Origin of the sequence: Archangium violaceum Cb vi76, from assembly GCF_000733295.1 — a bacterium.
In the GTDB taxonomy this organism is placed as follows: Bacteria; Myxococcota; Myxococcia; order Myxococcales; family Myxococcaceae; genus Archangium; species Archangium violaceum.
In genome coordinates, this window is sequence record NZ_JPMI01000289.1 from 1 (window position 1) to 57,671 (window position 57,671).

General features: G+C 71.9%; 19 protein-coding genes and 1 tRNA gene (1 of these 20 running past the window's edge). 11 read left to right on the plus strand and 9 right to left on the minus strand.

The window, feature by feature from the left end:
• The first annotated feature begins 8 nt into the window (after window positions 1-8).
• The 7 genes from Q664_RS39145 (at window position 9) to Q664_RS39175 (ending at window position 45,985) form a co-directional block, all read left to right on the plus strand.
• Entirely contained in the window at window positions 9-13,754 is a 13,746-nt protein-coding gene (locus Q664_RS39145; protein WP_425117462.1) for an SDR family NAD(P)-dependent oxidoreductase, read from the plus strand.
• Window positions 13,751-26,275 (plus strand): type I polyketide synthase, encoded by a 12,525-nt coding sequence (locus Q664_RS58420; protein ID WP_043408200.1) that lies wholly within the window; start codon window positions 13,751-13,753, stop codon window positions 26,273-26,275. Before Q664_RS39145 ends, Q664_RS58420 begins: the two co-directional genes overlap by 4 nt.
• The gene (locus Q664_RS53230; RefSeq protein ID WP_052519207.1) at window positions 26,272-31,185 is read left to right on the plus strand and encodes a type I polyketide synthase; all 4,914 of its coding nucleotides are present in this window, start codon (window positions 26,272-26,274) and stop codon (window positions 31,183-31,185) included. The genes Q664_RS58420 and Q664_RS53230 overlap by 4 nt, the downstream gene beginning before the upstream one ends.
• Before the next feature lie 15 nt (window positions 31,186-31,200).
• The gene (locus Q664_RS53235; RefSeq protein ID WP_152622594.1) at window positions 31,201-37,962 is read left to right on the plus strand and encodes a type I polyketide synthase; all 6,762 of its coding nucleotides are present in this window, start codon (window positions 31,201-31,203) and stop codon (window positions 37,960-37,962) included.
• The gene (locus Q664_RS62765; protein ID WP_052519209.1) at window positions 37,959-43,388 is read left to right on the plus strand and encodes a type I polyketide synthase; all 5,430 of its coding nucleotides are present in this window, start codon (window positions 37,959-37,961) and stop codon (window positions 43,386-43,388) included. The genes Q664_RS53235 and Q664_RS62765 overlap by 4 nt, the downstream gene beginning before the upstream one ends.
• A gap of 64 nt (window positions 43,389-43,452) precedes the next feature.
• Window positions 43,453-44,748, plus strand: a complete 1,296-nt coding sequence (locus tag Q664_RS39170) for a cytochrome P450 (RefSeq protein ID WP_160174595.1) — start codon at window positions 43,453-43,455, stop codon at window positions 44,746-44,748.
• On the plus strand, window positions 44,735-45,985 hold the full coding sequence (locus tag Q664_RS39175) for an NAD(P)/FAD-dependent oxidoreductase (protein WP_052519210.1): 1,251 nt from the start codon (window positions 44,735-44,737) through the stop codon (window positions 45,983-45,985). The genes Q664_RS39170 and Q664_RS39175 overlap by 14 nt, the downstream gene beginning before the upstream one ends.
• A gap of 49 nt (window positions 45,986-46,034) precedes the next feature.
• Here the strand turns inward: Q664_RS39175 and Q664_RS39180 are convergent, their stop codons facing one another.
• Genes Q664_RS39180 through grpE form a run of 4 tightly spaced genes read right to left on the minus strand, consistent with a single transcriptional unit; the run spans window position 46,035 to window position 50,600 of the window.
• Window positions 46,035-46,400: a J domain-containing protein gene (locus tag Q664_RS39180; RefSeq protein WP_043408206.1), complete on the minus strand. Its 366-nt coding sequence runs from the start codon at window positions 46,398-46,400 to the stop codon at window positions 46,035-46,037.
• A 1-nt stretch (window position 46,401) separates the two neighbouring features.
• Window positions 46,402-48,393 carry a DUF6109 family natural product biosynthesis protein gene (locus Q664_RS60285; RefSeq protein ID WP_043408209.1) on the minus strand — a complete coding sequence of 664 codons (1,992 nt, stop codon included), beginning with the start codon at window positions 48,391-48,393 and terminating at the stop codon, window positions 46,402-46,404.
• A 3-nt stretch (window positions 48,394-48,396) separates the two neighbouring features.
• Window positions 48,397-50,076, minus strand: a complete 1,680-nt coding sequence (locus Q664_RS39190) for an Hsp70 family protein (protein WP_052519211.1) — start codon at window positions 50,074-50,076, stop codon at window positions 48,397-48,399.
• Window positions 50,073-50,600 (minus strand): nucleotide exchange factor GrpE, encoded by a 528-nt coding sequence (grpE, locus tag Q664_RS58430; protein WP_043408212.1) that lies wholly within the window; start codon window positions 50,598-50,600, stop codon window positions 50,073-50,075. The genes Q664_RS39190 and grpE overlap by 4 nt, the downstream gene beginning before the upstream one ends.
• A 415-nt stretch (window positions 50,601-51,015) precedes the next feature.
• Between grpE and Q664_RS53240 the strand changes: the two genes are divergently transcribed.
• Together Q664_RS53240 and Q664_RS60290 are read left to right on the plus strand one after the other, a co-directional pair.
• Window positions 51,016-51,285 carry a DUF6603 domain-containing protein gene (locus Q664_RS53240; RefSeq protein WP_160174596.1) on the plus strand — a complete coding sequence of 90 codons (270 nt, stop codon included), beginning with the start codon at window positions 51,016-51,018 and terminating at the stop codon, window positions 51,283-51,285.
• Window positions 51,230-52,198, plus strand: a complete 969-nt coding sequence (locus Q664_RS60290; RefSeq protein WP_326938777.1) for a DUF6603 domain-containing protein — start codon at window positions 51,230-51,232, stop codon at window positions 52,196-52,198. The genes Q664_RS53240 and Q664_RS60290 overlap by 56 nt, the downstream gene beginning before the upstream one ends.
• Before the next feature lie 94 nt (window positions 52,199-52,292).
• Here Q664_RS60290 and Q664_RS39205 read toward each other — a convergent pair whose 3' ends face one another.
• The 5 genes from Q664_RS39205 to Q664_RS39215 all read right to left on the minus strand — a co-directional run bounded on the left by Q664_RS39205 (window position 52,293) and on the right by Q664_RS39215 (window position 55,760).
• The gene (locus Q664_RS39205) at window positions 52,293-52,676 is read right to left on the minus strand and encodes a DUF3969 family protein (protein WP_043408216.1); all 384 of its coding nucleotides are present in this window, start codon (window positions 52,674-52,676) and stop codon (window positions 52,293-52,295) included.
• Between the two features lie 14 nt (window positions 52,677-52,690).
• Entirely contained in the window at window positions 52,691-52,933 is a 243-nt protein-coding gene (locus Q664_RS58435) for a hypothetical protein (RefSeq protein ID WP_152622596.1), read from the minus strand.
• Between the two features lie 25 nt (window positions 52,934-52,958).
• Window positions 52,959-54,236, minus strand: a complete 1,278-nt coding sequence (sitA5, locus tag Q664_RS39210; RefSeq protein WP_235217063.1) for a SitA5 family polymorphic toxin — start codon at window positions 54,234-54,236, stop codon at window positions 52,959-52,961.
• Between the two features lie 305 nt (window positions 54,237-54,541).
• Window positions 54,542-54,637 (minus strand) — tRNA-Sec (locus Q664_RS58440).
• A 46-nt stretch (window positions 54,638-54,683) separates the two neighbouring features.
• Window positions 54,684-55,760, minus strand: a complete 1,077-nt coding sequence (locus Q664_RS39215) for a metallopeptidase family protein (RefSeq protein WP_052519233.1) — start codon at window positions 55,758-55,760, stop codon at window positions 54,684-54,686.
• Window positions 55,761-55,850: 90 nt separating this feature from the next.
• Between Q664_RS39215 and Q664_RS39220 the strand changes: the two genes are divergently transcribed.
• Together Q664_RS39220 and groL are read left to right on the plus strand one after the other, a co-directional pair.
• A complete protein-coding gene (locus Q664_RS39220) occupies window positions 55,851-56,207 on the plus strand; it encodes a response regulator (protein WP_043408217.1) in 357 nt (118 codons plus the stop codon).
• Between the two features lie 156 nt (window positions 56,208-56,363).
• Window positions 56,364-57,671, plus strand: the 5' portion of a protein-coding gene (gene groL / locus Q664_RS39225) for a chaperonin GroEL (protein WP_043408220.1). 333 nt of this gene lie beyond the right edge of the window; 1,308 of the gene's 1,641 nt are visible here — the first part of the coding sequence; its start codon is at window positions 56,364-56,366; the stop codon falls past the right edge of the window.

Below are 57,671 nucleotides of genomic sequence, written 5' to 3' on the forward strand. Positions count from 1 at the left end.
TCGAGGCGTTGCGCGGCCGGGGGATCGATCCCGATCACGTCCTGCACGTGCGCTCGTTCCTCGATCACGAGGTCACGGTGGCCGACGCGCTCGACGAGGAGCCGAGCCCGGCGGATGACAGCATCCATGTCGGTCGCGGCGGCGTGTTGCTCGACTCCGGACGGGTGCTCACCAACCTCGCGGCCCACCTGCGCCGCTGGGCGGGGGTGGCGGCGCGCCATGGTCTGCTGATCCTCGAGGTGCACAGCCTGCCGGCGGCGGTGGTGCGGGCCAACCTCAAGCAGAGCGAAAGCCTGCACTTCGACGCCTACCATGCCTTTTCCCGCCAGCACCTCGTCGAGGCCGATGCCTTCCTGACGGCCGCCGCATCGGTGGGACTGTTCGCCAGGCCCAGTGCTTCGCGCCGCTATCCGCGAGAGCTCGACTTCACCCGGATCTCCCTCAACTGGTTCGAGCTTCGCGCGCATCGGATCCGTCATGCGCGGCCGAGCGATCTCGACGCGCTGTGTGCTCTCGAGGCGCGCTGCTGGCCGGCGCCTCTGCGTGCTTCGCGGGCCGAGCTGCTCCGGCGCGTCACCACGGAGCCACGGGGATGCTGGGTGCTGCTCCACGAGGGGGCGATCGTCGGCGCGACGTACGCGCAGCGGATCGCGGGGCCCGCGGCGCTCGCCGGGGCTCGTCATTCCGAGCTGGCCGGGCTCCACGATCCCAGTGGAGCGGCCCTGCAGCTGCTCGGCCTCAACGTCGACCCCGCGGTCCGCAACCACGACTTCGGAAGTCTGCTGCTCGAGTTCGTGCTCGCGGCGGCGCGGCTCCGGCCGGGCATCGAGAACGTCGTCGGCGTCTCGCGTTGCGGCGACTATCCGAGACAGCGCGCGAAGGGTCTGGGCTACGAGGACTACGTCCACGGGCGCGGGGGCGGCCCGCGCGATCCGGTGCTCGGGTTCCACCTCGGTCACGGCGCGCGCATCGGAGGGATCATCAGCGGCTACCGGCCCGAGGATGTCGACAACGACGGGGCCGGTGTGATCGTGATCCACGCGCTCCGTGGGGCGGCCCACGCCGATGCGGCGGTCCCCGCGAGCGCCGTCGATGGCGAGCGCGACGTGCGCGGTGTCGTCGATGACGCGATCGCCCGCGTTCATCCCGCCGCGGGCGGACGGATCGACCCGAATCGCCCGTTGCTGGAGCTCGGACTCGATTCGATGGCGATGATGGAGCTGCGGACGTTGCTCGAGCGGCGGCTCGGGGTGCAGCTGAACGCCTCGTTCTTCTTCAGCCACGGGACGCCGCGAGCCATCGCGCGGGCACTCGGCACGCCGGCGCGGGCGTCCGTACCCATTGCCCCATCGACGCCCGCCGCGCCGGTCCCTTCTCTCCCGCCGGAGCTGGCGGGGCCGGCCGAGCAAGCTCCGAGCCGGCGCGTCTCTCGCGTGGCGATCGTAGGCATGGCCTGTCGGTTTCCCGGCGGCGCGCGGGATCCAGAGGGCTACTGGCGGGTACTCGTCGCGGACCGCGACGCGATCACCGGGCCGCCGCCCGAGCGCCTGGCACTGTCCACCGACCTCCCCACGCGTGCCGGCTTCCTCAATGACGTCGAGTCGTTCGACGCCGACTTCTTCAACATCGCCCCGAAGGAAGCCCGGCTGCTCGACCCGCAGCACCGGCTCGTGCTCGAGACCTGTTGGGAGGCGCTCGAGGATGCCGGCATATCACCGCGCTCCGTGGCCGGCAGTCGGACCGCGGTGTACACGGGCCTCTTCTCTCGCGACTACGAGCGACTGGCGGTGGCCGCTGGCGAAGGCGGACACCCCTACGTCCCGTCGGGTAACAGCGCGGCGATGGCTTCGGGGCGCATCGCCTATTTCCTCGATGCGCGCGGGCCGGCGATGTCGATCGACACGGCGTGCAGCTCCGCGCTCGTCGGCGTGCACCTGGCGGTTCAGTCCCTGCGCGCGGGTGAGAGCAAGCTCGCGCTGGTCAGCGGCGTCAACCTGATCCTCGGGCCCGACCTCGATGATTCGTTCCGTGCCGCGGGCATGCTGGCCGCCGACGGACACTGCAAGACCTTCGATGCCGCCGCCGACGGCTATGTGCGGGCGGAGGGCTGCGCCACGGTTGTCCTCGAGCGCCTCGACGACGCGATGGCCGCGGGGCATCGGGTGTTGGCCGTGATCGAGGGCAGCGCGCTCGAGCAGGACGGCGCCAGCAACGGCTTGACGGCGCCGAACGGCGCGGCCCAGGAGGCGGTGATTCGCGCGGCGCTGGCCGATGCCGGCGTCGAGGCCCGCGAGATCAGCTACATCGAGGCCCACGGCACGGGCACGGCGCTGGGTGATCCAGTGGAGTTCGGTGCGCTCTCGGCCGTATTCGCGGACCGTGCGCGCGAGCGCCCGCTCTATCTGGGCTCCGCGAAGACGCAGATCGGGCACACGGAGGCGGCGGCCGGGTTGGCCGGCCTGCTCAAGGTCGTGCTCTCGATGGATCGGCGGACGCTGCCCGGCAACGTCCACTTCCGCGCACCCAATCCGGAGATCGATCTCGATTCGGTTCCGGCCCGCGTTCCGTGCGAGCCGACACCCTGGGGCGAGCGCGGCGAGCTCTTGCGCGCTGGCGTGAGCTCGTTCGGCTTCAGTGGCACCAACGCGCACGTCGTGCTCTCGTCGCCGCCGCCTCGACCCGAGCGCGCTCCGATGCCCGAAGGAGTCGGCGCGCGCCTGTTCCTGCTCTCCGCCCGTAGCGGCGATGCGCTGGCGGCGCTCGCCGAGCGCACCACGCAGGCGCTCTCGAACGAAGCGGCCGGAGCCCTGCCCGCGCTCTGCCAGACGAGCCAGGTGAGCCGCGCGCACTTCGCGCATCGCGTGGCCCTCGCCGCCGATGATTCCGGGGCCCTGCGCACCGCGCTCGCCGCCCTCGCCGCGGGTGGCGGCGACGTAGGTGGCCCGACACTCGCCGGGCCCGGTGAGGCGCACGAGACCCCGCAGGTGGCCGTGCTCTTCTCCGGTCAGGGCAGCCACGACCCCGGAGCGGGGCGGCTCTTGTTCGAGCGCGAAGGCATCTTCCGCGCCGCGATCGAGCGCTGCGAGCAGGCCCTCGCCGACGAACTGCCGCTGGCGCTGAGGGAGCTGCTGTTCGATCCAGGCCAGCGCGCGCTGCTCAGCCGGACACGCTTCGCGCAGCCGGCCCTGTTCGCGCTCGAGTACGCGCTGTTCGAGCTGTGGACTGATTGGGGCTTGCGCCCCGAGGCCGTGATGGGCCACAGCCTTGGCGAGTATGTGGCGGCGGCGGTGGCCGGCGTGTTCGAGCCGATGACCGCGCTGCGGCTCGTCGCGGCGCGAGGCCGGTTGATGGAGGGAATGTCGCCTGGCGGGATGCTGGCCGTGATGTGTCCCGAGGAGCAGCTCGGCGCGCTGCTCGGCGACCGGGCGGAGCGGATGGCGATCGCCGCCCGCAACGGGCCCGCGCAGATGGTCGTCGCCGGCGTGAAGGAGGATCTCGCGGCGCTTGCCGGGGTGCTCACGCGCGAGGGCATCCGCAGCGTGGCCCTCGACGTTTCGCACGCCTTTCACTCGCCGATGGTCGAGCCGATCCTCGATCAATTCGAGGCGTTGGTCGCGGCTGCCGGGCCGAAGCCGCCGTCGCGGGCGTTGATTGGCAATCTGCGCGGCGAGCTGCTCGGCGAGGAGGCCGCGACGCCCCGTTACTGGCGCCGCCACCTGCGCGAGACCGTACGATTCTTCGAGGGCGTCGAGACGTTGCGCAAGCGCGGCGTCACGGCCTTCCTCGAGTGCGGACCGAAGCCGACACTCGTCGGGCTGGCGCGCGCGGGGTTGGCCCGGAGCATCGAGGCCGACGAGCTCGGGCGGCTGCGCTTCATCGGCGGCATGGGGGCCGGCGCTGACGAGCTCGATGGGATGCGGCGCAGCCTCGCCCAGTTGCATGTCGCTGGCGTCGACTTCGACTGGGCGGCGGTCAGCCACGGCGCGGGGCAGGGCGCCGTCCGCGCGCGGTTGCCGACGTATCCATTCGCGCGCCGACGGGCATGGCTGCGCGAGGACACGGGCGAGCGGTTCCATCCGTTGCTGGGGCGGCGTGTGCCCGATCCGGCGCCCGGCGCGCGATGTTTCACCGGCACCGTGAGCAGTGACCGGCCGGCATACCTCGGCGAGCACTGGGTCTACGATGCGATCGTCGTGCTCGGGGTCACCTACCTCGAGATGGCGCTCGCCGCGGCCTCCCGCCTGCTCCCAGGCAACGCGGCCGACACGCTGATCGTCGAGGACGTGACGGTGTGGTCGCCCCTCGTGCTGCGAGCGGGTGCGCCGGCCCGGCTTCGCCTCCGCTCGGAGGATGAGCGGTTCGAGATCCACAGCGCCGAGCCAGAGCGCAGTGACGACGAATCCGCGTGGACCCGGCACGCGACCGGGCGGATAGCGCGGCGGCAGCTCTCACCGGACGCGACCGGGCAGCTCCCTCGCCTCGATGGCGAGGCCGTGGAGCTCGATGCTTATTACGAGCGCATGCGGATCTATTACGGCCCGCGGTTGCGCAACATCCGCCATCTGGAGCGCCGGGGCCGCGAGGCGATCGGGCATGTGTGCCTCCAGGGCGAGGAGGCCCAGGAGAGCGCGAGCTACGAGCTCCACCCCGCGCTGCTCGACGCCTGCTTCCAGTGCGTGTTCGCGCTGATCTACGCCCACGAGAGCCACCGCGAGCCCTTCGTTCCCCTGGGATGCGCGCGGATCGAGCTGCGCGCGCGGGGAGTCCGCGAAGTCCGCGTACACCTGCGCCTCCATCCGCCTCGCTCCACGGATCACAACCAGACCCACACCGCCGACCTGCGCCTGTTCGACATGGAAGGGCGGCTCGTGGCGAGCGTCGACGCCCTGCAGCTCAAGCGTGCGTCGAAGGCCGCGCTGCTCGACTCGCGCACGGACCGGGCGTCGGGGGGAGGGCTGTTCGAGGTCGCCTGGCAGCCCGATACGAGCGTCGTCGCGCTGCCCGCGCCGCAGCCCGCTGGTGCGGGCGCTGTGCTCGATGAGCTGGCGCGCGGCTACGTGGCGGTGGCGTTCGCGGAACTCCAGCGCCGTGCTGGTGGCCCGGCCGATGACGCCGAGTCCCTCGGTGTCGTGCCGGCGCAGCGCCGGCAGTTCGCGCGGCTCCGCGCGATGCTCGGCGAGGGTCCGGCCGCCGCCGACCCGGCGCAACGGCATGATGCGCTGCGCGAGCAGTACCCGCAGCTCGGTCCGGAGCTCGCGCTGCTCGGGCGCTGTGGCTCGGCGCTGGCGGAGGTGCTGCGCGGCGAACGGGAACCGCTCTCGCTGATCTTTCCCGATGGTGCGCTGGACGCGACGGCGGCCTTCTACCGGGAGGCGGCCAGCTTCGGCGCGGTCAACGAGCTGTTCGCCCAGACCGCGGCCCTGCTCGCCCGAGAGGGGGCGGCACCGTTGCGCGTGCTGGAAGTGGGGGCCGGCACGGGTGGCGTCAGCGCGCACCTGCTTCCGCTGCTGCCCGCGCGCTGTGAGACGTACGTATTCAGCGACGTATCGCCCGCCTTCCTGGAGCGGGCGGCACGCGGCTTCGGCGCATACCCGGCGCTGCGCACGGCGCTGCTCGACGTCGAGGCCGACGAGTCCGTTTCGGCCGAGCTGAGCGACTTCGACCTGATCGTCGCCGGCAACGTGCTGCACGCGACCGCCGACCTGCGCGCCACGCTGGCGAGGCTTCGCGCGCGCCTGCGTCCGGGCGGGCGGCTCGTACTGCTTGAGGGCGTCGAGTCGCGCGCCTGGATCGATCTCGTGTTCGGGCTGACCTCCGGTTGGTGGCGCTTCGCCGACGATCGGACGCACCCACTGTTGCCTCGCGATCGCTGGCTCGAGCTGCTCGGCGAGGCCGGCTTCGAGGCGCAGCGCTGCATCGAGCCATCGCCCGAGGACCGGGAGCTGTTCCCGCAGGCCGTGTTCGTGGCGCGGAGCCCGGGCGGGGCTGGCGCAACCACGGGCCACCGGTTGCTGATCGGCGCTCCAGAGGGCATGGCAGGCGGCGTCAGGGAACGGCTGGAGCTGCTCGGTTCGCCCTGTGGCTTCGCTTCGCTTGCGTCGCTCGACGAGGATGGTGCCGCGGCACGGATCCTCGCGGAGCACGAGCGGGACGGCGTCCTGGATGAGGTCTCGCTCTTTGTCGACGACGACCAGCCAGCGGACAGGCCGTACGGCGCGGTACTCGCGGAATCGACGTACCTCTCGGCGCGCGCGCTGCGCCTGATCCAGGCGCTCGTTGCGCGGCCGCGAGCGCCTCGCTTGCGTCTCCTGACGCGTGGTGCCCGCGAGCTGCCGGGCCGCGGCGGTCCGGCGCGACCTGCGTCGGCGGCCGTATGGGGGCTGGGGCTGGTCGCGGCGATGGAGCACCCCGAGCTTGACTGCCGCTGCATCGACGTGGAGTCCGAGCGCGGGTTGCTCCGCGAACTGCTGCGTGACGACGAGCCCCAGGTCGCGCTGCGCGACGGGCGTCGCTGGCTCGCGCGCCTGGACCGGTTGCCCGCGAAGGCGGACGCCGTTCCCGCGCTCCGCCCCGACGGCACGTACCTGATCACCGGAGGACTCGGCGGACTCGGACGGTTGACCGCGCAGCACCTGATCGAGCGAGGCGCGCGCAACCTGGTGCTCCTCACCCGGGATGCGGACAAGGCCGCGCTCGGAGCGCCGGAGTTGTCCGGGCAGGCACGCGTGGAGGCATGGGCGGTCGATGTCGGCGACCCGGTGCAGTTCGAGGCCGCGCTCGATCGGATCGGCCGCGAGTTGCCACCGCTGCGGGGTGTGATCCACGCCGTCGGAGTCCTGGACGATGGTGCCATCGTCGGGCAGACCGCGCGGCGCTTCGAGTCCGTGCTCACGCCCAAGGTCTCGGGCGCGGCGACGCTCGCCCGGCGAAGCGAGGGGCTCGACTTCCTGGCGTTCTTCGCATCCGCCGTGGGTCTTGTCGGTTCGGCGGGGCAGGCGAATCACGCGGCGGCGAACGCCGTGCTCGACGCGCTGGCCGAGCGGTGCCGGAGCGATGGCCTGCCCGTGGTGGCCATCGACTGGGGTCCGTGGGCGGAGGTCGGGGCGGCGGTGCGTGGCGATCGGCTCGAACGCTGGAGTGCTCGGGGGATCTCCGCGCTGTCGCCGCGGGTCGGCCTGACGCTACTCGACGAGGCGCTCGCCGGGCTGGCGGCCGGGGGGCCGGCACGCGTTGGTGCCCTCGCGCTCCAGCCACGCGCGCCGGTCATCGAGCAGGCGCCCCTGTTCACCCGATTGCGTGCCGCGCCGGTGCGACGAGGGGAGCCGGCCCGGGCCATCACCGCGCGCACGGCGGCTGAGCCCGCGGCGGCTTCCCTGGCCGGGCTCCGCGCCCGTCCGGTTGGAGAACGAAGGGACGCGCTCTCTCTCGTGGTCCGCGATCAGGTCGCGGCGAGCCTGGGCCTGTCGGCGACGGCGGAGATCTCTCCGCGCCGGGGTTTCCGAGACCTGGGCATGGACTCGCTGACCTCGCTGGAACTGCGCGGGCGTCTCGTCAAGGTGCTGGGTCTCGATCGTCTCGCCGCGACCGTGGCGTTCGACTATCCGACGATCGATGCGATGACCGGCTTCCTCGCCGATGGGCCGCTGCGCGCGCTGATGGACGAGGTGCCGCAGGTCACGTCCGCACCGGTCGCGCCCGTCACGCTTCCGAGCTCGAAGACCGCCGATGAGTACGAGCCCATCGCGATCATCGGGGCCGGCTGCCGCATGCCCGGCGGGGTCAGCGACCTGGATTCGCTGTGGGCCCTCCTGCGCGAAGGCGTCGATGCGATCACGACGGTCCCGGCCGAGCGCTGGGACGCCGATGCGTACGTTGCCGCTGGCCGGATCAACAACCGGTACGGCGGTTTCCTGCGCGACGTGGATCGCTTCGACGCCGAGTTCTTCGGCATCGCGCCCCGCGAGGCGCGCAAGCTCGACCCGCAGCAGCGCCTGTTGCTGGAGGTGGCGTGGGAGGCGCTCGAGAACGCGGGCGTCGCCCCGTCGCGGCTGGCGGGCACGCGGACGGGGGTGTTCGTCGGCATCTGCAGTTTCGACTACGCGCTGCGCCTGCTCGGCGACGAATCGCGGATCGATCCATACGTCGGTACGGGCTCGCTGCTGAGCCCGGCCGCGGGGCGCCTCTCCTACGTGCTTGGCCTCGTCGGCCCCAGCATGGCCGTCGACACCGCCTGCTCTTCGTCGCTGCTGGCGGTCCACCTCGCCTGCGCGAGCCTGCGCAACGGCGAGTCGGACATGGCGCTTGCCGGCGGCGTCAACTGCATCCTCGATCCGGCGCTCAGCATCAACTTCTCGCGCGCGGGCATGCTCTCTCCCGACGGGCGCTGCAAACCGTTCGAGGCGGGAGCCAATGGTTTCGTGCGTGCCGAGGGGTGCGGGGTCGTGGTGCTCAAGCGCCTGTCGGACGCGCTCGCGAGCGGCGATCCGATCGTCGCGCTGATCCGGGGTTCCGCGACCAACCAGGACGGGCGCAGCAGCGGGCTGATGGCGCCGAGCGGACCTTCGCAGCAGGCAGTGCTCCGCCGCGCACTCGCAGATGCCCGCGTCGCGCCCTCGGAGGTCGGTTACATCGAGGCGCATGGCACGGGTACGGCGCTCGGTGACCCGATCGAGGCGGGCGCGCTCCAGGCGGTCTTCGGCGCCGAGCGGGCGCGACCGCTCGTGGTCGGCTCGCTCAAGTCGAACCTCGGCCACATGGAAGGCGCGGCCGGAGTCGGCGGTCTGCTCAAGACGGCATTGAGCCTCTCGCACCGCCAGCTCCCGCCGACGCTGCATTTTCGGGAACCCTCGCCGCACATCGAGTGGTCGAGCCTCGAGGTCGCCAACACCCTGCGGAACTGGCCCGGGGATGGACCCGCGATCGCTGGCGTGAGCTCGTTCGGCTTCGCGGGCACGAACGTCCACGTCGTTCTCCAGCAGGCGGAACTCCCGACGGAAGAGCCCGCCCCGGAGGGCCACGCGGGTCCGCACCTCCTCGTGCTGTCGGCGCGAGGGGACGCGGCGCTCGACGCCCTGGCGGAAGCGCACGAACGGCGCCTGCGCCGGCTCCCTCGAACGGAGTGGGCATCGTGGTGTCGCACGGCCGCCCTGGGGCGCGATCACATGCCGCACCGGCTGGCGGTGGTCGCCGAAGATCCGGCCGAGGCCGCGTCACGACTGGCGCGGGGCGAATGGTTCGTCCGTGGGCGTGCCCCCATCGATCGACGGCCGCGGATTGGCCTGTGGATCGAAGCGCGCGGTCCGGTGAAGGTGGTTGGCGCGGGACTGCGCGCGGCCGAGCTCGCGGCGCTTTCCAGGCACGCCTCAGGTCGGGAGACGGCGGGGCACCTCGCGGTCGCGCTCGATCTCTCGGCACTCTGGAGCCACTTCGGAGTCGTTCCGGACGTGCTGGTCGGAGCGGGAACCGGCCTGCTCGCGGCGGCTTGTCTCGCCGGGGCCCTCGACGAGGAGGCGCTGCGGGAGGCCGGCATGTCGCTCGCCGCTGGCCAGCCGATTGACGTGCTGGCGGAGCTGCCGTGGCGCACTCCCGAGCGTCCTCTGCGGGCCGCTGGTGTGGATGGGCTCGTCGGGCTTGCCGAGCTGCGGTCGGCGAGCTGGTGGCGATCGCTGCCGCGCGACCTGGTCGCGAGCGAGGCCGCCGTCGACGCGCTGCAGCTCGACGGGCTGGTCGTCGCTGGCGGGAGCGCCCCGTCACCTCGCGTGTTCGCGAGCTCGACCGTGGACGGCGTCGTGTCCCGGCGGCTCTTGCTGGAGACCCTGGGGCGGCTGCATGTGCTCGGAGTGCCGCTGCGCTGGGAGGTCATCGAGGAGCACGGGCGGCGTGTCGGCGGGCGGCTACCGACCTACCCGTGGCAGAAGGAGCGCTTCTGGGAGCCGGCGGCGGCCGTGACCGCCACGGTGGGCGGCTCCCTGCTCGGGGAGGCGGTTCCACTCGCGGACCCCGAGCTGCGCGCGTGGACGTCCGTCGTGTCGCGCAGCGCGCCAGCGGGGTTGTGCATGGAGGATCATCGCGTCGGCGATCGGACACCGGTGCCCGCGAGCCTCTATCTCGAGCTCGCGCGGCGGGCCGGCGTCGCGGGCAGCCACGGGACGCGGCTGCGCGACGTCGAAATCCTTCGTGGCCTCGATCTCGCGGAGGACAGCATCGACCTGCAGCTCAGCTTGCGCCGTGACGGCGAAGGCAGCGAGCGCTTCGCCGTCTACGCCCGGCCCCGCGCGAGTAACTCCGCCTGGACGCGGTACGCCACGGGTTTGGTCAGCGCGGTGGAGGAGCCATTTGGGGGAGCCAATGCCGTTCGCCCTGTCGGCTCCACGGGCGAACTCGCCGTTGGCACGGCGGCCGGAGCCGAGGCGCTCTACGCGGACGCTGCCGCGCGGGGGCTGCGCTTCGGTCCGAGTTTCCGGCCCCTCACGAGGGCTCAGGTCGGCGCGGACGCGGCGGTAGGCGAGCTGGAGCTCGCCGCGGAGGCGAGCGTCGCGATCGTCGATGGGCTCCACCCCGTGATCTGGGATGGTTGCATGCAGCTCGCCGATGCCCTCGCGCAGCTCCGGGCGCCCGGGCTCTACCTGCCGGTACGCATCGACGAGCTCACCGTGCGCCCGGTTGACCCCGCCAGGGGGCCACTCCGCGCACGTGCGACGCTTCAGGACGCACGCGCCGCTGGTGGCGAGCTCCGCTTCGACGTCTCGCTGTTCGACGGCGTCGGCCTGCTCGCGGCCGAGTTCCGCGGGATCCACCTGCGGCTCGTCGAGGGCGCGGCGGCCAGCGCGCTGCCGTCTCGCTGGCTCGTGCAGCTCGATTGGCTCGAGCGGCCGGCGAGCATCGATCTCGCCCGGCAGGTGCGGCAGGCACTCGATGCTCGCGCGCACGATTACATCGGGCGTGCGCTCACGCAGCTCGGGTGGACTCGGGATGCCCCGAGCGTGGATTCTTCCGCGGAGCGCCTGGGGGTCGTACCCCGCCATCGCCGCCTGTTCGAGCGGCTGGTCGAGCTTGCCCGCAACTCGCCGCCGGGTGTGCCGGCCGAGCCACCGCCCGACGGCCCCGAGAGCGCGCTGCTGGAGCGTTGCGGACCGGCGCTGGCGGATGTGCTGCGCGGGCGCCGCGATCCGCTCGAGCTGATCTTCCCCGGTGGTGATCCCGAGGCGCTCGCGGCGATCTACCGGGACTCACGTGCCGCCCGGTTGCTCCACGCGCAGCTGCTCGCCGTCGTCCGCCGCCACGCGCGGCGCCGCGCGGAGACCGGCGAACCGTTGAGGATCCTCGAGGTCGGGGCGGGGACGGGCGGCACCACCTTCGCCCTGTTGTCTGCGCTCGATCCGGCTCGCACGCGCTACACGTTCACCGACGTCGGGCCCGCGTTCGTGCAACGCGCCCGGGAGCGCTTCGCCGAGCACCGTTTCGTTGATTATGCCTGCCTCGATCTCGACCGCGACCCGCGGGAGCAGGGGTTCGTCCCCGGTAGCTTCGACCTGATCATCGCCGCCAACGTGGTCCACGCGACGCGAGATCTCTCGGCGGTGCTTGGCCGGCTGCGCGGGCTGCTCTCGCCCGTCGGCGCACTGGCGCTGATCGAGGGTGTCGAGCGCTGCGCCTGGGTCGATCTGTGCTTCGGCATGACCGACGGATGGTGGGCGTTCGTGGATCGCGAGCGGCGGCCCGATCATCCGCTGCTCTCACGCGCGGGATGGTCCGCGCTGCTGCCGGCGCTCGGCTTCGAGCGCCCGGACATCCCGACGAGCGAAGGCGAGAGCTCAGGCTTCTCGTTCCCCCAGGCACTCATCGTCGCGGCGCGCGAGCCGCGGACGAGCGCCCATGCCCCGCTCCGTGGGACCGCCGTGGCGTTGATCCCCGATCGGACCGGGTACGCCGATGCGCTCGCGGAGGCGCTGCGCTCCCGGGGGGCGGCCGTTACCGTCACCGAGGTCGAGGGAGAGACGCTCGAGGGGTGGCTCCGCGACGAGGCTCCGTTCGCCGCGCGTGCCGAGGTGATCCACTGCGCCGCCCTCGATTGCGCGTCACCGCAAGAGGCGTCCGAGCCGGAGCGGATCCACGAGCTCGCGGTGCGGAACTGCTCGGCGCTGGTGCCGTTGCTCGCGCGCCTGCGTGCGCTGCCGGGCGCGCTTTCCCTGCGGCTGCTCACGCGCGGGGCGGCGCCGCTCGGGCCCTCCGCGGGCGGCGAGATCAGCGGCGCGGCCCTCGCACAAGCCGCGCTGTGGGGCGTCGCCCGCGTGATTCCGCTCGAGCATCCACACCTGCGCACCACCTGCCACGATCTCGATCCCGCGGCCGCTCCGGCCGAAGCGGTCGCCGCGCTCGCGCGCGAGATCGACGGGGGCGAGCCGGACGACGAGTCGCGAGTCGCCTACCGTGGTGGGGCACGCCTCGTCGCCCAGTTGGCGCCCCTCGGGCGTGCGGAGGTTCGCGAGCGCGTGTCGTTCGCGGCCGATGCCGGCATCCTGATCACGGGCGGGCTCGGTGGGTTGGGGCTCCTCGTCGCCGACTGGATGGTGCGCCGGGGCGCGCGACGGCTGTTCCTGCTCTCGCGCGGCGCGGAGCAGGCGGCGCTCGAGCCCCGGCAGCGTGAGGGGCTCGAGGCGATGCGCCGCGCCGGTGCCGAGGTGACATTGCTCCGCGCCGACGCCGGTGATGCCCGTCAGCTCGCGGATGCCCTCGCGGAGATCCGCCGCACGCTCGGCGGGGCGCCCCTGTCAGGGGTGTTCCACGCCGCTGGAGTACTCGACGACGGCGCGCTCGCGAACCTCGACGCGGACCGCTTCGCGCGCGTGCTCCGTCCCAAGCTGCTCGGCGCCTGGCTGTTGCACCAGGCCACGCTCGCCGATCGGCTCGAGCACTTCGTGGTGTTCTCCTCGGCGGCCTCGCTGCTCGGCAACGCGGGCCAGGCCAACCATGCAGCCGCCAACGCGTTCCTCGACGCGTTGAGCGTGCACCGGGCGGCGCTCGGCCTGCCGGCGCGGTCCATCGCGTGGGGCCCGATCGCTGGCGTTGGTGCCGGCCTCCACCACGACGTGGACGGGAGTGGACGCGCGTACCGCGGCATGGGCATGGGCGCGATGACCGCTGGGCAGGCGCTCGCGGCGTTCGAGGTCGCGCTCGCGGCGCCCCAGCCGCTCGTCGGGGTGCTGCCCCTCGAGCCCGAACGCGCCCGGCAGGGGGCCGACGCGGGCGTGTCGACGTCGCCCTCCGGCGGCCCCGTTGCCGCGGCGAGCCGGCGTCCTTCGCCCCTGCGCGGCCTCGCCACGATGTCGTCCCGGCAGCGCAGGCTCGTCGTCGAGGGCCGGATCCGCGCGGGCGTCGTCGAGATCCTCGGTCTCGCGGCCAACGCGAGGCCCGCCCTTGATCGCGGCTTCTTCGACCTCGGGTTCGACTCGTTGACCTCGCTCGAGCTGCGCGAGCGTCTCGAGATCGAGCTCTCGCTGTCGCTGCCAGCCGCGCTGCTCATGCTTCGGCCGACGCTCGCCGAGCTGCTCGACGAGCTCGTCGCGCGCCTCGACGCGGTGCACGGCGGTGCGAGCCCGGCGGCGGCGACGGAACCGTCCGCGGCGCTGGCGCCCACCGCGCCGTCCGATCCGGCCAGGGCGGCTCTCATCGAACAGGTCAGTGGTGCGTCGGACGAGTCGCTCGTGCCATTCATCGACGAGGCGCTCGACGAGCTCCTGGGAGGCGAGTCGTGAGCGAGACGAGAGGTGATCTCAGCCAGCTCACCCCACTGCAGCGCGCCGCGCTCGCGATCAAGGAACTGCGGGCGAAGCTCGATGAGGCGCGCGAAGCCGCCCATACGCCCATCGCGATCGTCGGCATCGGCTGCCGCTTCCCGGGCGGACCGGACCCGCGCGCCTTCTGGGAGTCACTGCGGAACGGGGTCGACTGTAGCCGTGAAGTGCCGCGCGATCGCTTCGACATCGACGCGCTGTACGACCCCGATCCCGACGCCCTCGGCAAGGTCTATACCCGGCGCGGCTACTTTCTCGACGACGTGCGCGGCTTCGACGCCGAGTTCTTCGGGGTCGCCCCGCGTGAGGCCGAGGCGATGGATCCGCAGCAGCGCCTGCTGCTGGAGCTCGCATGGGAATGCCTCGAGCATGGTGGGCTGGCCCCCGATCGGATCCGTGGCAGCCAGACCGGTGTCTTCGTCGGGTTGATGAACCGCGACTACGCGGAGCTCTCGCCGACGCCGGAGCGGATCGAGGCGCACACAGGAGCCGGTAACGCACCGGCCGTCGCCGCTGGGCGGCTGGCTCACTTCCTCGACCTGCGGGGCCCGGCGCTCACGGTGGACACGGCGTGCTCCTCTTCGCTGGTCGCGATCCACCTCGCGATCGCCAGCCTGCGCCGGCGCGAGATCGACCTGGCCCTCGCCGGTGGAGTCAACCTCAACCTCACGCCGTGGGCCCTGCTCACCGAGAGCCGGGCCCGCATGCTCGCCGCCGACGGGCGGTGCAAGACGTTCGACGCCTCGGCGGACGGCTTCGCACGCGGCGAGGGCGGCGGCCTGCTCGCGCTCGTGCGCCTCGACGATGCCCTCGCCGCGGGGCGCCGGATCATCGCCGTGATCCGAGGAAGCGCCGTCAACCACGATGGGCTCAGCAGTGGGCTCACCGTGCCCAACGCCGAGGCACAGGCGCGGGTCATCCGCGCCGCGCTGGCCGACGCCCGCCTGCCGCCAGAGCGCGTCCGCTACGTCGAGGCCCATGGCACTGGTACCGCCCTCGGGGATCCGATCGAGGTCGACGCGCTCGGCCGGGTATTCGCCACCGGCCGCGGGCGCGGCGATCCGCTGCTCATCGGCTCGGTCAAGACCAACGTGGGTCACCTCGAGAGCGCCGCTGGCGTCGCCGGGGTGATCAAGGCCGCGCTCTCCCTGGCGCACCGTGAGATTCCGGCGCACCTGCACCTGCACACGCCCAACCCGCGTATCCCGTGGACCGAGTTGCCGATCGAGGTCGTCCGCGAGCGCCGGCCGTGGCCGGGCTCCGAGGCGCCACCGGTGGTGGGGGTCAGCTCGTTCGGCGCTGGAGGAACCAACGCTCACCTGCTCCTCGAGGCCGCGCCCGGCGAGACCCGCCGTGCCGGGGCCGGGGCCAATGCCGGTGCACTCGGACAGGTCCCCATCGTGCTCGCGGCCCACGACGAGCCAGCACTGCGCGAGGTCGCGGCCCGGCTGCGGAGCACGCCGCCGGCGGCCGACGAGGACGCCACCGCGTTCGCTGACCTGCGCGCCACGATCAACCTCGGTCGCGCGAAGTTGCGCCAGCGACTCGCGATCCTGGCCGAAGATCGCCGGGGGCTCGAGGCGGGCCTCGACGCGTTCCTCGCTGGCGGCGAGCTGCCGCGTTCGATCGTCCACGGCCGGAGCGGCGATCCGGGCCCGCTGGCCTTCGCGTTCACCGGACAGGGCGCACAGTTCTCCGGCATGGGGCGGCGCCTGTATGCGCACCAGCCCGTGTTCCGAGCGGCCCTCGATCGCTGCGCGGCGCTGCTCCGAGCGAGCGGCGGACCGCCGTTGCTTGCGCTGATGGGCCTGGGCGATGCGCCCGTCGCCTCTCCGCTCTCGATCGACCGCACCGATCACGCGCAGATCGCGCTGTTCTGCCTCCAGCACGCCCTGGTCGAGCTGTGGCGTAGCTGGGGCATCGAACCCGACATCGTTCTCGGGCACAGCCTCGGCGAGCTGAGCGCCGCGCTGGTCTCGGGTGTTTTCACGCTCGAGGAGGGGCTGCGCCTGGTGCTGGCGCGCGGCCGTGCCATGCAGGCGGTCGACGCGCCCGGGACCATGATCGAGGTGCGCGCCGACGAGGCCGAGCTCCTCCCTCAGTTCGCCGGCAGGGGCGTGCTCGCGGTGGCCGCCGCCAACGGGCCACGCCGTGTCGTCGTGTCGGGCGCGCTCGCGGCCGTCGAATCGCTCGAGCGGGAGCTGGCCCGGCAGGGCATCCCGGCCCAGCGGCTCCGTGTGTCGCACGCGTTCCACTCGCCGCTGATGGAGCCGGCGGTCGCGCCGTTCCTGGCGGTGGCACGGACCGTCGCGTTGCGAGCACCCGCGATTCCGCTGATCTCCAATCGCAGTGGCGCGCTCGAGGACCAGGCGTTCGCGCGGCCCGAGTACTGGGCCGAGCACATCCTGCACCCGGTCCGCTTCGCCGCCGGGCTCGAGGCCGCGCTGGCGCTCGGGGCGCGCTCGTTCGTCGAGGTTGGCCCGCGGCCGGTGCTCTCGTCGCTGGGACTGCTCGCCCAGGGGGGCCGCGAGGGAGTGCGCTTCATCCCAACGCTTCGGGGCGGCGAGGATGATCGCTCAGAGGCATTCCGCGCGCTCGCCGAGCTCCACGTCGCTGGCGTGCGTGTCGACTGGGCGGCGCTCGAGCAGGGGAGGGTGCACCGTCACCTCGACCTGCCGACATACCCGTTCCAGCGCCGGCCATACTGGGTCCGAACGGCTGTGCAGGAGCCACGTCCCGCGGCGCTCCCCAATGACGCGCTGCTCGCGGTGCGTTGGACGGAGACTCCACGCGAAGCTTCTCCTCTCCGCGCACTCGATGGCACCGATCGCGCGGCACTCGGCGAGCGGTTGACCCGGCTCGTGGGCGAGCTCGGCGTCGACGGCCGTGCCATCGAGGGGCTCGACGCGATGGTGCGGGCCTGGGCGAGCCGGGCCGTCGCGGAGGTGGGCGAGGAGGGTGAGCGCGTTGAACCAGGCATGCGGCGTCCCTTCGAGGTGATCCGCGGCCACGCGCGCCACGGCGGAGCGTCCATTGCCGAGCCCGCCGCGCTCGCGGTGACGCTCGCGGAGCAGGCACCCGCGCTGGCGCCGGTGATCGAGTTGATTGGACGCTGCGGCCCGCGGCTACCGGCCGTGCTCCGAGGAGAGCTCGACCCCACCACCGTGCTCTTCCCCAATGGGGACCTCGAGCCCGCCGCGAGGCTCTACCGCGACACCCCCGGCGCCCGGTTGATCCACGGGATGCTGTCCGACCTGCTCGGACGTGCGTTGGCGAGCACGGATCGGCCGTTGCGGATTCTGGAGATCGGCGGCGGCACCGGCGCGACCACGGCGCAGCTCCTGCCGCTGCTCGACGCGCGCTGCTGCCGCTACGACTTCACCGACCTCAGCCCGCGGTTCGCTGGCCGGGCCCGCGAGCGGTTCGCCGACTACGGCTTCGTCGATTACCGCTGCCTGGACATCGAGCGCGATCCGGGAGCGCAGGGCTTCGCGCCGGCCAGCTACGATCTGATCGTTGCCGCCAACGTCGTGCACGCGACCACCTCGCTCGATCAGACCCTGGCCCACGTCGCCGGACTTCTCGCTCCCGGCGGACAGCTCTGGCTGATCGAGGCGACCCGGCCGGAGTCGTGGATCGATCTGAGCTTCGGCCTCACCGAGGGATGGTGGCGCTTCACCGACGAACGCTCGCGGCCTGATTCGCCCTTGCTGGCCACGGCCGACTGGGCGCGACGGCTGAGCGTGGCGGGGTTCGGTGCGTTCTCCTGCTTCGAGCCCTCGGCGGACATGCCTCTGCTTCCGGTGCAGGCGCTGATGGTCGCGGTCAAGACCGGCCAGCGCGCGCAGCGCTGGCACGTGGCCGCCGGAGGAGAGGAGGCTGCTCCACTCGCCGTGTCGCTGGCGGCGGAGCTGCGCGTGCGAGAGCAGATCGTTGCCGCCCATCTCGACGAGCCAGTCGAGCAGGTGGTCTACGTCGCCGGTGGCAGCGCACCCGCCCGGGCTTGCGCCGATGTCCTCGCATTGCTCGAGGCCCTCCGCCGTTCCCCCTCCGCGCGGCTGTGGCTGATCACGCGCGGCGCGACTTCGGTCGGCCCGGTTGTCGAGCCACTCCACGCGGCGCTGTGGGGCATGGCGAGTGTGATCGCCGTCGAGGCCCCCGAGCATCGGTGCACCTGCATCGACCTCGGCGCCGGAGCTGGAGCGGCCAACGCTGGCGGCGAACCCGGTGCGATCGAAAGGCTCGTGGGTGAGCTCCTCGACGGAGGCGACGAGGAGCAGCTCGCGCTCCGCGGCGGGAAGCGGCTCCGCGCCCGGCTCGAGCCGCTGCATCCGGTGCCTGCCCGCGCCCGGCCCCAGCTCGACCCTGATGCTCGCTATGTGGTCGCTGGCGGCAACTCCGGCCTCGGGCTGTGCCTCGTCGAATGGATGGTGGAGCGGGGGGCTCGTCACGTGGTCACGCTCGGCCGGCGCTCGGAAGCGGAGCTGCCCCAGGCGGAGCGACAGCGCTTGTCGGCGGTACGCACGCGCGGCGTCGCGTTGGACGTGCTCGCGGTCGACGTGCGCGATCGCGAGGCGCTCGAGCGCGGCCTCGCGCCCTTCCTCGCGGACTCCCGTCACCGCCTGGCCGGCATCGCCCACGCGGTGGGGGTCCTGCGCGATCGGACCCTCGCGCGGGCCACCTCCGAGGACTTCGAGGCCGTGCTCGGGCCGAAGATCGATGGGGTCCAGAACCTCCATTCGCTCACCGCCGGACATGCCCTCGACCACTTCCTGATCTTCTCGTCGGGAGCGGGGCTGTGGGGCCCGGTGGGCCAGGCGAGCCACGCGGCCGCCAATGCCTATCTTGACGCCTTCGCCGCCTGGCGTGCGGCGACTGGCCGGCCCACGCAGGTCATCGATTGGGGCGCCGTGCGCGCGACCGGAGCGGCCGCCGACGAGGGGGTGCTCGAACGGGTGCGCGGCATGGGTCTCGAGGCGCTCTCGGTGGCGGCCTTCGACGAGGCGCTCGACCGCCTTTGGGGCGGCTCGACGACCCAGGTCGCGGTGTTGCCCCGGCGCGTGGGTCCGCTGCCAGAGCCCTGGGCGCACCGGCCCTTCCTGCGGGCACTCGCCGGAACGACACCGGCACGGAACGTACCGGCACCGGTGCACGTGGCCCCCCCACCGCGCGAGGAGTCCTGGCGCGCGCTCCTGGGTGGCCTCCCGCAAGGGCGGCGGCGATCCCGGTTGCGCGAGTTGCTCGCTGGTGCGCTGGTCGACGTCCTGCGCCTCCACCAGCCGCCCGACGAGGCAGAGGGCTTCTTCGATCTCGGGATGGACTCGCTGACGGCGGTCGAGTTCCGCAACAGGCTGCAGCGCGAACTCGAGCTCTCGCTCTCCGTCAACCTGCTCTTCGACCACCCCAATCTCCGCAAGCTCACCGAGTACCTGGACGGCTCCCTCCTCGATCCGGGCGCGGGCCGGACGAGCGGTAGCGCGCTGGCAGCGGCCGCGGCGCCCGCACGCGAGACGGATGACGCGGTGGCGATCGTCGGTATGGCCTGCCGTTTCCCTGGCGGCGCCGGGTTGCGGGAGTTCTGGTCGTCACTGCGTGAGGGCATCGACTGCTCGGGGCCGCTCCCCGAGGGACGCTGGGCCTTCGACGACATCTATCAGGCGCAAGCCGATGTCCGTCGCGGCAGCTTCCTGCCCGAGGTGGGGGGCTTCGACGCGGACTTCTTCGCGATCTCACCCAGCGAAGCGCGGCGCATGGATCCGCAACACCGCCTGCTGCTCGAGCTCGCCTGGGAGGCGTTCGAGCATGCGTCGATCCCCGCTCCAGAATTCGACCGCGGTGGCACCGGCGTGTTTGTCGGGGTCTCGGGTGACGACTACGCGCGGTTGATCAGCCGCGCAGGCCTCGCGACGATCGACGCCATGGTCGGCACGGGGACCTCGAGCAGCGCCGCGGCCGGCCGCATCTCCCACGCGCTCGGGCTCACGGGCCCGGCCTTCGCCGTCAACACGGGGTGCTCGTCGTCGCTGGTCTCGGTCCACCTGGCGCGCCAGAGTCTGCTCCGCGGGGAGTGCCGGGCCGCGCTCGCGGGCGGCGTCAGCCTGATGCTCGGGCCGGACGCGATGGTGATGACGTCGAAGGCCCGCATGCTCAGCGCGGACGGGCGCTGCAAGACGTTCGACGCCGCCGCCGACGGTTACGGCCGGGGCGAGGGCGGTGGCTTCGTGCTGCTCAAGCGCCTCTCGGACGCCCGGGCCGACGGCGATCGCGTGCTGGCGATCGTGCGCGGCTCCGCGATCAACCAGGACGGGCGCACGAGCGGCCTCACGGTGCCACACGGCCCCGCGCAGCAGGTCGTGATCCGCCGCGCGCTCGAAGAAGCCGGGGTTCACCCCCGAGAGATCGACTATGTCGAGGCCCATGGGACCGGGACGCCGCTCGGCGATCCGATAGAGGTCGGCGCGCTGCAGGCGGTGTTCGGCCCGGAGCGCACCCGGCCGCTGGCGATCGGCACGGTCAAGACCAACATCGGTCATCTCGAGGCCGCGGCGGGGATCGCGGGGCTGATCAAGACGGCGCTCGCCATGGTCCATCATGAGCTGCCGCCGCACCTGCACCTGCGCCGGCCCAACCCGCGGATCGACTGGCAGGCCGCCCCGATCGAGGTCGTCCAGCAGTTGCGAGCCTGGCAGGGGGCGCGGCGGTTCGCCGGGGTGAGCTCGTTCGGCTTCACCGGCACCAACGCGCACGTGGTGCTCGCCAGCGGCGACGAGAGCACTCCCTCGACCCACGCGGAACCCACGCGCGAGCCGGTGGCGCGGAGTGGCTCCGGGCTTCTGTGCATCGCGGCCAAGGCACCCGCTGCGCTCGACGCGCTCGAGGCGAGCTACCGCCAGCGGCTCGCCGACGCGGACGTGCCGGCGCTCTGCGCAGCCGCGCACCTCGGGCGGACCCACTTCCGCGCGGAGCGGCTCGCCCTTCTGATCGACGGGGGAGCCGTCGTCGAGCGTCTGCGCCGCCCAGCAGATGCACCGGCGCCTGAGCCGCGGGTGTGCCTCCTGTTCGGCGCGCATGGTGAGCCGGATGCGCGGCTCTCCGGTGACCCGCACCTCAGCGCCTGCTTCGACGCGTGGCGCCGCGTCGCGGCGACGCTTGGCACCTCGCTGGCGCCCGGCGGGCCGCTGTGGGCGCTGGCGTGCGCCGAGGCGCTGGGCGAGCACTGGCGAGGCCTGGGAATCGAGCTCGACGTCGTCGCCGGGGTCGGTATCGGGCGCCTGGGCGCCGCGGTGGTTGCCGGGAAGCTCGATCGCGTCGTCGCGGCCCGCCAGGCCCTGGTGGGTGACGCTCCGGCCGCGAGCGCGCTCACCGCCGACGGGGCACTTGCCTTCAGCGAAGTCGAAGCGATCCTCGCGGAGCCGCCGGATCGCCGGCCGAGCCACGTTCTGTGCCTCGGCCAGGGCTTCGGAGATGCCGCCGAACGTCTGGCCGCCGCCGGTGTGCGGGTGCTGACGCCCCGCGCGGACGAGCGGTTCGATCGGAGGATCCTCGCCCGGCTGTACGTCGATGGAGCGTCGATCGATTGGCGCCACGTCCACGGCGAGAGGCGCGTCGGCGACCTCCATCTGTCGTCGTACCCCTGGCAGCGCGAGCGTTACTGGTTCGACGACGAGCCGGAGCGCGGCCTGAGGCTCGAGGCGCTGCCTCGAATGCCTGGCACCGATGCGCTGCGGCTCGAGGCGACGATCTCCGCCCGTTCGCCGGCCTGGCTGGCCGAGCACGCGCTTCACCTCGGTGGGCGCCGCACGCCGGTGTTCCCCGCGGCGGCCTTCCTGGCCCTGGCCGTCGAGAGCGCGCGGCATCTTCTCGGGCAGCAGCCGTTCGAGCTGGCCGAGCTTCGCTTCGAGCGGCCGCTCATGATCGAGGGCGCGGCGCGGCATCGGCTGCAGGTGGTGTGCTCGCCGCCCGTGAACTCCGAGGGCGAGATCACCATCTACTCCACGCCCGCCGAGGGCGAGCCCAACTGGGTGCGGCACATGCGCGCGGCGCTGCGGCGGTGCGGCGAGGCCTCGGCGCAGGCACGGCCAGTCGAGCCACCCACCGGCGACACGCTTTCCCTCGAAGCCCATTACGCGGCTGGCGAGGCGCGCGGTGTCGTGCTCGGACCGAGCTTCCGTGGTCTCACGTGGGTGGCGCTCGCCGACGGGGAAGTCCGGGCCGCGGCGAGCCTGCCTCCGACGCTGGAGCCCGGTGCGTGGTTGCACCCCGCCTTGCTCGATAGCTGCTTCCAGGGGGCCGGGGCGCCGCTCTACGCCGAGGGGCTCCAAGGCACCTGGGTGCCCGCCGGAGTCGAGCGGATACGCCCGAGCCTGCCGGGCGAGCGCGTGGTCTCGGCCCGCCTGCGTTGCAGCTGGCGCCCGCGGACGGGCGACGCGCTGGTGGGCGATCTCGAGATCCTCGACGAGGCAGGGCGGATCGTGGCCGAGCTGGAGGGCCTGCGCTTCGAGCGCATCGACGCGCGCGGAGATGCGTGGCGCCCCTGGCTGGTCCGCATGGACTGGCAGCCTCAGCCCCCGCCCGCCGCGCGCTCCCTCCTGCCGTCGCTCGACGTGCTGGAGCGCGCCGTGCAGCGGTCGCTCGAACGGCGCTGGGAGGCCGCGCGGTCCGGCGGCTACGGCGAGGCCCTGGCCGCGCTCGAGTCTCGTGCGCGTGAGCACGTGCAGAGGGCCTTCGCCGTCCTCGATCGCGGGGCCATCGCACCTCGCCACGCGCGGCTGCTCGCCCGGCTGGACGCCTTCGCCGCGGAGCCGCCGGGCGTCCCATTCGAGCCGACCGCCGCGCAGCGGGCCGCCTCGGAGCTCGCGCTGCTCGATCGCTGCGGTGACCGGCTCGCGGAGGTCCTGCGCGGCGCCGTCGATCCGCTTCAGCTGCTCTTCCCCGACGGAGACTCGAGCGCCGTCGCGCGGCTCTATACCGAGTCGGCCGCGGCCGTCACGATGAACGGCGCGCTGCGCGACCTGGTTGACGCGGTGGTCCGTTCCCACCCCGCCCGCCGCCTCTTCCGGGTCCTGGAGATCGGCGCCGGTACGGGCGGCACCACCGCGGGGTTGCTCGATCGCTTCGATCCAGAGACGACCCGGTACCTGTTCACCGATGTCAGCGCACACCTGCTCGCCCGCGCCGCGGAGCGCTTCTCCAGTCACCGCTTCGTCGAGTACGCGCGCTTCGACGCCGAGGTGGATCCCGGCCAGCAGGGCCTCGAGGCCGGTGGCTTCGATCTCGTGATCGCGGCGAACGTGCTCCATGCGACGCGGCGCCTCGGCGAGACCCTGGCCAACGCCCGGCGCCTGCTCGCTCCGGGAGGCATGCTGCTCGTTCTCGAGACCACGCGCGCGCAGGCATGGACGGACCTGACGTTCGGTCTCACCGACGGCTGGTGGCGCTTCGAGGCCGATGGCTGCCGCGAGCGGCACCCGCTGGTGGACGCGCCGACCTGGCGCCGGGCCTTGCTCGATGCCGGGTTCTCCGAGGCCCGGTCTTTCGCACCGCCCGACGATCCGGCCGCCGTCTCCCACATGGCGATCATCGCCGGTCGGGCGCCGGAGCGAGAGGCGGCCCGTGTCCCCCGACGCCGGTTGATCCTGTCCGACCGGGGTGGGCTCGGGGAGACGCTCGCCGCGATGCTGCGCGCCGCTGGCGACGAGGTCGAGTGTCTGCCGGCGAGCCGACGCGGTGAGCTCGATGAGCAGATGGCCGCGCGTTTCGATGACCTCGTCCACCTGTGGGGCCTCGACGTCGAGGAAGGGCTCGATGGGGTCGCGGCCGCCCGCGCGGCGATCGAGGGTGGAGTGTTCTCGGCGTTGGCCGGCCTGCGTCCGCGGATGGGTTCGCAGGACGCCACGGTGCTCCTCGTCACTCGTGCCGCGGTGTTCGACGAGGTCGGCGTGACCGAGGCGCGGCCGTCCCTGCTCGGAGGGGCCTCAGGCTGCTTCCAGGCGCCGCTCTGGGGACTCGGGCGCGTCGCGAGCCTCGAGCTCACCGGTGTGCGGGTGGTGTGCCTGGATCTCGATCCGTGCCCCGATCCGGCCGATGCCGCATACCTGTGCGAGGAGCTGAATGCGCGTGGCAGCAAGGAGGATCGCGTGATCCTGCGCGCCGGCCAGCGGCTCGTCGCCCGGCTCGTGCCGGACACGCTCGGCGAGGTGCCGCCGGTCTCCGCGCGCGACGACGACGGCGAGGCGAGGGCGTGGCTCCGCGGAGAGCATGGCTCGCTCGACGAGCTGCGCTTCGCGCCGGTGCCGCGCCGCCCGCCCGGGGTAGGGGAGGTCGAGGTGCGTGTCCGCGCCGCCGGCCTGAACTTCAAGGATCTGCTCATGGCGCTCGGCGCCGTTCGCGGGGGGGCGGAGGGCGGGGCCGAGCCGCGGCGCATGGGGCTCGAGTGCGCGGGCGAGATCGTGGCGCTCGGCGACGGCGTCGAGCACCTGCGCGTCGGCGAGCGTGTGGCCGTGATGGCTCCCGGCAGCCTCGCGACGCACGTCACCGTCGCCGCCACGGCCGTCGTGCCGATTCCCGGCCTCCCGGCTCTCTCCGCCGCCGCGCTGCCCTCGGCGTTCATGACGGCGCTGCACGGCCTCTCGGAGCTCGCCGGGCTGCGGCGCGGCGAGCGCGTCTTGATCCACGCGGCGGCCGGCGGCGTGGGCCTGGCCGCGGTGTGCATCGCGCGTGAGCTCGGCGCGGAGATCTGGGCGACCGCTTCACCGCGCAAGTGGCCCCTGCTCCGGCGGCTAGGCGTGCACCACCTGATGTCCTCGCGCACGCTCGACTTCGCCGACACCGTGCTCGCCGAGACCGGGGGCCGCGGCGTCGACGTGGTCCTGAACTCGCTGACCGGCGATGGCTTCGTCGCCGCGAGCCTCTCGGCCTGCGCGCCGGGGGGCCGGTTCGTCGAGCTCGCGCAGCGCGGCGCCTGGACCGCCGCCCGTATCGCCGAGGTCCGTCCCGACGTTCGCTATCACCACTTCGATCTGCAGGCGGAGCTCGGCCACGAGCCGGACGGCGGGCGCGCGCGGCTGCAAGCGGCGCTCGCGCAGGGCGCGCGCACGGGAATGCCCGTGGTGACGCGCTTCGCCCTCTCCGATGTGCCCGCGGCGCTGGCGTTCATGCAGCGGGCCCGTCACGTGGGCAAGATCGTGGTCGAGGAGTCGCGGCGGTCGTCGGCGCGCGTACGCGATGATGGGACCTACGTGATCACCGGCGGCCTCTCGGGCCTTGGCCTGCACCACGCCCGCTGGCTGGTCGCACGCGGGGCGCGGCACCTCGCGCTGATCAGCCGGCGCGGGCTGCCGGAAGACGCTCGCTCCGAGGCGCGCGTGGCCGTCGAGGCCATGCGGGCGGCGGGGGCGCAGGTGCTCACGCCACGGGCCGATGTCAGTGATCGCGAGCAGCTCGCGGCGGCCCTGGCGCAGGTCCACGCGTCCTGCCCACCGATCGTCGGCGTCGTCCACTCGGCGGGACAGCTCGCCGACGCCAGCCTGGCGTCCCTCGACGAGCAGACCGCGTGGCGGGTGCTCGCGGCCAAGGTGCTCGGCGCCTGGAACCTGCATTGCCTGACCCGCGATCTCGACAGCTTCGTGCTGTTCTCGGCCGCGGCGTCGATCATCGGTAACAAGGGCCAGGCCAACCATGCGGCCGCCAACGCGTTCCTCGACGCACTGGCGGCTTGGCGCCGCCGCACGGGACTCCCGGCGCTGGTGATCAACTGGGGCGCGGTCGCGGAGATCGGCTCGGCCGCCGGGCCGGAGGTGCAGACGCGGCTGCGCGGCATGGGCATGGCGCCCATCCCCGCCGACGCGGTCTCGACGCTCGTCGAAGTCGGCCTGGCTTGCGAGCGGACGCAGATGATCGTGCTGCCTCCGGCGCCGGGCGGCTATGCGTTCGCGGACGAGCCCTTCTTCTCGGCCCTGCGTCCCACCGAGAGCGGTGCGCGCGCGGCCGGCACGTCGGCGCCGGCTGCCGGTACCGCCGGGGCTCCTCCGACACCGCCCGCGACGGGGCCTCGGGGTGGCGAGTCGCTGGTCGCGCGGATCGCGGCCGCGAGCACGACCCAGGCGCGGCAGGAGCTGGTCGCCGCCCGCGTCCGCGAGCACGTCGCCGCCCTCCTGGGCTTCCCGTCGCCGAGCCGGGTGGGTTTGCGGCGGCCGTTCTTCGAGCTCGGCCTCGACTCGCTGACCGCGCTCGAGCTGCGCAACCGCATCGTCGCCGAGCTGCCGTGCCGGCTCGACCCGACCTTCGCCTTCGCGCTCCCGACGGTCGAGGAGCTGTCCGGCGTCCTCGTCGAGCAGCTCGAGGCGCGGGAGCACACCCCGCCCGTTACCGCTGCTGGCGAGGCTTCGCCCGAGTCGCTCCCGTCGTCGCTCTCGACGGAGGAGTTGGCGGGGCTGCTCGCCGAGGAACTCGCAGCCATCGCCGAGGAGGAATCCCAGTCATGAGCAACGGGCAGTCGGCGGATCCGCACGAGTTGCTGCGGCAGTCGCTCGTGGAACTGCGGAAGCTCCGCGCGCGCCTCCAGGAGGCGCAGCGCCCCCCGGCTCCGGTGGCCGTCGTCGGCATGAGCTGCCGGCTCCCCGGCGCCGATGATCCCGACTCGTTCTGGCGGCTCCTGCTCGAGGGGCGCGACGCGACCCGCGACGTCCCGCCGACGCGCTGGGACGCGGACGCCTGGGCCGACCGGTGGAGCACCGTACGCCGCGGAGGGTTCCTCGACGACGTCGCCAGCTTCGACCCGTTCGCGTTCGGGCTCTCGCCGCGCGAGGCGGCGGCCATGGACCCGCAGCAGCGTCTGCTGCTCGAGTGTACGTGGCATGCGCTCGAGCGCGCGGGGTTTGCTCCCGATGAGCTGCGGCGCGCGCGCGTCGGGGTCTTCATCGGCCTGGCCACCGATGACTACGCCCAGCTCGTCGCGCAGGCCGGCATCGGCGTGGCGGGCGACGCCCACTCGAGCCTGGGTACGATGCGCAGCATCGCGGCCGGCCGGATCAGCTACAGCTTCGGCTTCCAGGGACCGAGCCTGGTCCTCGACACGGCCTGCTCGTCCTCGCTGGTCGCCGTGCACCTGGCGCGCGCGAGCCTGCGCGCGGGCGAGTGCGACCTCGCCATCGCCGGCGGCGTCAACCTGATGCTCTCGCCGCAGCCCTTCGTCAGCCTCGGGCGGATGGGGATGCTCGCGCCGGATGGGCGCTGCAAGGCGTTCGACGCCGCGGCTGACGGCATGGCCCGCGGAGAGGGGAGCGGACTGCTCGTCCTCCAGCGCTTCGATGACGCACGCGCGCAGGGCCGCCCCCTGCTCGCGCTGCTGCGGGGCTCGGCGGTGAACCAGGACGGCCCGAGCAGCGGCCTCACCGTGCCCAACCAGCGCGCCCAGGAAGCGGTGATCCGCGCGGCCCTGGCGGACGCGGGCCTCACCGCGCGGGACATCGATCTGCTCGAGGCCCATGGGACCGGGACGAGCCTCGGCGATCCGCTCGAGCTCGCCGCGCTCGCCGAGGTGCTGGCGGGCCGCCATCTGCGCGACGTGCCCCTCCTGCTCGGCTCGGTCAAGACCAACTTCGGACACCTGGAGGCGGCGGCCGGCGTCACGGGTTTGATCAAGGCGATCCTCGCGGTGCACCACGGGCGCGTTCCGCCGCACCCGCACTTTCGCGAGCCGAACCCCTATGCCCCCTGGGATCGCCTCTCCGTGGAGATCCCGACCGAGGCCCGGGAATGGCCCGGGACCCCGGATGCGGCCCGGCCGCGGCGCGCGGCGGTCAGCTCCTTCGGCATCAGCGGGACCAACGCGCACGTGATCGTCGAGTCGGTGCCTCCGGCGCCGGCCACTCCCGGGCCCGACGCGGGGCCGTTCCTGATCAGCCTGCGCGCGCGCACCGAGGCCGCCCTCGACACGATGGCGGAGGACCTCGCGGCTCACCTCGATGCACACCCGGCGCTGTCGCTGGCGGACGTGGAGCGGACCACGAACGAGGGGCGCGCCGCGCTCGAGCGCGGAAGGTGCTTCGTCGTCGGCGATCCGCGCGAGGCGGCGGCGCAGCTGCGGGCCTCGGCGCGGGGCGAGACGCCCGTGTGGGGCTCGCGCGAGCGGCGGCTCGAGGGGGGTGGGGTGGTCCTCGCGTTTCCCGGCCAGGGCAGCCTTCGTCCCGGCGCCGGGCGGGCGCTGTTCTCCTCCGAGCCCAGCTTCCGTGCGGCGATCGAGCGCTGCGAGGTCCTGCTGGGTGACGAGCTACCCCGGCCCGTGCGGGCGCTGCTCTTCGACGACGACCCCGCCGACCGCGCCCTTCTTGGCAGCACGGCGATTGCCCAACCGTTGACCTTCGTCGTCGAGTACGCGCTGGCGCAGCTCTGGCTGGACGCTGGGGTGCGACCGGTGGCGCTCGTCGGGCACAGCCTGGGCGAGTACATGGCGGCCTGCATCGCGGGCGTGTTCAGCCTCGAGGAAGGCCTCGCGCTGGTATGCGCCCGCGGGCGGGCGATGCGCGATCTCTGTCCGCCCGGGGGCATGCTCGCGGTCGAGCTCGACGCGGAGCAGGCGATGGCGTGGGCCCGGGCGCGCGGCCTCCCACTGCACGTCGCCGCCATCAACGGCCCGGACCGCGTCGTCCTGGCGGGCGCGCCGGGCCCCCTGGCGGATGCCGAGCGCGCCGCCCGGGAGCAAGGCGTGCGTGTCCACCGCCTGCCCGTCGATCGGGCGTTCCACACCGCGGACATGGAGCCGGTCCTCGACGTCCTCTCCGAGCGCCTCGCGGGGATGTCGCTGCGCGCGCCGACCCTGCCGCTCTGGTCCGCGCTCGATGCGCGACCTCTGGGCGAGCGGGCGACCGATCCGGGGTACTGGCGCGCCCACACCCGCGAGCCCGTGCGGTTCGGGGCGACCCTGGCCGCCCTCGCCGAGCACTCCTGCTTCATCGAGGCCGGAGTCGGCACGACGATGTGCGCCCTGGGCCTCGCCAATCTCGGAGACGAGGGACGGCGTTTCATCCCCTCGCTCCCAGGGCGGCCCGGAGAGGACGAGCGGCGCGCCTGGCTCGGCGCCCTCGGACGCGTGCAACTGCTCGGCCTCGCACGGCGCTCCGCCCGGCAGGGCGCGCGGATGGTCGCGCTCCCGACGCTGCGCTTCGATCGGCGGACCTGCTGGCTCCCCGCCCCCGGCACTTTCGCGCGGCCGCCGGAGCCCGCGCAGGCCCTCGCCGAGCCGCGCTGGTCCCCCGTGGCCGCACCTCGTCGGACGAGCCCGATGCCCGTGCCGAGCGCCCTGATCCCGGGTCTGCGCACGATCCTGGAGCCGCGGATGGCCGATCCGGCGCTGCGCAACTACTGGACGGTGCTCTCGTCGCTGGAGGAGCTGACCTGCACCGCCGTGGTGCGCGCGTTCGCGGAGCTAGGGCTCGTGCTGCGGCCCGGGCTGCGCTTCTCCCCGTCGGCTGAGGCTGAACGGCTGCGCGTCGTCGCCGGACAGCGGCGCCTCTTCGAGCACCTCGTGGCCATGCTCGACGAGGCGGGGATCCTGGTGCCGGCTGGCGGCGAGCGCGTGGTGGCGGAGCTCGTGCCCGCCGCCGTCGGCCTCGACGCCGCGCTCGATGCGCTCCTCGCCGGCCGGCCCGACGCGCACGCCGAGATCACGGTGCTGCGACGGTGCGCCGCGCAGCTCGCCGCCGTGCTGCGCGGCGACGTGGAGCCGCTGCAGGCCCTGTTCCCGGGCGGCGACCTGAGCCTGGCGACCAGCCTGTACCGCGACGCGCCCTTTGCCCGGGTGATGAACGCCACCACCGCCGCCGCCGTCGGCGCGGTGGTCGGGGCGATCGAGCCCTCGGCGCCGCTGCGGATCCTCGAGATCGGCGCTGGGACGGGAGGGACCACCGACCACGTGCTTCCGCTGCTCGATTCCGGGCGTCCGGGCGGGCTGCACTACGTGTTCAGCGACGTCGGAACGGCGTTCCTCACCCACGCGCGCCAGCGTCACGCCGACCGGCCATTCATCGAGGTGCGCCGGTTCGACGTCGAGCAGCCGCCGCGCGACCAGGGCTTCGCGCCAGCGAGCTTCGATCTGATCCTGGCCGCCAACGTCATCCACGCCACCGCCGACCTGCGCGCGACCCTCGGCCACGTGCTCGAGCTCCTCGCGCCCGGGGGAATGCTGCTGATGCTGGAGACGACCGCACGGCAGCGCTGGGTCGATCTCTTCGCGGGGTTCACCGGCGGTTGGTGGCGCTTCACCGATCGGGAGTTGCGTCCCGAGCACCCACTGCTCTCCACCGAGCGCTGGCTGACGCTGTTGGGCGAGAAGGGCTTCGTGGACGCCGATGCGCTGATGCCCAGCCACGGTGCGGCTCCGGGCGCGGATGCGGCGCCCGTCATCGCCCGGCCGGCGCTGATCCTGGCCCGCAGGGGCGCCGCCGAGGAGCCGGCGGTGGCACCGGCGTCGCATGGCCGCACGCTGTTGCTCGGCGGCGGCATCGACGACCCCGGGATCGAGCGCTGCCAGGACGTCGACGAGGCGCTGCGGACGCTGGCGCGCGCCCGGGCCGAAGGCCGTCCCTTCGCGCACCTCGTCCACGCGCGCGGGCTCGCCGTCCCGTCCGATCGCTGCGCCACGCTCGACGGGCTCGCCGCCCTCGGCCATGACGAGCTCGTCGGTACCATCCGCGCGCTCGGTGATGGCGCCTCCGGCAGGCTGTGGATCCTGACGCGCGGGCTGCGGAGGCTCGGGAGCCGCCATGTCCTGTGGTCGCTGGTCACGGCGCTCACCACGGAGCGGCCACCGGGTTGGGGTGGGGTGATCGACACCGACGCCCCAGAGCTTCACGCGCGCGAGCTCCTCGAGGCTCTGGCGTGGCTGCCTACCGGCTCCGTCGCCCACCTCGAGCGCGGCACGATCCGGGTGTACGAGGGCGACCGGCCCGCGTCGGCCGCCTCGGCGGAGAGCCCGCGGAGCACCGACGAGCGCGCCGCGGCGGTGCCGGAGCAGGGCGCCGACTTCGCGGCGCGGCTCGCCACGCTCGAGGCCGCGGCCCGGCCGGCGCTGCTCCGGAGCACCGTCGAGGCCGTGATCCGCTCCGTCCTCGGCTTCGCACCCGGCGATCCGCTCGATCCGGATCGTGGATTTTTCGAGCTCGGCGTCGACTCGCTGACGGCGATCGCGCTTCGCGAGAAGCTACAACAGGCCCTCGGCATGAAGCTGGCCGCGAGCCTGGTTTTCGACCACCCCAGCCCGCGCGCCCTGGAGGAATACCTCGCGGGTGCGCTTGGCCTTCCAGACGCCGAGCGCGCCTCCGCGCGCGCCGACGGCGACCTCGACGCCGCCCTCGATGCCGAGGTCGCGGCGCTCGAGGCGCTCCTGGGCACGTGACATGAGGGATGAACCGTGAGCACAGGCAAAGCTGACGCCACCGCACGAGCGCTGGAGGCGCTCACCCGCGCGCGCTTGCGCATCGAGGAGCTCGAGCGCGAACGGCGGCGCGAGCCGATCGCGATAGTCTCGATGGCCTGCCGCTACCCCGGCGGCGTCGAGGATCCCGAAGCCTACTGGTCCCTCCTGAACGCCGGTGCCGACGCGACGGGGGACATCCCCGGCGAGCGCTGGGACGTCGACGCGTTCCACGACCCCACCGGCGCGCGCGTGGGCTCCAGCCGGACGCGTCGTGGCGGGTTCCTGGCCGGAGATCTCGACGCCTTCGACGCGGACTTCTTCGGCATTTCGCGGCGCGAGGCGCGCGCGATGGATCCGCAGCAGCGCCTGCTGCTCGAGGTGGCCTGGGAGGCACTCGAGCGCGCGGGGCAACCGCCGCGGCGCGCCGAGGGGCGTTCGATCGGCGTCTACGTTGGCGTCGCGACCCACGACTTCGCCGATCTCGTCCGCCCTGGCACGCCGCGGCCCGGAGCCGACTTCGTTGGCGCTTTCGAGATGACCGGCGCCGCGACCTACGCCGCGGCCGGGCGCATCTCGTACACGCTGGGCCTGACCGGACCGAGCCTGGTCGTCGACACCGCGTGCTCGTCGTCGTTGGTGGCGGTGCACCTGGCGGTCCAGGCCCTGCGCAACGGTGAGTGCGAGGCCGCGCTGGCCGGCGGCGTCAACTGCATCCTCGGCCCCGAGGGTTTCGTCGCCCTGTCGCAGGCGAACATGCTGGCCGCCGACGGGCGCTGCAAGAGCTTCGACGCGTCGGCGGATGGGATGGGGCGGGGTGAGGGCTGCGGGCTCGTTCTTCTCCAGCGCCTCGGCGACGCACGCCGCTCCGGCGCGCCCATTCTCGGGTTGATCCTCGGCTCCGCGGTGAACCAGGACGGCCCGAGTGGAGGCTTCACGGTGCCGAGCGGACGCGCGCAGCGGGCCGTGCTCCGCGCCGCCGCCGAAGACGCCCGCGTCTCCGCGACGGACATCGACTACGTCGAGGCTCACGGGACGGGCACGCCGCTGGGCGATCCGATCGAGCTCGGTGCCCTGGAGGCAATCTTCGGCGAGGGACGGCCCGCCGACCGGCCGCTGCTCGTCGGCTCCGCCAAGGCCAATCTGGCCCACCTCGAGGGCGCCGCGGGGATCGCCGGGCTGATGCGCGCGGCACTGGCCATCGGGCGCGGCGTGGTGCCGCCCCATCGGATGACGGGGAGCCGTACGGAGCGCTTCGACTGGGCCGCGAGCCACCTCGAGCTGCCCGGTACGGCGCGCCCTTGGCCGAGCCGTGGCCCGGGTTCGAGCCCCCTCGCTGGCGTGAGTGCGTTCGGCGCCGGCGGGACCAACGTGCACGTGATCCTGGGCGCGGCTCCGCCCGTGGAGGAGGCGCCGGCCGAGGTGTGGACCGGGCGTGTGCGCCCGATCCTCCCTCTCTCGGCCCGTGACCCGCGGGGGTTGCGCGCACTGGCCGCTCGCTGGGCCGCCGTGGCCGCTCGTCAGGAGATTGGGGCCCCCGACCTCTGCGTCACCGCCGGCCGCCGCGCGTTGCCGGCCGGTGTGCGCGCTGTCGTGCACGGCGACGATCCCAGCGCCCTTCGCGCGGGTCTTGAGGCGCTCGCCCGCGAGTCCTCCGCCGACGCGGGAACCGTTTCCGCCCCGCCAACGCTCGCCCTGTTGTTCACGGGGCAGGGTGGCATCGCTCGTGGGCTCGGCCGGAATCTGTTCGAGCAGGAGCCCCGGTTCCGCGAGATCATCCAGCGCTGTGAGGCGGTCCTCGAGCCGCTCCTGCCCATGTCCTTGACGCGCTGGCTGTGCGACCCATCGCACGACGGTGGCCGATCGTCGCAGGAGCTCCTCCAGCCGGCGCTGTTCTCGTTCGAGGTCGCGCTGTTCGAGGTGTGGCGCGCCTGGGGCATCGAAGCCGGCGCGGTCATGGGGCACAGCCTCGGGGAGTACGCGGCCGCCTATGCCGCGGGGATGGCCTCCCTCGAGGATTTGCTGGTCTTCGTGGCCCAACGCGGGCGGCTGATGGAGACGCAGGTACCCGGGCGGATGGTCGCCCTGCTCGCGGAACGGGAGCGCGTCGTCGAGCACCTGCCGGCGTCCGTGTCCATCGCGGCCGACCACGGCTCGTCAGGGGTCGTCATCTCCGGGGCCGAGGCGGATGTCGCGAAGGCGCTCGGGCGCCTGGGCGAGGCGATCCCGGGCCTGCGCCATCGCGACCTGGGTGTCGACCGGGCCTTCCATTCGGCACATGCCGAGCCGATCCTGCCCGGTTTGCGCGAGGCCGCGGGCCGGGTGGACTGGCGCGCACCCAGGCTGCGCCTGGTCTCCGGCCTCACGGGTGACTGGGCGGGGGAGGCGGTACGCGAGCCCGCCTACTGGGCGAGGCATGCGCGCGAGACCGTGCGCTTTGGCGCGGGCCTCGACACGTTGCGCGCCGCGGGTTTCACGCACTTCCTCGAGATCGGTCCAGGCGTGACGCTGAGCGCGCTCGCCGCGGATCGGGGCGTGCCGGGGCGTGCCGTCGCCAGCCTCGGCGCCGGCGCCGATCTGGCCGGCATGCACGCGGCCCTCTCCGCCTTGTACGCCGCTGGTGTGGACGTCGATTGGCCCGCCATCCAGCGCGGCCTGCGGGGGCGCCAGGTGCCGTCGCTGCCCACCCGGCCCTGGCAGCGCGTCTCGCTTGGCCGCCCAGTTCCGCCGCCCCGCCGCAGCGCGACGGCGACCCCGGTCGCACCCGCGACCCACCCCCTGCTCGGCGAGCGCCTGTTGCTCCCCGACAGCGCGCAGCTGCGCTTCGCGACGGTGGTTTCGCCGCGCGAGCCGTCCTTCGTCGCCGGGCACAAGGTGGCGGGACGGACCGTGTTCCCCGCCGCGGGGCACGTCGCACTGATACTCGCGGCACTCGCCGAGGCGTCGCCGGGGCGCGACGCGATGGGGATCGCCGAGCTGATCATCGAGCGTCCCCTGATCTTCCCTGACGACGGCAGCGATGACTCACGCCCGCTGCAGGTCGTGGTCGAGCCGGCCGGCGACACGCGTTCCGTCGCGATCCATGTGCACGAGACCGAGGGCTGGCGGGTGTTGTGCCGCGCGAGCGAAGCGCCGGTCCGTGCCGCCGGGACGCTGCGACCCTGGGATGGAAACGCGGAGAGCGTCGAAGGCGTCCGCCGGGTCGCGCTCGATCGCCTGGCTGCACAGGCCATGGCGGCTGGCCTCGAGCCGGGCCCGGCTTTCGGCGCCATCGCCGCGCTGTGGGCGGGCGAGGACCGCGCCTTCGGCCTGCTCTCGCCGCAGCCCGGCTGTATCAACGGTCCCTACCGGGTCTCCCCGATCCTCTTCGACGCGGTGATCCACGTCCTCGCCGCGAGCCTCGATGCGAGCCGCGATGGCGAGCCGCCGGGACCTCATGGCTCATGGATGCAGGCCGGCTTCGCCCGTGCGTTCGTGCACGGGGCGCCATCCGCGCGGCTGTGGGTCCGGGCGGTCGTGCGGGAGCGCGGCGAGCGAGTCGTGCGCGCCGATCTGATCGTCGCCGGTGACGACGGCCGCGCCTGGCTCGAAGTCGAGGGCTTGCAGTTGCGCCGCGCGGCCGTTGGCGCCGTCGCGGCGCAGCCATGGCACGACTGGCTCTACGCCGCGCGCTGGCGTCCGGATCCGGCGGCTGGCAGTGGCGGGCTCGGCGTGTCCCCGACGACGCTCCGCGACGCAGCGGGTCACGCGGCCGAGGACTGGTACGACGCGCCCACGCTCGCTGGCTACGGCCGTGCGCTGGCGACGCTCGATGTGCTCGCCGCCGATTACGTGCATCGGGCCTTGCACGCGCTTGGCTGGCGGCCCCAACGTGGCAACCGCATCGCCGCCGACAGTCTCGCCGTGGCGCTCGACGTCGTCCCGGGGCAACGCCGTGCGTTCGCCCAGCTCCTGTGTGTGCTCGCGGCGCATAGCGCGCTCCTGCGACGAGACGAGGCCGGACCCGCGGGGAGCTGGATCGTGGCGTCCGAGTTCGAATCGCCCAAGAGCCTCGACGTGCTCCGGAGCTCCGCCGCCGAGCTCCGCCGCGGCTCGCCGCAGATCGACGCGGAGCTGACCATGCTCGAGCGCTGCGGCGAGCAACTGGCCGACATCCTGCGTGGCCGCACCGACCCGCTGAAGCTGCTCTTCCCCGGCAACGACACCTCGTTGGCCACGCGCATCTACACCGAGTCGCCGGGCTCGCTGACCATGAACGCGCTGGCCCGGCGCGCGATGGTCGAGCTGCTCTCCAGGCTCCCGCCAGAGCGGGGCCTTCGCGTGCTCGAGATCGGCGCTGGCACCGGTGGCACCACCGCCTCGTTGCTTCCCGTGCTCAAGGGTACTCGCGTCCGCTACACCTTCACCGACGTCGGGCCCGTGTTCCTCGCCAAGGCGCGCGAGCGTTTCGCGGCGTACGACTTCGTCGAGTACGCGGTTCTCGACATCGAGAACGATCCGTGCGCCCAGGGCTTCACCGCTGGCGACTACGATGTCGTCATCGCGGCCAACGTGCTGCACGCGACGCGTGACCTCGACGTGACGCTCACCGGGGTCCGCCGGCTGCTCGCTCCCGGCGGCATGCTGTTCCTCATCGAGGGCAGCGAGCCCATCGCGTGGATCGACCTCAGCTTCGGCCTGACCGCGGGCTGGTGGCTCTTCACCGACGTGGACACGCGCGGGAGCTACCCGCTGATCAGCGGCACGCGCTGGATCGAGCAGCTGCGGCGTCACGGGTTCGCCGACGCGAGCGACCTGACCCGGGCTCCCGGCATCACCCATGACCCGGTGCTCTCCCGGTCGGCCCTGATCGCGGCCGAGGCCGACGGCGTCGATCCACGCGCCACGGTCGAGCATGGCCACCGCTGGATGCTGTTCCTCGACGACGATCCCGCGCACGAAGGCTTGCGCTCGCGGCTCGAAGCTCACGGCGAGCGCTGCGTGGTCGTACGGGCTGGCGGCGCGCCGCGGCGGGACGATGAACGTGCCCTCGGATTCGATCCGGCCGATCCGGCGGACGCGGGCGTGCGGCTCGACGGCGTGCTCGCCGCGTTGGAGCGCGAAGGCGGCGTCGATCGGGTGCTGTTCGCCTGGACGGCCGGTGATGACGCGAACTCCGAGGCCGCCATCCGCCGCTGCGCCGCGCTCCTCCACCTGACACAGGCCCTCCTGCGCGCGCGCGCCTCGCGTCCGATCCGGCTGTTCGTGCTCACCCGTGCGGCCCAGGCCGTGGCGGCGGGTGAGCCGGTGGAGCCGATGATGGCGCCGGTATGGGGACTCGTTCGCAACGTCGCGCTCGAGCACCCCGAGTTGGGTGCGCATCTCGTCGATGTCGACCGCGAAGCGGCCAGTGAGCCCGCCCTCGCCGCGCTGCTGGCGCGCGCCTCCGAGCGTCTCCCGGAAGAGGCGGTGGCCGTGCGCGGCGGGCGCATGCACGTGATGCGTCTCGAGCTGCTGCCGCCCGCGGCGAGCGAACGAACCTTCCATCTCCGCGAGCGCGGTTGGATCCTGATCACGGGCGGTCAGCGAGGCATCGGCTGGGAGGTCGCGCGCTTCCTCGCCGGCGCGGGACACCGCCATCTCGCGCTGCTGGGGCGCAGCGCTCCGGAGCCGGCCGTCGCGGAGGAGATCGAGTCCCTGCGGCGTTCGGGCACTGACGTGCGCGTGCTCGCGGCCGACGTCGCGAACGAGGTGGAGCTGGCCTCGGCGCTGGATGCGTTGCGCCGGGACGGCCCGCCCATTCGCGCCGTCATCCACTCGGCCGGCGTGTTCCGCGACCACCTGCTGCGCGACCAGCACTGGTCGGTGTTCGAGCAGGTCCTCGCCCCCAAGGTCGCCGGGAGCTGGAACCTGCACCGGCTGACTCGCGGAGATCCGCTCGAGCACTTCATCTGCTTCTCGTCCGGCTCGTCGCTGATCGGCGCGACGGGACTGTCGAGCTACGTCACGGCGAATGCCTTCGTGGACGCTCTCGCGGTGCACCGGCGCTCCCTGGGACTGCCGGCGCTGACCATCAACTGGGGCGCGTGGCGCGAGGTCGGGATGGCGGCCGCCGTCGGCGAGCGTCGCGAGGCGCAGTGGCACGCCGAGGGGATCGAGCAGATGGAAACGCAGCAGGCCCTCGACGCCTTTGCCCACAGCGTCTCCTTCGACGAACCGCAGCTCGCGATCATCGCCATTGATCGGCCGCGCTTCCTCGCGCAACACCGCCGAGGCGCGGTTGCCCGGTTCCTCGAGGTGCTCCGTGCCGCGCCGGGAGGGCGCTCGCCGGCCGCCACCGCCAACCCGTCCGTGCGCAGGGCGCTGGCCACGGCGGGGAGTCCCGCCGCGCGCCGGCGCCTCCTCGAAGACCACCTCGAGCGAATGCTCGCCGAGTTGCTCGGCCTGCCCGCCGGAACGCGCATCGATCCACGCAAGGGCTTCTTCAACATGGGACTGGATTCGCTGCTATCCGTGGAGCTGCGCAATCGACTCCAGGCCGACCTCGATCGCGAGCTGCCGTCGACCTTGACGTTCCGCTTCCCGACGCCGTTGGCCCTGCTCGACTTCCTCTGCGGCGAGCCTCAGCCCGAGGTCCCGGTGCGCCCGGAGCAGCCCGCGGCGGCCAGCGCCGATACCGCGCGCAACGCGGAGATCGATGAGATCGAGGCGCTTTCGGCCGATGAGCTGGAGGCGCTGATCAACGACAACTTCGACACCGTCAGCCGGGGGCGGCGATGAGCGATCGGACGGACCCGGCGCTCGACCGCCTCGATCCGCTGCAGCGCGCCGCGTACACCATCAAGCGCATGCGCGCCGAGCTCGACGCCCGCGAGCGCGAGCGCAGCGAGCCCATCGCGATCGTCGGCATCGGTTGCCGCTTCCCCGGAGCGCCCGATCCCGACGCCTACGCGCGCCTGCTCGACGAGGGCCGCGATGCCACCCGCGAGGTGCCGGCCGATCGCTGGGACGTCGACGCCTACTACGATCCGGATCCGGACGCCCCCGGGAAGATCTACACGCGCCGCGGCGGTTTCCTGGACTCCGTCGACGGCTTCGATCCAGCGTTCTTCGGTATCTCACCGCGCGAGGCGCGGGCGATGGATCCGCAGCAGCGGCTCCTGCTCGAGGTCTGCTGGGAGGCGCTCGAGCACGCCGGCCTCGCGCCGAGCCGGATGCGCGAGCGTCCTGTCGGGGTCTTCGTCGGCATCGGGCAGAACGACTATGCACGGATCAAGCTGCTGCGCGGGGACTCCCATCTGGAGCTCCATGACGGCACGGGCAACGGGTTGAGCTTCGCCGCGGGCCGGATCTCGTACGTGCTCGGACTCCGTGGCCCCTGCCTCGCCGTCGACACGGCTTGTTCCTCGTCACTGGTCGCGGTCCACCTCGCGTGCCAGAGCCTGCGCAACCGCGAGTGCGACACGGCGCTCGCGGGAGGTGTGCAGCTGAGTCTGCTCCCGGAGACCAGCGTGTTCCTCGCGCGCGCCCGGGCGCTGGCGCCCGACGGCCGGTGCAAGGCCTTCGACGCGTCCGCGGACGGCTTCTCCCGCGGCGAGGGCTGCGGGGTCCTGGTCCTCCGCCGGCTCTCCGACGCGCAGGCTGCTGGCGATCGCATCATCGCGTTGGTGCGCGCCTCGGTCGTCAACCACGACGGACCCAGCAGCGCCTTCACCGTCCCGAGCCAGGCCGCGCAGGTGCAGCTCCTGCGGGACGCGCTCGCCGCGGGGCGCCTCGGCGTCGACGATATCGATTACCTCGAAGCGCACGGGACTGGCACCCGCCTCGGAGATCCCATCGAGCTGGGGGCGCTCGCCGAGGTGTTCGCCGGCCGCGGCTCGCCGCTCCCGATCGGCTCGGTCAAGACCAACTTCGGTCACCTCGAGGCCGCCGCTGGCGTCGCCGGTTTGATCAAGGCCGCGCTCGCGCTGAACCAGGACGCGATCCCGCCCCAGCTTCACTTCCGCCATCCGACGCCGCTCGTCGACTGGTCCCGCCTCCCTCTCGAGGTCGTGGCGGCGCGCCGCACCTGGCCGCGGCTCGAGCGGCCGCGCCGGGCCGGTGTCAGCTCGTTCGGCATGAGCGGGACCAACGCCCACGTCATCGTCGAGCAACCCCCCGCAGCGCCGGCCCGGGTTCACGCGGAGCCGCTCGTGCCGGCACCGCGGATCCTGACCGTCTCCGCGCGGGCGCCCGAGGCGCTCGTGGAACTGGCGCACGCCCATGCCCGCGGTCTCCGTACGCTTGAGGACGCCGCGCAACTCGCCGACTGGTGCGACACGGCCAACGTCGGTCGCGATCACGGGAACTCGCGCCTCGCCGTCATCGGCGGCTCACCCGCGGCGCTCGCGGACGCCCTCGAGGCCTTCGCCGCCAACGGGAGGGGCCGTCCCGGCGAGCTCGAGGCCGCCCACCTCGACATCCCACGGCCGCCCGAGCTCGTCTTCATGTTCACCGGCCAGGGCGCGGCATGGCCGGGCATGGGGCAGGCGCTGTACCGTCGCTTCCCGCGCTTCCGTGCGGCGCTCGAGCGCTGCGCGGCGGTCCTCGATCCTCTCCTCGAGCGCCCGTTGATCGCGGGTCTCCTCGAGACCGACGCGTCCCGCTCGCCGCTCGCCGGCACCGCCTTCGCCCAGCCCGCGATCGCCGCCTTCGAATACGCCGCGTTCGAGCTGTGGTCCTCGTTGGGGGTGAGCCCGAGCGTCGTCGTGGGCCACAGCCTCGGAGAGTTCGTCGCCGCCCACGTCGCGGGAGTGCTGGAGCTCGACGACATGCTGCGCCTCGTCGCCGAGCGGGCCCGGCTGATGCAGGCGCTGCCGGGCGATGGGATCATGGTCTCGCTGCCACTCCCGCCCGATGCCGTCGAGCCCGCCGTCGAGCGCCTCTCGCGGCAGGGGAGGGCGATCTCCATCGCGGCCTTCAACGGACCCGCGTCGGTCGTCGTCTCCGGCGAGCGCGCCGCGGTCGAGGAGCTCCTCGGCGCGCTGGGCCCATTGGCGGAGCAGCGCCGCTTCCTGGCGGTCTCGCATGCCTTCCATTCCCCGCTGATGGCGCCGATGCTCGACGACTTCGAACGCGCCGTGGCGCGAGTCAAGCTGCAGCCGCCGCGCATCCCGATCGTCTCCAGCGTCACGGGGGAGGGGGGCGAGCTCGCCATGACGCGGCCGCGCTACTGGGCCGAGCAGATCCTCCGCCCGGTCCGCTTCCACGCCGCCCTCGCGTCGCTGATCGCGAGCGGCCAACGCGCGTTCGTCGAGCTGGGGCCGCAACCCCACCTCTCGGCCATTGGGCGTCAGGGCTTCGATGAGCCCTCGCTGCGCTGGCTGGCGACGGCGGTTCTCGGTGACGATGAGGGGCGCTCCCCGCTGGCGTCGCTGGCCGCGCTCTACACCCTCGGTGTCGAGATCGACTGGGCCGCGCTGGCTCGACGAGAAGGGAGCGTGGGGCGCCGCGTGGTGCTTCCGAGCTATCCATGGCAACGCCGTCGGCACTGGGTCGAGGTGCCCGCCGGGGCTCGTCCCGAGCCGCGCGCCGCCGAGCCGCGTGTCGCCGAGCCGCCCCCGCCGTCCGCGACCGGTCTCGCCCTGCGATGGGAGGCCTGTGCGCGCCCCGATGCGCCGCCGCGTCCCCGTAGCTGGATCGTCGTCGGGCCGCAATCGCTCGCCGAGCCGCTCGCGGCGGCGCTGCCCGGAGCGGCGATCGTGGTGCCCGACGTTCTCCCCGACGATGCGGTCGTCGCCGCCCTGGGGGGAGATGCCTCCTCCGCGCGCGATCGTGGCCTGCTGATCCTCACGGCCCTCGATGAGCGTCTCGCTGGCGCGGAGGTCGAGGCGCTGCCTTCCGCCGTGCTCCGGTGGACCCGGGTGGCGCTCGCGTCGCCGCACGTCTCGCGCCTGGTCTTCGTTACCGCCGCTGCCCAGGATCCGGCCGCGGACACGGGCCCGTCCTCCGCCAGCGTGCGCCCGGCGGCGGCGACGCTGTGGGGGCTCGGTCGCAGCATCGCCCAGGAGCGGCCGGAGCTCGGCATGCTGCTCGTCGACCTCGACCCGGCCACGCCGGGCGATCACGTCGGCTCACTGCTCGCCTGCCTCGCCCTCGCCGACCATCACGACGAGACGGAACTGGGTGCGCGCGCGGGCCGGCTGTACCGTGCCCGGCTCGAAGCCCGCGCACTTCCGGCGATCCCGTCGACCCCGTCCGGGCTCCACCCCGGAGGCTTGTATGTGATCACCGGCGGCCTCGGTGGCATCGGCCTCCACCTCGCGCGGTGGCTCGGACGCCGCGGAGCCGGCGCGGTCGTGCTCTGCGGCCGGCGCACCCTGGACGCAGACGGGCGCCGCACCCTCGAGGAGCTGAGCGCGGCGGGTGTCCCGGCGAGCTACCGAAGTGTCGACGTCGGTGATGCCGCGGCCGTGTCCGCGCTGTTCGAGGAACTGCGCCGCGGCTCGGAGCCGCTCGCGGGCGTCTTCCACCTGGCCGGCGTCCTCGCCGACGGGCCGATCGAGACGCTCGACGACGGCGCGATCGCGCGGGTCTTCGCCGCCAAGGTTCGCGGCGCCATCAACCTCGATCTCGCCGCGAAGGAGGTCGAGCACTTCGTCTGCTTCTCGTCGTTGGCGGGCCTCGTCGGCTCGCCGGGCCAGTCGCCCTACGCCGCCGCCAATGCCTTCCTCGATGCGTTGTGCCTCGATCGGCGGCGGCGTGGGCTCTCGGCCGTCAGCATCGCCTGGGGGGCGTGGCGAGGCACGGGCATGGCCACGCGGATCGGGGCCTTCAACGAGGCTCGGCTCCAATCGATGGGGGTCGATGCGCTCGCACCGGAGCCAGCGCTCGCGGCGCTCGACGCGATCCTCGCCCAGGCTCCGGCGCAGCTGGGTGTTGCCGCGGTCGATTGGGATCGCTTCGCGCACGCCTGGGACGGCGCCGCCTCGATCCCGCGGCTCTACGCCGACCTTGTCGCGCGGCGCGGGCGGGCCGTGCCCGGGCGGCTCGAACAGTCCCCGAAGGCCGCGCGAGGCCCCATCGATCTGCCCGCGCTCGTCCGGCGGGAGATCGCCGCGATCGCGGGGCTCGACGCCGCGCGCGTGCCGATGCACCAGCCGCTCCACCTCATTGGCTTCGACTCGCTGATGCACGTCGAGCTGCGCGCGCGCCTCCAGGCCGCCGTCGACGCCCCGATCCCGCTGTCGCTCCTCCTCTCGCAGCCCAGCGCCGACACGCTCACGCGAGCACTCGTCGGCCTCGTGCCGGCGGAGGCGTTGCCCGCGCCAGCCGCCGATGACCGGGGCCCGGCCGATCCGCCTGAAACGAGGGAGCCGGCCCCGTCACTCGGTGCGCTCGAGCCGCCGCCGCCCGTGCGGCCCCGGCCTCGCGGCGAGATCGTCGTGGACCTGCGCGCTGGCGGCGAAGAGGCGCCCTTCTTCTGCGTCCATCCCTGGCTCGGCACCGTTTTCCCGTACGTCGAGCTCGCCCAGCACATGCGCGGGCGTCCGTTCTGCGCGCTGCAGTCCGTGGGGCTCCATGCCCCCCCGGATCTCAGCATCGAGGCCATGGCCACGCGCTACCGCTACGCCATCCGGAAGCGCCAGCCCCGCGGTCCGATCTTCCTCGGTGGCTGGTCCATGGGCGGGCCGGTCGCGTTCGAGCTCGCCTGTCAGCTCCGTGAGCTCGGCGAGCCCGTCGCGGCGCTCGTGATGATCGATGCGACCAGCCCCGGCCAGCCGCTCGCCCCGTCGCTCTGGGCCGCGTCGAAGTTCATGGTCAAGGTCGCCGCGCCGGATCTCTGGCCGTTCGTGATGGACTACTTCCGCCTCGCCCAGTCGCGTGGAGCGGGGAGGGCGGAGAGCCTCTCGCCGATGACCGTGGTCCGCGAGTTCGCCTCGCTCACCCAGCGCGACTCGGCGTCCCGGCGCATCGTCGAGACCTTCGCCGCCAACAGCAAAGCGCTGCTCCAGTTCAAGCCCCGTGTCTACGACGGACCGCTCACCGTGCTGCGGACGCGCGGCGCCTTCCTCGAGGGACAGGACCCGAGCCTGGGCTGGGGGGCCTTGATGGCCAATCCCAATCATCTCGTGGTTCGAGAGCTCGAGGGCAATCACTTCACCATCCTGCGGCAGCCGCACGTCCATCAGCTCGCCGCGCTCCTCGACGAGCTGTTGTGTGGCTGATTCAACTCCGTCTACTATCTCGCGAATGCTCCCCAGGTCGCCGCCGTCTCCGGACCCTCGCCTGATGCGACGAGCGGTGCAGGGCTGGCCGTACGAGTTCCTCCCGGTGATGGAGGAGATCGTCGCGCGTCACGGGGATGTGGTGCGGATCGCGTTCGGCGTCCCCGTCCGGTACGTGTGTTCACACCCCGATGCCGTCAAGCAGGTGCTGGTGGACGAGCGCGACAACTTCGTCAAGGCGGGTCCCGACAACGAGGTCATCCGGAGCATCATCGGCTCCGGCCTGCTCACCAGCGACGGCCCTCGCTGGAAGCGCCTGCGTACCAGTGCGATCCCCCAATTCCGCCCCGCGCAGCTCCAGCTCTACAGCGAAGTCGTGGCGGAGGAGTGCGAGGCGCTGGCCGATCGCTGGGAGAGGCGCGCGCGCACGGGCGACTCCATCGATGTGTGTCCGGAGATGCTCCGCTTCGCGATCAGCGTGCTCGGGCGGGCGCTGTTCGGGGTTGAGCTCGGACACCACGTCCATGAGCTCGTGGGCGCGTTCCGGACCATCAACTCCGAGGCCTCGCGCGACCCGACGGTCCCCGTCCTGCCCTTCCTGTGGGGCCAAGGCCGGGCACGCTATCGCGCGGCGCTGCGGACGATCGACCGCATCTGCGCGGAGATCGCGGACGAGAGCGCCGGCTCTTCCGGCACGCTGCTCGCGGCGCTCTGCGACGGCCCGGTGAATGCCTCGACCGCGAGGGACCACGTGAAGAACTTCCTCTTCGCTGGCCACGCGACGACGGCGTCGGTGCTGAGTTTCCTGACCTACGTGCTCGGCAGCGAGCCCGATGTCGCGCGCCGGGCCACCGCGGAGGTGGACACCGTCCTGGGCGCGCGCCCGGTGCGGTTCGATGATTTGAAGGAGCTCGACGAGCTGCGGCGCATCTGTCAGGAAACCTTGCGTTGCTATTCGCCCGTCTGGCACATGCCCTACCAGAGCAGGCGGGCGACTGTCATTGGCGGTTACAGGATCCCGGCGCGCGCGATTGTCAGCATCAGCCCGTACCTGATGCATCGGCGAGCCGATCTCTGGCCGGATCCGCTGCGGTTCGATCCCGATCGCTTCCTCCGTGAGAGGGTCCGGGAGCGCTCGCCGTACGTGTACATCCCGTTCGGCATGGGCGCGCGGCGCTGTATCGGAGAGCGCCTGTCGACCATCGAGATCACGATGATGCTGGCGGTGTTGTCCAGGCGCTTCGTCGTCGAGTTGCTCGACGATGAGCCGGTGCGATGCATGCCGATCCTGACCTTCAGGCCCGACGATCGCCTCCGGGTCCGTGTCCGTCCGAGGAGCACAGCCGATGGCCGCACCTGACGGGCGTGCGGTCATCATCGGCGGCGGCATCGCGGGCCTTCTCGCGGCGCACCTGCTCGCACGTCGCGGCTGGACCGTGACGCTGCTGGAGCGCGATCGCGTGCCTCCGGGCACCGCCTACCGTGTCGGCATCCCCCAATCGCGCCACATCCACCGCTTGCTGATGCGCGGTCTCTCCGTGCTCGAGGCCCGGTTCTCGGGGATCGGCGCCGAGCTCGAAGGGGAGGGCGCGCTCCAGCTCGACCTCGCCCGCGATGTGGCGACCCATGGCGCCAGGGGCTGGCTGCCGCGCTTCTCATCGGGACTGACCAGCCTGTTCTGCAGCCGCGAGATGTTGTCCGCCGTGCTCCGCCGGCGGGCGCTCGCCGACGGGGCGGTCACCGTGCGAGAGGGCTGCCGCGTGCGCGGGCTCGTCCTCGATGGCGAGCGTCGGCGCGTGCGGGGCGTCATCACCGACACCGAGGGCGTGCGGTTGGATGCGGAGCTCGTCATCGACGCCAGCGGTCGCGCCTCGAAGCTCCCGCAGTGGTTGCGCGACGCCGGTCTCACACCGCCGCGCGAGAGCTGCGTCGATGAGCAACTCGGCTACGCCAGCCGTTACTACCGCCCGAGCCGCGAGGCCGCGCGCAGCTGGGATGCGCTGTACATCTCCGACGTACCGCCCGCGTTACCGCGCAGTGGAGGCATCTTCCCGATCGAAGGCGGTCTGTGGCACGTGACGCTGGCCGGGTACCGTGGAGATTGTCCCCCCACCGACGCGGAGGGTTTCGACGGGTTCGCGAAGAGTCTCGCGTCGCCGCTGCTGTACGAGCACCTGCGGCGGGCCACGCCGTGCTCGCCCATCTACGGCTCGCGCAAACTGCTGAATCGCTGGCTGCACTACGAAGAGCTCGATGACCTGCCGGACGGATTGCTCGTGATGGGCGACGCGCTCTGCACGTTCAACCCCGTGCACGGGCAGGGGATGACGACGGCGCTGCTGGTCGCGGATCGCCTCTCGGACGTGGCGCCCGGAGCGGGCTGGACCCGGCGGTTCATGCGGTCCGTCGCGCCGCTGCTCGAGCGGCCCTGGTTGCTTGCCACGGCCGGGGCATCCGAGAAGGACGTGGAGAGCCGGGGGCCGCGCGGGAGCACGCTGCGACGACAGTTGCTGACGCTCGAGATGCAGGCGATGGGGAGCTACCTGCACGTGCCGGCCGTGTATCGGCGGTACCTGCGCATCGCGCACCTGTCCTGAGCTGCCCGGCGCGCACCGTCAATGCCCGGTTCGGGGCTTGCCTCCCACCTCACCTGGCAAAAGCCCGGAGCGCCTCATCCCAGCTCATCCGGGAGCACCGCTCCACCCACTGCGCCACCGTCTCCGCTCTGGTTCGCTCGGCCCGTGCCACCACGGCGGCCTTCTCGAGCGGTGCATCGAAACGCTCGCGCGCCTCCCTGGCCAGCTTCTGCACGTCCACGGGGCTGGTCAGGTATGCCGCCGCCAAGCCTCCCGGCCGGGTGAGCGCCTCGTAGGCGCGGCGCAACCGTTGGAACCCTTCCATATCCTGGTGAGGTGGGTGCCGCGACAGCGCCGCGAAGTACGCGCTCTTGACGGCGAGCGGGTCCATCGTGGGCTCCAACCCCAATACGGCGAATGGCTCTTCGGGCGTCATCTCAGCTGCTCTCCTCTCCATCCTCCGGAGAAACAGCCTTCGAGGGGCTGCTCCCGGACTTCTTCTTCGAGCGTGATGCACGGTGCCCCTTGGTGCTCGCGGCCTTCTTCTTCCGCGAAGCCCCGCGCTTGCGCAGCCGGAACCCATGCTTGTGCGCCAACGCCTGCGCCTGCTCCACCACCGGCGCATGAGGAGCGGGTAACTGCTCCGCCAGGGCCCGCATGAAGGCCTCCAGCACCGGGTGGAGGTACTTACATGGGGTGTTCATCCTCCCGGCGGCCACCGCCGCCTCGGCGAGCGCCAGCACATTGGCGGCGCGGCCCTCCAGCCAGCGTTCCAGGATGCGCCGGGCGAGCACCTCCCGCTCGAGCACCTCCATCGTCCGGAGCGCCTCGATATGCCCCGTGTTCCCAGGATGGGCCTCCAGGTACCGCACGGTGGCCTCCCAGGCCTCGGCGTCCGAGGAGGCATGGCGCACCGCCTCCTCGAGGAACTCCACCCGGTAGGTCAGCACCCTGGGAGCGAACCGGCGCCAGATGCGCAGGCCGTCCCCGGTCAGCTTCATCGAGGAGTAGACCTGCTCCACCGCCCCCTCCACCTCCCTCAGCATCCGCTCCATGTCCTGCAGGTTCCCCACGCCGCGCAGCAGCCGCTCCAACTGCCCTTCTCCCTGCTTCAACCGGCTGCGGCCCAGCAAGATGACGATGGCTTCGCTGAGCGCTCTCCGGAGCTCCTCGTTCGCGCCCTCCCAGCAGGCATCCACCCATGACTCCACCAGGGCCGGTGCGCAGGTGGAGGCCACACACTCGATCAACTCCATCCGCTCGGAGGGCACGGCCCCCCCCAGCCAGGACAGCAGGGAAGAGGCCTCCGTGGAGAGCAGCCGGCCCAGGCCCTCCTGGAGCCACCCGGGTGCGTTGGGCGCCTCGGGGTTCTGCTCGCACCAAGCCAGGAAGGCCCGCGCCCAGAGGAGCGCGTTCGTGCTCCGGGCCAGCAATTCCTGGTAGAGGCCCAGCGCCCGCGGCAGGGCCGCCCCCTCGAAGCGGAGCCCGGACACCGCCTGCACCACCCAGGGCTGGGCCGACGGTTGGAGCGCCGCGGCCTGCGCCAGGGTGCAGAGGGGCTCGGCGTCCTCGAGGCGCGAGACGACCGGCCGCGCGAGTCCCGCGGCGACCACCCGCAGCGCCTGCAACGTGGGTGCGGACAGGGCCTCGGAGGCTCCTCCCTCACGTACTGCCCGGGCCAACAGCGAGGCGGGCTCCGCGAGCGGGGCGTGTCCCTTGCCCTCCGCCGCTCGGAGCCACAGCTCTCGCGCCGCCAGCTGTCCCGCCAGCTCCCATACCGCCCGAGCCACCTCGGCGGGTGCCGCTCGTGCCCACGCCTCGGCGCGGCTGGCGAAGACGGGGAAGGGCTCGAGCGCGCACAGGGCGAGGAGCGCCCCTTCCACCTCCTCCAGCGAGCGGGGCGGCGGCAGGGAGACGTGCTGGCGCGGCGGCTCGATTCCCAGGAGCGCATCCACCGGGGTCAGGTGCTCGAGCGCCGGGGCGATGAGCTCGGGCGCGGGGCTCCCCTCGGAGGAGAGCCATCCATCCATCGCTCCGGCCAGAAGGGGCGCATGTGCTCGTGCCGGGCCGGTGAGGGGTTGCCACAGCCGCCGCGCGCGCTCCCAATCCCGGGCGCGGCCCGCCGCCCATACCAGTGGCCAGTACGTGGCGAGGGCCTCCTCTGGAGTCGCGCCTCGCTCCACCAGGCCGGGCTCGGCGTCCGCGCGCACGGCCTGGGTGCCGAGCGTCCCCCAGGAGCCACGACGGTGCTGCTCCCGGACGGCCTGCCGGAAGAGGACGGCGCCGCTGGGGAGCAGTTCCTCCCTCAGTGGCGGCGGCAGCCGCAGGAGCGCGGACAACATGCCCTCCAGATCCCCTCGTTTCTGGTACTTCCGGGCCTCCTCCAGCCACTGGCGGTGCTGGCGCCCGGTGCGGTCGTGCTTCGCCATGGCTCAGGGCTCCGGCAGTCCCGGCGCGTGTTCGAGATTGAGGAAGAAATCCAGGAGCGCCTCCTCCGCGCGCTCGCGCGCCACGCCCTGGGCCCGCGCGTATTCGTCGAGAAGCCGCTGCAACCCGGCGCGTTGCTCGGGAGGGAGTTGCTCGAGCAGGGCGTGCCCCTTGCGCTCCACCGCGCTCTGTCCCGGCGTCAGGGCCGGCACGGCCTTGCCCACGTCCGCCACCGAGAGGGCCACCGTCTTGGCGTTCGTCGTGCCGGGCTGGCTGACGGACACCTTCACGACCCCGTTGAGGTCGTAGGTGAACTCCACCCGCACCGGTGAGTTCGCGGGCCGGGGCTCGAGCGGGAACTCGAAGGCCCCCACCCGTGTGTTCTCCGAGACCCGGCGCGACTCGCCCTGAAACACCTCCACCTGGACGAGCTCCTGCTCGGGCACCAGGGTGTAGAACTCCTCCACCTTCGTCGCCGGCAACACCGTGTTGCGGCGGAGGACCGGGGCAAAGGTATCCGGCATGGCGCTCCCGAGGTCGTCCTCTCCGATGACGCGCATGCCCAGGCTATGCGACGCCACATCCACGAGGATGCGTCCCACCGGCTCGCCGGACAGCATGCCGGCCTGGATGGCCGCGCCCAGCCCCACGGCCAGGTCTGGATCCACTTCCTCATGGACGTCTACGCCGAAGGCTTCCTCCAGCATCTGACGGACCCGGGGGATCCGCGTCGAACCTCCCACCAGGCATATCTTGGACAGCGACTGCCCCTCGAGCCGGGCCTCCGCCAGGGCCTGGCGGGTCAGGGCCACGGTGGATTCGAGCAGCGACTCGATGAGCACCTCGAAGTCGCGCCGCCGCACCTCCAGCTCGAGGTGGATGGGCCTGCCTTGCGACTGGGTGAGGAACTCCTCCTTCACGTGCACGGAGATGTCCGTGGACAGACGGATCTTCGTCTCCTCGGCCAGCTGGCGCAGGCGCGCCATGGCCCGCACGTCCTCGCGAGGCTCCACGCCCTGCTTCTTGAGCTCCTCGAGGAAGAGCTGAACGAGCTTGTCGTCGAAGTCGTCCCCACCCAGCTGGGTGTTGCCCGCGGTGGAGCGCACTTCTCGCACCCCCTGGAACACCTCGAGCACCGACACGTCGAACGTGCCGCCCCCCAGGTCGTAGACGAGAAGGATCTCTGGCTCGGCCACACGGAGGGCCTCGGGATGCAACACGCGCTCATACAGGAGCGAGGCGCTGGTGGGCTCATTGAGCAGCCGCAACACGTGCAGCCCCGCGCGCTGGCCGGCTTCGAGGGTTGCGCGGCGCTGGGCGTCATCGAAGTAGGCGGGCACGGTGATGACCACGTCACGCACGGGGACGCCGGTGGCTTTCTCGGCTCCCTGCTTGAGCGCGGACAGGATTTCGGCGGAGACCTCCTCGGGAGACACCTCGCGCCCGGCGATGGAGTAGCGGTGGAGCGTCCCCATCTTGCGCTTGGCCGAGCGGATGCATCGCTCGGGCCTCAGCATCTCGAGGTTGCGCGCCTCGCGCCCCACGACGACACGATTGTCCTCGTAGAGGACCACCGAGGGAACGATGCGACTGCCGTCCACGGGCACGGCTACCGGCAGACCCTCCACGAGGTGGGCGATGACGGAGTTGGTCGTACCCAGATCGATTCCAAAGACATGGCTCAAGGGGTATTCCTCACGATGAGGGCTTCGCCCTCGCGAATGAGACGCTCGCCCCGCAGAGCGGCGGCGCGAACCACGCGGGCAATGGCGCCCTCGGCGAAGCTGGGGTGCGGCTGAGTGCCTACAATCCGGAACAGGCGCCCGTCTGGGATGTGGCCGATGGAGGTCAGGCGTGTGAGCCCGGAGGCGGTCAGGAAGCGCTCGAGCCGGGCCGCGACTCCCATGAGTCCCGATGCGAGCGCCGCATCCGCGGCGACGCGTGAGGCCTCTTCGAGCAGATCCAGGGCATCCAGGAGCTCGTCCCAGGGGGGCTCGTGCCCCGAAGGGTTGCCCGGCGCAGCGCCGCGGAGAGAAGAGAGCGAGCCCCTCAGCTCCGCGAGTCCTCCTTCCAGCTTGCGCTCCAGATCCTCGACATGGAGTGCCAGACGGGCCTGGGCCCGGGAGGACTTCTGGACGGCATCCAGAAGCAGGGGGCCCCAGTTGGGAGGCGACTCCGCGGGGAGTGTAGTCCCGGGGAGGCCGGGCACTCCTGAACGTCCAATGAACAGGCGTCTCAGCCAGGTGAGCATCTAATCAACGCCAATCGTTTCCGACGGGCGCTCCATACAAAACAGAACGGATGTGTCTCTCATTCCTCTGTCGGTACCAGCATTTCTGCGGACTACTTCTCCCGTGGGATCCATGGCATGACCTCGCCCGTCATGTCCAGTACTTCCTCGTCGCTTCCATCCCCCTTGGGAAGGCCCTCTCCCAATGAGTGGCTACAGGCGATGTCTTTTGTTGAGAGTGAGGCGGAGCGAAGCCGCATACCGCGGCTCCATCTTCAACCAGAACCCGCCTTCGCACTGAAGGACCACCTGGGGAGTCTCCCCTTGGGGCTACCCTATGCGGTAGGATGCTTCGTCGGTGCGCGCGCGCCACGGGCGCTCCACACTGGGCCCGGTGCAGCTCAATCGGGTCGGAGTCCGCTACAGCGACCAGAACCTGTGGCTCCTCTTCGACGCGGCATTGTCGATCGGGGCGTTGCGCATCGGCCTGGAGGGCCTGGGGGTCGGCTCGCCGCTGACCCGGATGGAGCCGCACTTCACGTTGCACGGCCTGGAGGTGGACTACCAGAGCGAGGGGCTGGAGGTCGGCGCGTCCCTGCTGCGGGGGGGTGTATTCGTATACGGATCCCGATACCGGAGAGGCGAGCGAGTTCGAGGAGTATGATGGCGTGGCGATCGTCAAGATGGAGGAGCTGTCGATCTCGGCGATCGGCTCGTACACGACGATCCATGACGAGCCCTCGCTCTTCGTCTATGCGCTGCTGAACGAGCCGCTTGGCGGGCCGCCGTTCTTCTTCGTGACCGGCCTGGCGTTCGGTTTTGGCTACAACCGGGAGCTGGTGAAGCCGCCGCTGGAGCAGTTGACGAGCTTTCCTCTCGTGGCGCAGGCGATTCGCGGCGATGGCCTCGAGGCGGGCGCCGGCCGAGAGACGCTGCTCGCGGAGCTCGAGTCGCTGCACACCTACATTCCGCCTCGAACGGGTCAACACTTCCTCGCGGTCGGGGTCAAGTTCACCACGTTCGGGCTCCTCGACTCGTTCGCCCTGCTCACCCTCGAAGTGGGCAAGACGCTCAGTGTGAACGTCCTGGGCCTCTCCACCCTGGTGTTGCCGCCCGCCAAGGGGGGAGCGCAGGCCACCCAGGAGCCGCTGGCGGAGCTCCAGGTGGCGTTGCGCGCCAGCTACGTCCCGGAGGTGGGGGAGCTGAAAGTGGACGGGCGCCTGACGCCGGCCTCCTACATCCTCTCCAAGGACTGCCGCCTCAGCGGGGGCTTCGCCTTCAGCTGGTTCAAGGGCCCGCACCACGACGATTTCGTGGTGACGCTCGGGGGATACCATCCGAGATTCGAGGTTCCCTCCCACTACCCGGTGGTACCGCGGCTGGCGTTCAACTGGCCGGTGGACAGGCATACCCACATCAAGGGGGACATGTATTTCGCCTTGTGTCCCCATACCGCGATGGCCGGAGGGAGCCTGGCCACCTCGTTCCAGTCATCGGACAACTGCCCCAGCGTCAGCTCGGACTCGGAAGGAGGGGAGTACACCGAGTACAGGTGCTTCTCCGGGATGTTCCAGTAGAAGTCCTCGGTGAGGTCGATCTCCGTGCGGCCTGTCCGCTCCAGGTGATCGAACAGGGCATCTGTCGCCCGTCGTAGGTCGGAAAGCTGGATCTTCACGGGGCCCTCACCAGCCACTTCTCGCCAGCAAGGTCGGACGGATCGAGATCCGCCAGGGCCTTCAAGAGTTCGGCTTCGACATCCGCGATCGCGCTGGCCAATTTGTCCGGGATGAGGTCGGCCACATCTTCAAGTTCGGTGGCCATGTGGAGGGCATGACGAAGTGCGGGGTGAGCGTCGAGTTGGTCGAGTCGCGCCAGCAGGGCAGGTCCGAAGAGCCGGTGACAAGCGTAGGCAGGGCTGAGCGCGCCCGCGACCAGCGCGCGACACATGCCGAGGGCGGCTACGGCGACGAGTCGCTGCACTTCATCCCCGTCCTTTGCTCGGAGCCACAAGATCTGCTCCGCGTATGCTCCCTTGATTGTGCTCTTGTCGTCCATGCGATGCCTCAACGTCAGTTGCCGAATTCAGCATCGAACGCGGCGATTGCCTCCTCAAGGGAGGCATAGGGTACAGAGCGTTGATCAGGAGCTTCCTCACAAAAGAGTTCCCAGAGCTGCCGATCATGATGATTCATAGATTCCGGACGCACTGGTAGGTTGATCCAGTCAGCGCTTTGGACGACAAAGCCTCCTTCTGGAATCAGTTCAAAGCATCGGTAGATAATGGCTTTTTCGGCACTGATGCGACGGAACACATTGATCAGTCTATACAATGTTGAGCTACTCATTTGGGGGCACCCACTTTCCGCTTTGGATTCGCGATTGCGTATTTGACCTTGAATTTCTGAATTGCGTGACGATCTCGCCACTCTCGTCCGTGATCACGACCCTGTCGCCAGATACATGCACGGTGTTCCCCGTTTCAGAATCGGTGAACTTGCGTCCCTCCCTGATGACTCGATTCGCATCCCCTACCTGCCTGTGGGTATCACCACCGCGTGCCTCGTCGGCTCTCTGCTGGCCGTGTTGGGTTCGTCCAGCGGAGCCCGGACCGGCGCCCTGACCATCCCGGGCTGTCATCGCTACCGCGCCCGGCGCCAGGGCGATGGTGACGGTCTCGGCACTCACGGCGACCGTCTTCACTTCCCCCACAGCCGCGAGCCGGATGCCCACCTGCGTTTCGGCTTGTACGGCCGCCTGCATGGAGCCGGGCAGCTTCGGCACCTTCGCGGCCAGTCCTGGCGCCGTGTTGCCAATGGCCGCCATGGCCAGCATGGCGAATGCTCGCGCCGCGTTGCGGCCCATGAGCTTGCCGTACCGCTCGCCCGCTGCGCGCAGCGCGTTGAACGTGGTGGCCCGGTCCGCCTCGTCCATCAGCCGTTTGAAGCCCACGACGAGGCCCCAGAAGGTATCGACGCCCACGTAGGAAATGATCGTGGCGGTCATCACGGCCGCGAGGCCCTTGGAGATCGTCACGTCGGGAATGGAGACGAGGAGCATGTACGTGGTCCAGGTCCAGAGCACGGCGGCCACCATGGTGTGGGGGTCGGCCATGTCCTTGAACGCCTCCAGCATCTCGTCCAGCACGGCGCCCTTGGCCAGGGCCATGGCGAGCGCGAAACGACCATCCCCGTTGACGGTGGGGCCTTCCGTCAGCAGGCGGAGACAGTCCCCGGGCCTGCCGGTGCGCTCGCACCAACGCAGGTAGTCGCGCGTCAACTCCACCTCCGGTGTTGTGGACTGCCCCTCCAGGTGCTCTCCCGGCTTGAGCGGAGTGATTCGATGGCTGGGGGTCTCGTACGAGTACGAACCGCTCCGCGCTGCCATCTCGAACAGCCGCCGGGCGGCTTCCTGGGGCCGAGTGGGGGGCCGAACATCCCGAGCCAGTTTTGACACGGCCTCCTCGAATTCGCCGTTGCCCAGCGTCACCGGCCTGGCGCCGGAACGAGGAGTGAAGACAAGGGGGTCGGTCTGGCCCGTGTCCAGGCGCACGACCCGGGAGACGGTGCCACACCCGACGAGGAGAACCAGCATTACGGTCGTGCAGCACAGCTTCATGGGGATTCCTCCTGGCCACCCCCTCTATGGGTAGTCAGTTTGGAAGAATACCCAACGGGTATGACCCCCCGGAGCGGGGATCACGGGAAGGTCACTCCGCCCAGGGTGACAGGCCGACCTCCGTTCTCGTTCCACAACCCGTGGAGGAACTGGAGGGGCTTGCCGAGCGCATTTGGCGACTCTTCTCACGGAGGTTTGCGATCCGCTCGCTGTTGAACGGCAGGCGCCGGGAATTGCTCCTACCGCACCGGAAAATGCACGCAGAAAGAAGTAGCTCGAATCGTGCCGAAGGACACCAAACGGGTCGGTAGGACAGAGGAATCGAACCTCCCAGGGACATGTCTCCATGCCCCCCACCGGTTTTGAAGACCGGGCCGGCCACCAGGTCCGGAGGTCCTACCACTCGCGATTACTGCCGGGCCGTGCCTTCCGCGTCAACGCCGCGTTTCAGTCCAACCCGCGCTGCCACAGATCGTCCTCGTCCAGCCCCATCAAATGCCCGACCTCGTGCATCACCGTGATGCCGATCTGCTCGATGAGCTCCTCGCGCGTCTTCGCGAAGCGCTCCAGGTTCCTCTGGTACAGCACGATGGACGCGGGGTAGGGGTCGAAGTTCCCCAGGATGCTGTGGCGCTCACCCACCGGCGAGCCCCGGAACACGCCCAGGATGCACGGCGACAGCGGCGGACTCTCCCCCAGCAGGTCCTCGTCCTTGGGAATCTCCTCCACCGCGATGGTGACGTTGTCCAGGTACTCCTTCACGTGCCCGGGCAGCGCCTTCACCGCGTCCTCCACCGCCTTGTCGAAGGCCTCCTCGCCCAGCTCCACCGGCGGGGGGAACTCCCGCGGCGCCACCGCCTGCGCCTTCCCGAACCGCTTGCGCGCTTCCTTCCCATCTCCCCGCCGCTCCGCCAGCAGTCCCAGGTAGTGGTGCGCCCACGGCTCGTCCGCCGCGTCCTTCAGCACCTCCTCGAACGCCATCTGGGCCTCCGGGAACCGGCACAGCTCGAACAGGGCGATGGCCCGCTCCACCTGCGCCTCCACCGACCTCGGCACATGCCCCAGCGCCGCGTCCAGGCTCGCCATCGCCCGCGCACACTCGCCCACCTGGTTCAGCCCGGTGCCCTCCAACAGGAGGAACTCGAAGAGCAGCTCCACGTCGCCCGCCCGTTGGGCCAGCTTCCGGCCCCGGGCGCACAGCTCCAGGCCCTCTTCCACCGCCTCGCGGTCGTCTCCCGCCCGGCACACCAGGCACTCGGCTGCCCCGAGCAGCAGCTCCACGTCATCCGGGGCCGCCTTCAGGGCTTTCCCGTATGCCTCCAGGGCCTCCTCCATCCGCCCCAGCTCCACCAGGGTGGCCGCCCGCCAGTGCAGGGCCTCGGGCAGCCCGGGGGCCTCGGCCAGCAGTGCCTCCGCTCCGGCCAGGGCCTCCGCGAAGGCGCCCTCTTCAAATGCCGCCGCCACCCCGTCGAGCCGAACCTCCACGCCCGACGGCGCCGCCTGCTTCGACGTACGCTTCCCCATGCCCGGCCACATACGAACCCCTTCCGCGCGTTGTCAACGTGCGTCACGGCTGTTACGTTCCGCGCCCCCCCGACTCTCTCCTAAGGGCCCGTGAACATTCTGGTCGTGGATGATGACGTCGAGCTGTGCACGTTGCTCTCCCGGTTCCTGGAGAAGCACGGGTACACCGTCTATTCCGCGGCAGACGCTTTGCAGGCCCTCGACATCCTCGAGCGCCACGACGTGGGCCTCGTCATCAGCGACTACCGGATGCCCCACATGGATGGCATCCAGTTCACCGAGATGCTCAAGGCCGACCCCCGCCACCAGGGCACCTCCGTCATCCTCATGACGGGCAACGCCGATGGCAACGTGCACGACAAGGGCCTGCGCAAGGGCGTGGCCATGACGCTGGAGAAGCCCCTGGACTTCAATCAGCTTCTCAACCTCGTGCGCTTCGCCGAGTAGCCCGCCCACCACCCGGGCCGTCCGCTCCCCCACAGCCACTCCCTTCCGTGTTGACAACCCGGGGCCGGCTCTTATTTTGGCGCTCGCCTGGGCCGAGTGCTAACCCCCGTACCCCGGCCCGCGTAGTCCATTCTTCAATTTTTTCAGGAGGTTACGATGGCAGCCAAGGAGATCTTCTTCCACCAGTCCGCCCGCGACGCGATCCTGCGTGGCGTGCGCATCCTCTCGGACGCGGTGGCGGTGACGCTCGGTCCCAAGGGCCGCAACGTGGTCATCGAGAAGTCGTTCGGCTCGCCCACGGTGACCAAGGACGGTGTGACGGTCGCCAAGGAGATCGATCTCGAGAACAAGTTCGAGAACATGGGCGCCCAGATGGTCAAGGAGGTGGCGTCCAAGACTTCCGACAAGGCCGGTGACGGCACCACGACGGCCACCGTGCTGGCCCGGGCCATCTACGAGGAGGGCCTGAAGCTGGTGGCCGCCGGCCACAGCCCGATGGACCTCAAGCGCGGCATCGACAAGGCCGTGGAAGTGGTGGTCGCCGAGCTGAAGAAGCTGTCCAAGCCCACGGCCGACAAGAAGGCCATTGCCCAGGTGGGCACCATCTCCGCCAACGGCGACGAGACGATCGGCAACATCATCGCCGACGCCATGGAGAAGGTGGGCAAGGAGGGCGTCATCACGGTGGAGGAGGGCAAGGGCCTGGAGACGACGCTGGACGTGGTCGAGGGCATGCAGTTCGACCGCGGCTACGTGTCCCCCTACTTCGTCACCAACAGGGATCGCATGGAGGCCGTGCTGGATGACGCCTACCTGCTCATCAGCGAGAAGAAGGTCTCGGCGATGCAGGATCTCATCCCCGTGCTCGAGCAGGTGGCGCGCTCGGGCAAGCCGCTGCTGATCATCGCCGAGGACGTGGAGGGCGAGGCCCTGGCCACCCTGGTGGTGAACAAGATCCGCGGCGTGCTGAACGTGGCGGCGGTGAAGGCGCCGGGCTTCGGTGATCGCCGCAAGGAGATGCTGCAGGACATCGCCACGCTGACGGGCGGCACGGTGGTGAGCGAGGAGCTGGGCCACAAGTTCGACGCCCTCACGCTCAACGACCTGGGCCGCGCCAAGCGCATCACCATCGACAAGGACAACACCACCATCGTCGACGGCGCGGGCAAGCGCGAGGCCATCGAGGGCCGCATCAAGCTGATCCGCGGCCAGATGGAGACGAGCACCAGCGACTACGATCGCGAGAAGATGCAGGAGCGCCTGGCGAAGCTGGCCGGCGGCGTGGCGGTCATCCACGTGGGCGCCGCGACCGAGACGGAGATGAAGGAGAAGAAGGCCCGCGTCGAGGACGCGCTGCACGCCACCCGCGCGGCCGTGGAGGAGGGCATCGTCCCCGGCGGCGGCGTGGCCTACCTGCGCACCCTGGCCGCCCTGGACAAGATGAAGCTGGGCGGGGAGCAGGAC

What these genes read in the sequence shown, in the direction of transcription:
- Q664_RS53230 (WP_052519207.1), top strand. Translation starts at nt 26,272, where the DNA reads ATGAGCAACGGGCAGTCGGCGGATCCGCACGAGTTGCTGCGGCAGTCG.
- Q664_RS62765 (WP_052519209.1), top strand. Translation starts at nt 37,959, where the DNA reads ATGAGCGATCGGACGGACCCGGCGCTCGACCGCCTCGATCCGCTGCAG.
- Q664_RS39170 (WP_160174595.1), top strand. Translation starts at nt 43,453, where the DNA reads ATGCGACGAGCGGTGCAGGGCTGGCCGTACGAGTTCCTCCCGGTGATG.
- Q664_RS39175 (WP_052519210.1), top strand. Translation starts at nt 44,735, where the DNA reads ATGGCCGCACCTGACGGGCGTGCGGTCATCATCGGCGGCGGCATCGCG.
- Q664_RS39180 (WP_043408206.1), bottom strand. Translation starts at nt 46,400, where the DNA reads ATGACGCCCGAAGAGCCATTCGCCGTATTGGGGTTGGAGCCCACGATG.
- Q664_RS60285 (WP_043408209.1), bottom strand. Translation starts at nt 48,393, where the DNA reads ATGGCGAAGCACGACCGCACCGGGCGCCAGCACCGCCAGTGGCTGGAG.
- Q664_RS39205 (WP_043408216.1), bottom strand. Translation starts at nt 52,676, where the DNA reads ATGGACGACAAGAGCACAATCAAGGGAGCATACGCGGAGCAGATCTTG.
- sitA5 (WP_235217063.1), bottom strand. Translation starts at nt 54,236, where the DNA reads ATGAAGCTGTGCTGCACGACCGTAATGCTGGTTCTCCTCGTCGGGTGT.
- Q664_RS39215 (WP_052519233.1), bottom strand. Translation starts at nt 55,760, where the DNA reads ATGGGGAAGCGTACGTCGAAGCAGGCGGCGCCGTCGGGCGTGGAGGTT.